Origin of the sequence: Siphonobacter aquaeclarae (assembly GCF_900103285.1) — a bacterium.
GTDB classification, from domain to species: domain Bacteria; phylum Bacteroidota; class Bacteroidia; order Cytophagales; family Spirosomataceae; genus Siphonobacter; species Siphonobacter aquaeclarae.
The window spans coordinates 1-57,671 of record NZ_FNGS01000009.1; the positions used below are offsets into that span (position 1 = coordinate 1).

The window sequence follows — 57,671 nt, forward strand, 5'->3', positions numbered from 1 at the left end:
GGCCGTGTCCACTTGACGGTGATCTGCCCGTCGGCAGTGCCGGTGTTGTCAACGGTGACGTTGGTGATGTAGAGCAGCTGGTTGGGCCTGAGCTGGCAGGCCTGCGCCGAGAAGGTGCTGTAGAACTGGGTGAGGTTATTGGCACCGGGGAAGACAGCCACCAGGCGGTAGCTGTACTCGGTGTTGGGTCTGAGGCCGTTGTTGTCGGTATAGGTGGTCTGGGTGGCCGGCACGCGGGCTACTTCGACATAGCCGGGCGGGGGTCCGGGATTACAGACATCGGGGGTGAGGTTGGTACATCCCTGCTTGCGGTAAATGATGATCTGGGCGCCTGTAATCTGGCAGGGATAGGCATCCCAGGCCAGGGTGAAGCCTGCGGTGGCAGATCCGCTGGTGATGCGCAGGCCCGTGGGGGCAGGAGCAACGACGCGGATGCGGACGGTTTTGGAATCAACCAGGGAGGGCTGTACCGAACCGGGACTGTCTCCGACCTTGAAGAGGACTTCATAGGGCAGGGCACGGATGTGATCGCAGGAGGTCTGCCAGGCGAAGGTACCGGTACCGGGTGTAGCCTGCGGCTGGGTGGGTACGGTAAAGGTGGCAAAGGGCGCTTTGATGAGGTCGATGCCTGCGGGCGAGAGCTTGTAGACACTTCCGGTGGAGGAAATGGTGAGGCGGTTGCCGTCGGGATCGGTGGCGCGGACGGTGAAGTTGACGGGCTTGCCGGCCTCAACGCAAATATCGGCGGGTACTTCGATGGTGGGCCGCTTGTTCTGGCAGTCTCGGACGATGATCTGCATGTCGCGTGTGATCTCGCCTATTTTGATGCCGTTGCGCCATTCTTCGATGACAAAGGCGACGTTGTACTGTCCGGCGCACTTGGGAGCATCCCAGATGAGGTCGCCTGTACGGGCATTGATGGAGTAGGTGGCAGGTCCTGTGAGGGCTTCGTTCTGTCCGGCGCAGTTGGGCACCAAAGTAGGCTGAACAAAGCTGGGAATGACAAATCCGTTGCAGGACTGGCCAGGTTGCGTCATTTTACTCTGACTGATCCGATAGGCGAGACTATCGCCGTCAGCATCAAAAGCATTGGGGTTGTGGATGTAGCGCTGACCGGTGCAAGCTTCGAAATCAACCGGCGGGTTATTCATCACCGGCGTATGATTAAGCCCCAGAAACGAGTTGATGAGTAATGTTGATTCGATATAGAACGGAGTAATAGCAGATGCGCCGTTTGTAATGTTGAGCGTGTTTCTGTTCCGGTTTTCAATACCGACGGAGATGGTATAAGTACTGGGAGCGCTGAAGGTGTGGGTGGTTTTAAAGACCAGCCGTCGGGTATTATTACCGACATCGACGAGACCTCCCGGAAAACCTTCACGCTGAACAACTTCGACAGGCGAACCGTCTCCGAAACAGAGCGTCGCGGTAGTCTGGGTATCAGTAGCTTCCTTCCCCGTCAGGTAATCACAATAAATAGTCAGGGTAACTTCATAGGTCAGGGTTTGGTCGGAAACGCGTCTGGCCGTGATTTCTCCGGCGCGTACGTGGGTAGCCAGCGCAGACGGAGCAAGCCCAAAGAAAAGACAAACAACAACTCCCCAGAAAAGGTAAAGAGGCCTCATTCGCAGTATTTCGGGTTGGGAAACGATGGGTGAAGTTCCGGTATGCCTGTGTGGGAAGGACAATACCGTTACTGGCTACCAACGACAGCTTCCCGATAATGTTGCGAAAGGACAAGACTCAAATTCCTTCAGAATTCCACCCTGTAATAAAACAACGGCAAAAACCCGAGCTGATACTGACGCTTGAGATACCGGTCAGACGGCGCCTCCCCCGGAATCGGTACGAACGTCACACCCAGAACGTTCTGCTGTCCCGTGAGGTTGATCAGATCCAGCGCTACCTCGTGGTTCAGCCCGAGTGCATTTTTCCGGAAACCCAGTCGCACGTCGAGCCGGAAGTAGTTCGGGAATTGCCCGCTATTCCGGTCTCTGTCCTGAAAAACAACCTCCCGCTGCAGCAGCGACGCGGCGACGTTCACAGGCCCGTACCGGCGGCCTCCCGCCCAGGTGATCTTTCCGCCGGCCACGAGGGTAGTCCGTTTTTTCCTTCCAACCGGCCATTCTCCCCCGCCAAGCAGGTTGGTGGCAAACCGGCCGTTATAGTCCGTATTCCGCCAGACGCCGTCGTTGGCCCGGTATCGGGAATCGTATACTGACCCGGTCCACATCAGGTAATAGTTCCGGCTGAAGTACTTCTCGACCGTCAATTCCGCGCCGATGTTATATCCGATACCGGTATTGGTGAGAGTATCCGGAAACGAGCGGCTGAAGGCCGAACCCTGGTTGAGCAGGGAAAACGACGATGTCGGCTTGACTGAAACCGGAATATGCGACAACCGCTGATAATACGTCTCGGCTTTGATATGTACCGAAGGAGATACCTGCCGGTCATACCCGAAGATATAGTGCAGACTCCTCGTCAGGCCCATGTCCTGATTGTAGCGCACCGGCACGCCATTCGCCGGCTGCTGGTAGAAATAGGTATAGCTGGGCTGGGTTTGGTGATGCAGGCCAATACCGAGGCTGAACCGGTCCCGGTCTGTCAGCCGGTACTGCATCCCGAACCGGGGATCGATTCCCTTCGAATGCGTATTTAACGTATAAATCAAGGCATTAATACCGGCGGTAAGCGTCAATTTCTCCGTCGCCCGTACTTTCACCTGCGCAAACGGCTGGATCTGCCAGGCATGCGTAGCATAGTCCCAGCGCCGCTCCCAGTACCGGGCCGGAAAACGGGGAGGTTCCCGCAGGATACTGTCTGAATCGCTGTAGCCGAGGTAATCCAGGTTGATACCGGCGCGGAGCGTCGTCCGCAGGCCGATTTTCCGGGTCAGGGTACTGTTCAGCGTTGTTTTGGTATCCCGGAAATCATAACCCATCTGGTAGTGTTTTCCGGTCATTTCGCCGGAGGCGCTGTAATCCAGCAGGTCGTGATTGGCCCAGCTCCGCAGCCGGCTATGGGAAATGACTGTCCGAAGATACGTATCGCGGTTGATCGGAAAATCGTTCCGGACACCGACCGTATACATCGACGAGCGGAAGTACTGATCCCGGTCCTTGTCCGCATACAGGTCCTCCTGAAGGTCTTTGTTTTTCGAGACGACAATATCGATGGCGCTCGTCCCGCCAATTCCAAAAACGGAAAAGGTCCCGAGTTGGCGTGTCGGCAGGTTGATTTTAAACGTCAGGTCCTGGTAGTTGGGCACGGCGGAGGTACCGATCTGCACGCCCAGTTTCTGAAAAAGATTCAGCGTGGAATACCGGTAAGCTACCAGAAACGACGACTTGTTTTTCCGGGACAACGGCCCCTCCGCCATCGCTTCCAGACCCAGAAGCCCCGCCTGAAGCGTACCTTCTGTCTTTTCACTGTTTCCGGCCCGGAGGTTGAGGTCAAACACGCCTGCCAGTGCATTCCCGAATTCAGCCGGAAAGGCACCCGTCATAAACTCGGAATTGGCGAGCGTTTTGCTGTTGAGCATCGTCACCGACCCGCCCTGCGTGCCGGGAATAACGAAGTGGCTGGGATTCGGAATCGCGACGCCCTCCAGTCGCCAGAGCAGGCCCTGCGGCGAGTTCCCGCGTATGACAATGTCATTCCGGGAATCGTCCGACCCCTGCACGCCGGCGAAGTTCGATGCCATCCGCGCCGGATCATCCCGGCTGGCCGCATAGCGCCCGGTCTCTTCCACCGAAAACGGCCGCGTGCTGATGGTACTCATCTCGTTGACGGCGCGCCGCTCCGCACGTACCTTCACTTCTGTCAATTGCCGGATGTCCGCTTCGAGCTCAATGGTCAGGACGGTTTCCTTCCCGCTGACGACGATCACATCGGGAATACGCCGGGTCTGGTAACCCACAAACGATACCCGGAAGGTCCGGCGTCCTACCGGTACGCCCGTCAGCCGGAAGTACCCGTCGGCGTCAGCGACAGCACCTGTATTTCCGTTTTCCGCCAAAAGAAAGGTCGCGCCTGGCAGCGGCGTCCGCGTTTCCTGATCCAGAATGCGTCCGCGAACGGTTTGCGTGAGCTGCTGTCCCCGGGCTGTCAGAGCGAACAGGAGAAGGAGAAAAAGCTGTTTCACCGGTAAATCATGTAGGTATGCGGGATGCCGTCTTCGATGTAATCGTGCCCCGTCGGCTCAAAACCCAGCGAGGAATAAAATGCCAGCAGGTACTGCTGTGCGCCGATTTTAATAGGTTCCGGTCCGAATAAGCTGTGACAGAGGGCTATCGACGTTTCCATCAGCTTCCGGCCGAGGCCGCCGCCGCGCGCAGACGGCGACGTAACTACCCGGCCGATCGACGTGTATCCTTCGTAGCTGTCGTTCAGCGCGAAAAGACGCGTATAGGCCACCAGTTTGCCGGTTTCGTCTGTGCCGAGGCAATGCCAGGCAACAGCATCTTTTCCGTCGGCATCCTGGTAAGGGCATTGCTGTTCGACGACAAATACCTCCGATCGCAGGGCGAGGAGGGCATACAATTCGTGAAGTGTCAGTTCGTCGAAACGCTTCAGAGTAAACGTAACCATAGAAAAAGTCAATAAGGAGAAGGACTTACGCTCGTCCACCCGCCGTCGACTACCAGGCTCTGCCCGGTAATATGGCCGGCCTGCGGTGAGACGAGAAACAACACCGCCGAGGCAATATCCTGCACACTCGCAGGCTTGCCCATGGGCGTAATGCGAGACCAGGTCGGGACGTACTCCGGATCGTCGAGCGTCCGCTCGGTCTGTGTTGCCCCCGGCGCCACGCAGTTGACGGTGATGCCGAAAGGCGATAGCTCGATGACCAGGGCCTTCGCCAGCATTTCCAGCGCCGCTTTCGTCATACCATAGGCTGCGAGAAACGCGTGGGCCTGGTGCCCCGTCACCGACGACATCAGCAATACCCTGCCTCCCGTACCCTGCTCCCGCATCTGCAAAGCAGCTTCCTGCGTCAGAAAAAAGCTGCCCTGGAGGTTCAGGCGAAGAAGCTGATTCAGGGATTCGGGCTGGTACTCAAAAAAGCTGCCGAAAGTGGTAATACCGGCATTGGCAACCAGGATATCCAGTTTCCCGAAGCGGGCCACCGCTTCGCTGACCAGCACACGGATAAAAGAAACATCGGAAGCGTCGCCCGCAATGGCTATAACCCGGCCTCCGCGTTCACGAATGCGTTCCGCCGCCTGCTGCGCGAGGGTATCGTCCAGGTCGTTGAGGACTACCGCCGCACCGCACTCCGCGAGTTGTACACAGATTTCGTACCCGATTCCCTGTCCGGCGCCGGTTACCAGTGCCACCTGATTGTCAAACGAAAACATAAAGGCAAATAGATTTAGAGACGATTCAGGGCGGAAAATACGGAATCGGAGAGCACAAAAAAAGCTTTCCGGCGATCATACCGGAAAGCTTTTATCTGGCGGCAAAACGGATCAGAAGCCGGTTTTCTTCTCGGCAGGCTTCTTCGCCGGAGCGGCCTCGTCCGTTTCCGAGAGCGAAACGCGGGGCTTGAGCTTGGTCGAATCGGCGGTTTTCTTCGCCGTCTGGGCGACGTTGATTTTCTTTTTGTTTTTGGACGATGTTTTGCCCGCGGGCGCGTCCGTTGCGAGGGTATCGGTTTCCGCGATTTCTTCCGGAGCCGTAACCTTTTTGGAGTCTTTCTTTTTACTTCCTTTCGCCGGCGCTTTCGCGACGGACTGCTGCTCTTCCACAGGCTCATCCGACGGTTCGTTTTTCAACTCGGGCGTTTTGGCTACTTCCGGCGCTTTGGTGACCTTTTTCGGAGGAGCAGGTTTGGCCTTGGTGCGCGGCCGGTACATGGTTGCAAAGCGGTCGACAAACGAGTTCTTGTCTTCTTCCGTCACGACCATGATTTTATTATCCTTACCGACCTTGGCCTGTACCTGGTTGTTGAAATCCGGATCGGAGCTGATGACTTCCGTCGTACCTTGGGCATAGGCGAAGTAGTACCACACATCCGGGTTCAGTTCGATGTACAAAAAGAGGTTATCGTTTCCGTCCGGGTTTTTCCGGATTTCGACGGCACCGTCAAACAGGCCGTTGATATCCGTTGTGCCTACGTTCGAGATGCCGATTTTTCCAACGCTGTAAAATGCCTGATTCTCCGGATTATACCGGAGGCTGACGTTGGAAAGGACTGCCGTAGCGGCAAATTTGGGCGATATAGTCGGCAGCGGGACGTTCGCGCCATTGGTCGATTTCTGGCTGAACTGCTCCGCTGCTTTTCCGCCTGCGATGTTCGATATCTTCGCGAGGAGGCGGTCGAAATCTTCTTCTGCTACTTCCTCGCTCAGTTTTTCATCCAGATTGGTCTTGACAATTTTGTCTCCCGCGATGGCCATTACCTGAGGCGGGATGGGCGTATTGAACACCATCATCGTATTGAGCAGGTACTTGGCGGAGTCGGGAACGAGCCGCCCGAAACCGGCCGCCTGCAGCACCGTAGCGGGCGAGAAGAGGTTGAGCGGACCGTCAAACGTAATGACCTTCTTCGCATCATCGAGTACATACTTCTTGCCTTCCAGGGTCTGGTCGTTGGCCCGGGCGTCGTTGGCGATAGTCAGCTGCTGGGTTTTGGGATCGTCCCGCAGGGATCCGCTGGCCAGGAAAAGATCCTGATCCTGAGGTGATTGCTTGGCCGAAAGGAAGGTCAGATACAAGCCTTCCGAACCGAAGTGAACCCCGGCGTAGAGTGGTGTCGCATTGTCTTCTCCTTTCAGTCCGTCTACTTTCAGGCTCAGAATGTCACCGTTATTTCCCTGAAACGGAATCCAGCCGGGTTCGGCGAAACGACTTTTCAGGTTGGGCTGAATAGCTCCTTTGAACCGGAGACCCTGCTCGGCGGCGTTCATGACGGCATCACCCTTGAAAAGCAGCCGGGGCGTCAGGAGGAAGCGGGTTTCCTCCCCGATTCCTGCCCGTGCACTGGTAGAGTAGCTCACCGAAGCGGCAGGTGTTGCAGCGCCGCGGGTCCGGCGCTTCGGCGCGGCAGTGGGAGCGTCGGCGATTTCCTTGAATTCGAACGCGTCCATCTTCAGCTTTGTCGTATCACCCTTCGCCCGGATGTACTGATAAATAGCGTTCCCTTCGAATTTTTTGGCCGACAGAATCTGAATATTTCCATCCGCCAGGTGGTGAAATTCGTTGAGCGTGTCGGCGATGACTTTCGCTTTCTTCAGCGGCGCCATCTCTGCGTCCTGCTTGATGGAAACCAGGCCCTTGTCCGGCAAAATCTTCGCATCAGCAGACCGGATGAACGGTACTCCCTTGATATTCAGGGACATCTTTTCAATGTCATACAAAGCCTCCGCTCCGTTGAAGCTCAGCCCTTCCTGCCCGGGGTTGGTGGAACTGAATACCGAGGTTTTGACATTGCCTTTCATCGTGATGGTTTTCTTCGCGATGTCCCAATCGGCCCGGTTGATCGTCGTGGTATACGCGGCATACGGGAAGAAAAGGCTGGAAGAATCTTCCACCGCGGCGTTTTTCGGCGTTTGAATAGTTGCCGTCTGGGCCACGGTATTGAAGGTTACATCCATCGCCCGGCCGAGCAGCGCCGGCTTCGCCGCACTGCCGACCTGAATCTGCGAGCGCTCGGCTACAAACTGGTTCTGCCGGAACTGAAAGGCTGATGAGGTGATTTCGGAATCCTTCCGCTTCATCACGCCATCCCCGAAAAGTCCCGAAGACCGGACCACCAGGCTTCCGCTGAGTTTCGAGCTGGCGTTGTAGAAATCGAATGGCGTTCCCTTATCACGAATGATGAGACTATCCTGCTTCGGAACCCATTTCATTTCATAGTTTTTGAGGACTACTTCCGGGAAATAAGCCTTTCCGCGGAGTCCTTCCTGAATGCGTCCCGCCGTTCCGTCAAGGCTCACGAGCGAATCGGGGGTGAGGATAAACTTCTTCGCATCGAGCGACGCCGCCAGGACAGCCAGGTTACCGTCCGCCTGAAGACCGTTGTAATCCATTTTCAGCGTTCCCGTTACCTTCATTTTGCCTTTGCCGCCGTAGAGCGTTATCCCCGCTTCCGGTACTTTGTAGCTGAAGCCCAGCGAGTTATCGGGCATGGTAATAAGCTTGGTCTGGATCGGAGGCAGGATGCCGTCGGAATAGAAGGTTCCCAGAAACTCAATATCCCGGGAAGTAAGGCTATCCTGGTCAATCTTCGGAATCTTGAAATACACCTTCCGGTTGTACACGCCGGCAAGGTGCGAGGTATCGTCGAAATAGATATTCACCCCATCCGGTACCACAAGCCGCGGCACACTCGGTTTTTTTCCGGATTTGTTATTCGGTTTTCCGAGGTATAGCCGCCCCCCGGACGTGTACTGCAAATCCTGCCCGATTTCCTTCGCGTTTTTCTTGCCCTTCATTTGCTGAGGGACGAACGTGACGGTATCCAGCTTGTCGAGATTGACGTAAAACTGCTCGTAGTTGAAGTTCAGATCCCGACCCTTGAAGCGAAAGTTATCCAGCTTCATTTCACCGTTGAACTGGAAGGATCGGTTTTTACCGACTTTCACGATCCGATCAGCAGGACGGATGTAGATTTTCAGCGAATCGCTGACTTTGAACGGCGCGACACCACGGATCGTCAGAATATTATCCTTGAAATTGATCGATGCGTTGGCGAGGCTGTCCCTGTCGGATCCTGCCTGGGTGGAGAGAATAATCAGGTTATCAAAGTCCTTTTTCGCCAGGGTAGCGCCGAGGTAGTGTTGTCCTTTTTTACTGATCGAAACCCGGTCGGTATCCGGGTTGTAATCGACGAAACCCTGTTCGATGGGCGGCACGAGCGCGTCGCGCATCAGCTTGCCGTTACGCTGGTAGTGCGCCGCCAGTTCGTCGATGGTAATCGAAGTAACTCCCTTTTGTTTCAGGCAGTTAGCCAGAATAGTTACGGGGTGGAATCCCTGCGGACTGGTCAGTTTTTCGTACTGCGTCGGCTCGAAGTAGTCGGCCGATTCAAACCGGGCCGGTACGGCATTCTGTCCCGAAATAATATCAAACTCAATATGCTGTCCCGGCAGGCTCCATTTCAGCGCGTCGGCCCGGATGGAAAAGCCGTGGTAGCTATCGGTATACAACGCGCTCCGGTAACCGCCTTTCTCGATTTTCGCGAGGCGGAGGTTCTTCGTCTGGGAATTATAAAAGAACCGGACAGCGGGATGCGTCAGCGAATCCGTTGCCCCGATGTACCCCGTAAACTGCGCGGACGGACTGGAAATAAGCGTATCGCTCAGCTCAAAACCCTTGCTGACAGCCAGGAAAGCTACTTTCGCATCCTGCAGCACGGTCAGCGTAGCGCGGTGGCCGTTGGCTGCCGAGCCATAGGCACGGGTACCGATCAGCGAAAACCCGCCTTTGTATACGACATCCCTGCCGAGGTTCTTGAGTTCGGCCTTCGCGTCGGCCGACTGAAACTGCGGCTGCGTCACGGGCGCATTCGGGGCGCGTTTCCGGCCATCGAAGCGGAAGGTACCTTTCACCGGTTCTTTCAGCCGGGCGTCGTAATGCAGAACGGCCTCGTCTGCCAGCAGCCGGGGATTTTTAAAGAGCATTTTGTACGACGTCAAGTCTACGCTCGCCTGGCTGAGCGCGGCCTGCGGCCAGGCATACTTGCCTGATTTTCCATACAACAGGGCTTCCCGGATACCCACCGTCATCGACGTATTATCGACCACGAAGGAATCCTGGGCCGAAACGAGCGCCAGGGAAATGCCCGATAACTCGAGTACCGGGCCGGCCGCGATGGTTTTGGCTTCGGGGACGGTTTGCCAGGTATTGTCGGACGTTGCCGACGTCGGATTGTCCCAATTGTTGTCATCCCAGCCGTTTCCCCAGCCGTCGTCGGAGGGTTCGGCGGGTTCTTCCTTTTTCGCCTCGGGTTTGACTTCCGCGACCGGGTTGGCCACGTCAAAGGCCTGATCGGCATAGCGGAAGGTAAACTGGCCGCCGGACGTCACCAGCTTGTGGTAGTTGGACGTATACAGTTGCCGCGAGGTGAGAAACAGTTTCGCGAACTGGAGGTAGCTGAGGTAAACCTTGGAATCAAATGCCTTGAAGGTTTTTTCGGTGGTGGTGAGAAACTGCGCGAGGCCGTCGCCCGTCAGCTGCTGCCCGCTCAGCGCCTGAAACCAGGGCAGGAGGTAGGCCGGCTGGCGCATGTTTTTTCCGATCATGGCCTTTGTCTGGGCAATGATCCGGGTTTTCTGATCGGCGCCGAAGTTGTTCCATGCAGCAGAAAAATCGGCGCCTGCCTGGGTTTGCCCAAAGGACGTTGTCAGCGTCTGGACATCCTGCACAAACTGATCGGGCTGGTCGGAGAGTTTAATCTGCTGAGCATGAGACCATTGTGCAATCAGAAAAAACACAAGTAACAGACTTATCCTCATAATGAACCTGCTTGGGTCCCGCGGGGCGGGATGGTGACTGTATCGGAACGACAGTTTCTTCATAAACGTCGGAGCGGGTTGTTTTCGCCAAAAGAAATACGAAAAAAGGAAGCGGAACGTCGCGGCGATAACATCTTCTCCCGAAAACAAAAAATCCGGACCCCGGCCCAGGGCCTGAATCCGGAAAAGTACAGTGGGTTTTACTCAGACGAGCCGGAAGCGGGCAGCCGCCCAACCGTTGCGGGTCTTGACAGAAACGAGTTCCAGACCGGAGGCATCGGCTACGTCCTGTATCTCGGGCAGGTCTCCTTCGTAGAAACCGCTGACGACCAGCGTTCCGCCGGGCGTCAGGTATTGTACATACGTGGGAATTTCCCGCAGCAGAATATTGCGGTTGATATTGGCCAGAACGACTTCATACTTCTCAGCCGGCTCGGTTTCGATGGTTCCCTGCCGGACGCGCACGATGTTTTCGACCCGGTTGAGGCCGACGTTCTCCCCGGCGTTTTCAGCGGCCCATTCCTCGATGTCAAAGGCCGACACGAACTTCGCGCCCCGCAGGGCTGCCATGATGGCGAGAATACCGGTGCCCGAACCTACGTCCAGTGCGCTTTTTCCTTCCTGATCGATCTCCAGCTGGTGGGCGAGCATCATCCAGGTCGTTTCGTGATGCCCGGTTCCGAACGACATTTTGGGATTGATCACAATCTCATGCGTGAAACCGGAAGTATCCATTTCATGAAATCCGGCCCGGACCAAAACCTGGCCTTCCACGTCGATGGGCGGGTAGTTTTTCTCCCATTCGGCGTTCCAGTTCTGTTTTTCCATCCGGCTGGTTTCGAAGGTCAGCGGGCCGGTCAGGGGCTCGTACCGCCCGATGATTTCCCGGACGGCCTCTTCATTGTATTGATCTTCCGGCACATAGGCCAGCAGAACGTCGTCTTCTTCGACAAAAGAATCAAAACCGATCTCGGCCAGTTCGGCCACGAAGATGTCGGCAAACCCGGGAGAAACCGACAGTTTCAGCTCATAGTAATTCATGCGGCGAAATTACGGGATGGGTTCGTTTTTATTGTTCAATACCGGGCGTTAATGCAGCAGTTCGAGAAACTGGTGATGCTCCCGTTCGGAATACGTGAATTTGCACTGCTCGTATTTCGGCGCCGAAAACCGCGGCCGGACATTGTTGGAGAAGCAATACGGTTCCTTCGGAATGCCGAGGATATTCGTATTCAGCTTTCCGTCCCGGTTTGAATCCTGGAAAATGGCGATGGCGTATTCACCGTAAGGCAGCCCGTCGACAAAAAGGGTAGGCGTCGGCGTGCCTGCGGGGTCCAGCGTATAATTTTTGAATGTCTTTTTGGTAAAAGGGTCATCTTTCCGGAAAATGCCGACAACGATCGGAGAACGGGTGTCTTTCAGGTTCGTGAACGTGATGGCGAGGGGTTCCTGCGGTCTGGTGTCTAAAAGCGAGATAAGCGACAAAAAGAAAAGCATACGGGCAAAAAATGTGATGGCGTACCCGAAAGAGACAAAAAAATTGGGCATAAGCAAAGCCAATGCCCAATAACGTTCAACCTTCAACCTTTGTCTGTTTTGGATTGGTTTGAGATATACTCCCAAATCCAACCAGACATTCAGACGTCGTTAAACGCCTGAACGCCACAAAAGTAGATAATTTTTATTAAAAAAGTGTTGCCGCAACTTTGCTGGAATTTTCTAATAAATTCCGATTCTGTATTTTATTTTAAAATAATCTACTGAAATTCAATGTAGTAACATAAGAATATTTGGGATAAAAAGAGCGTATAGTTGGAAACGGTGGCAGAAAAAAATACAGGGATTACAGAATTCTAATAATACACCGTCCTACAGCATAATATCCTGCTCAACCGCGGCTTTTTGCCGACGAATCACGGAAAGATTACGCTAAAACCGCTTATTTTTTGTGACTGTCCTGCTGCTTTTCCACCCATGCCAGGGTATTTTCTACCTCCTGTAATTTTTGGCGGGCAAGCAAAAGAGATTGTTTCATGCTTGTCAGCTCCTGTTTTCGCGCGGTTGTCGGGGCGGAATTTTCCTCCTGCCCGATGGCGCGGAGCTGCTGTTCAATCCGGTCGGCCAGGGGTGCTCCCTTGGCGGCCGTCGGCTGTTCCATGTTCGAAAGCGTAGCCGTCATGGCTTCCGGCGCGTTGATGCCGTTTTTTTCGGCGGGCGTCGTCATCGGTGTGCGCGTGGAGTCGCCGTCCGGCGCAGTGGCCGGTCGTTCCGCCAGGGCGAGGCTGTCGGACATATCACCGCCCGAGGGCGTCGACCGCATGCTCTGGCACGCCGTCAACGCGAGTGTGAGGAGAAATAGGGTCGTTTTCATGATGGCAATACCTGAAAACGACGTGCCAGGAGGCATGGGGCAGAGGGCACGGGGTGGAAAACGGCCCCATGCCCTCTGCCCCGAGCCCTATGCTTCCGCAACGCGGGGCGGCAGCAGCAAATACATCACGGGGGTCACGAGGCGCGACAGGAGCGTCGAGCTGATGATCCCGCCGATCAATACCAGCGCCAGGGGCGAATACAGGTCGGAGTACTCGATTACCAGCGGAACCAGCCCCCCGATGGCCGTCAGCGAGGTCAGCAGAATCGGAACGAACCGGATTTCCCCCGCTTCCAGAATCGCTTCCTTCAGGCCCATACCCTGCTCCCGGAGCTGATTGGTGAAGTCAACGAGCAGCAGCGAGTTTTTCACTTCGATACCTACCAGTGCGATGAAGCCGATGGTGGCCGTAAACGAGAGCGTTTCGCCGGCAAACAGCAGGGCCAGTATGGCGCCGATCACACCGAGCGGTATTACCGAAAGGACGATCACCGTGCTCTTGAAGTTGCCAAATTCGAGAATGAGGACCGAAATAAAGCCGAATACCGCGATGATGATGATGACGCCCATCCCGCCGAAACTGCGTTCGCGGCTTTCCTGCTCCCCGGATACGTCGTAGCTGAAACCCGTCGGGAATTTCATCTTGTCGAGCTTCTGAATCAGGGTATTGTTGAGCTCGGAAACGTTATAGCCTGTCTGCGCAAAACAGGAAAGGATGACATACCGCCGTTTGTCGTAGTGGCGGATTCCGTTGGGCGAGGATTCAAACCGGATATCGGCCAACTGGTTCAGGGGCATGGCTGTTCCCTGCACATTGTTGATATACAGGCGGGAGAATACGTCCATTTCCTGGATCGGACCCTTGCGGGGAATACTGACGGCGATAGGGTAGTCGTCGCCCGCCTCGTCCCGATACGTACCGACATTGAGCCCGGCTATACCCAGACGTGTCATCCGGTCGATTTCCGCCGTCGAAACGCCCAGCAGACCGGCCTTTTCCTTGTTGATCGAAACCTTCAGATCCGTAGGCTGTACCTTCAGCGGGTTATCCACATAGATAGTACCGGCGGTATTTTTCATCATGGCTTCGATTTCGAAGGCAAACCGGCGTAGAGTATCGAGGTTTTCTCCGTAAATCCGGTAGGCAATCGGCGCGGCTACCGGTACGCCCTGCTCGAAGTTTTTGACCTGTATCGTCGCCCCGGGATAGTATTTCAGCTTCATCCGGAGGGAGTCGATCAGGATGACTTTTTCTTTCGTGGGAAGTTCCGGATCGGTCTGGACAAAGAGCTGTGCATAGTGCGGCGTCTCGTTCTTCTGTAGTTCATTGTAGTACACCCGCGGATTACCCTTGCCAACGTTCGTCGATATACTTCGAACGCCTTCCGTCTTTTTCAGTACTCCTTCTACATACCTTGCCACACTATCCGTCTGGTACAGATTGGTACCTGCCGGCAGTTCGATGTTGACGAGGAACATTGGTTTTTCGGACCGTGGAAAGAGGCTGAAACCTACCGACGGAATCAGCGCCAGTGAACCGCCGAAAATCGTCAGCGCAATCACCAGCATGGCTATGGGATGTTTCAGGGCCCAGTCGAGCGCCTTGCCATAGCTACCGGAAATAACCCGTTTCAAGGTGCGCAGGATGAGGTTGCCGTCCGGGTTTTCGTGGCGGGAGAGAATCACGCTGGAGAGGAAAGGTACTACCGTCAGCGAGACAATCATCGACGCAAATACCGTCAGAATCACCGCCAGAGGAAGGCTCCGGATAAACGCCCCGGCATCTTCCGGCATGAAAACAATCGGCAGGAAGGCGAAAATGAGGAGGATCGTACACCCGACTACCGCCATGCCGATCTGTTTCGTCGCGCCGATGGCCGCATCACGCCGGGAATGCCCTTCCCGCAGGAAGCGTTCAATATTTTCCACAACCACGATACTGTCATCCACCAAAATCCCGAGCGCCACGATCATCCCTACAATACTCAACTGGTTGATGTTGTAACCGAGGAGGTTGAGCAGCGTCAGCCCGATCGCGAGGGAAAGCGGTATTGAAATCATCACGACGAGGCTCGCCCGCGTGCCGAGCGGCAGCAACGTGATGAGTACCAGGCAGATCGCGATACCGAAGTCTTTTCCGAGACGGCTGAGGCGGTTGCTCACGCTTTCCGGCTGGTCGAATACCTTCACGAGGTCCATGTTTTTCGGTAGCTTTTCCCGGAATTTTTCAATAGCCGGTTCAACCTTGTCCCGCGTTTGAATGATGTTGTTGCCGTCTTTCTGACTGACGGTCAGGAAAAGGCAGCGGTGCCCGTTGTACCGGGTGACGTGCTTTTCATCCTCATATCCCATCCGGACATCGGCGATATCCTTCAGCAACACAATCCTCGAACCGTTGGAAAAAACGATGGTATTGCGGATTTCTTCGAGGGAGGAATAATCGCCGGAGGTCTTGACGTTGAATTTTTTCTGACCGGCATGGATAGCGCCGCCGGGAATATTCACGTCTTCCGACTGAATCGCCTGAAGTACCTGACCGGCGGGAATTTTATCTGCCGCCATTTTGCTCAGGTTCAGGTCCACGACTACCTTCTGCTCCGGAAAGCCCCAGATATTGACGTTTTTCAGCGCCTTGATTTTTTCCAGTTCGTCCTGCAGGTCTTCCGCCGTTTTGCGCATGGCGCTGTACGGAGCATTCTCGCTGACCAGTGCCCATTGGTAGATGGAGACGTCGGACGGCACAAACTTCTGTATCCGGACGTCGAGGATATCCGCAGGGAGGTCTTTCCGCGAAGCATTGACTTCCCGGACGATTTCCTGGTACTTCTTCTCCGGGTCTTCCGAAAACAGGTATTTCACCTGAAAAAACGCCAGCCCGTCGGAAATATCCGTCCGGATGTAATCGACGTTATCGAGCTCGCTGAGTTTCTTTTCTAGCGGCTCCACGACCAGCTTTTCCATGTCTTCCGGATTGGTGCCGGGGTAGATCACCGCGACCCCGAACTGAGGCGAGGAGTATTCTGGATCTTCGTTGCGGGGCATGTTGAAGAGGGAGTAAATCCCGAGCGACAGCACCGCGAGGAAGACGACGAGCGTAAACTGGTAATTCTTGACTGAGAATTCGGCTATTTTCATGGCAGACGGGCGGTTAAGGCAGTTTCACTTTGACCCCATCCGTGAGATAGGCCGAACCATCGGTGATGACCTGGGAAATCCCGTTCAGACCGCTTTCGATAAAGGCACGTTGGCCGTTCAGGTAGGCCACACGCACAGGTACTTTCTTCGCCCGGTCGCCCTGCACGACATACACAAAGGCACTCTGGTTGCTTCCTTCCACCAGTGCGTCAATCGGAACGGATTCCAGCGAATGCTGTACTGCGGGGAAAATCAGCGTATTGGCGAATATGCCCGCTGCCAGTTTCGGTACCGGTACGGTCAGTTTCAGCTCCACCTGATACAGGCCCGAAACCTGGTCTGCGCCCGCAGAAAGGTTACTGATGACCGCCGGATACGGCTGGTTGGCGTAGGCGTCAAACTTTACTTCGGCCTTGTTACCGGGCTTGAGGCGGATCCAGTCCTTGTCGGCCACGCCTACCCGGATAACCCAGTCTTTCGGGCCGGTAGCGTTGACGTAAAAGACCGGGGAGCCGGGACCCGCCAGTTCTCCCTCGTTCATGATTTTTTTAATAACTACGCCGCCCGAGGTAGCCCGTATTTCAGAGAAACTACGGTTGTACCGGGCTATTTCCAGGTTTTGTTTCGAGACATTGAGCGCCGTGGTGAGGTTTTGTACCTGCTCATAGGTGGCGACGGAATCTTTGTAGAGGTTCGTCACCCGGGCCAGGTCGCGCTCCGCTTTTGTCACGGATTCAGTAGCCTGGCGAACCTGCGCGTCGATTTCCGTGAGGTTGAGCGTGGCAAGCAGTTCGCCTTTGCGGATCGACTGCCCTTCACGGACAAAAATCTTCTGGATAATGCCGCCGGTTTTGAAGGAAAGACGTGCTTCCGTTTCGGATTGGACGAGCCCGGAAGCCTGAATCGGCTCCGCCTGGCTTTCGCGGCTGACGGCCACTGTTTTCACCGCAACGATCTCTTCCGAGAGCGTCGCAGTAGTTTCCTTCTTTTTCTGACAGGCGTTGGCCAGCATAGCCAGCGTGATCAGCATCACCAGATCACTCAGCACAAAGCGGGGGTAAAGGAGAGGAGTTTTCATGGGAAAGGGGTTAAAGTCCATATGCGGCAGTAGCACGTTCGAGTTCAGCCAGGCGAAGCCAGATATCGTAGCGCGCCAGGGTAGTTTGCAGTTCAGCCGAGGTGAGCTGGGTCTGTGCATCGAGCAGTTCGATAAACGCAGCCGTATTTTCCTTGTAGCGCCGGAACATATCCCGGTAGTAGCGGCGGGCGGTTTCGACCTGCTGCTCGCGACTGCGGAATACTTCCTGTGCCGAGCGTACAGCATTCCGGGCAGTGAATACCTGGAGGTCGAGCTGGCGCTGTACCTGTTCGAGTTGCGTTTCGAGGGAATGAATTTCCTCTTGTTGCTGCCTGACTTTCAGCTTGTTCCGGTTACCGGCATAGAGAGGTATATCCAGCGAAATACCCAGGAGCCAGAAAGGGTTACTCTTCAGGTCGATGTTATTGACATGCCCCTGGGAGCCGAGGTCCAGCGCCGCGCCGATCTTCGGGGTACGGTACGATTGCTGAAGCTTCAGCATGGTCTGATTGATGGCCAGGGCATTGCGCAGTTTGTCGAGTTCCTCCCGTTTTGCGGATGAAGCGCTCCAGTCGGCCTCGGAATTGAGCAGCAGGGTATCGCTTTTCACGGGCGAAGCCAGGTCGCGGGTGAGGAGGTAGTTGAGGTATGCAGCCGCATTTTCGCGGGTGAGGCGGGCGGTGGCGAGATCGGCATCCATCCGGCCAATTTCGTTCCGGGACCGCACCAGTACCGTCGGATTCGCCATCTGGTTGTTGACGAGGGACTGGTTCACCCGCTGGCTTTCCAGCAGCAGCTTCCGCGCGTTCTCATAAATCGAAATCGCTTCTTCTGCCTTCAGGAAGTTGAAATAGGCAATCTTGATGTCTTTGACCAGCTCCCGCTTCACGATGACGATATCGTTTTCAACCAGACCGATCTGCTGTTGCCGGAGCTGCCGGTTGTAGCGGATTTCGGCATTCAGGATCGGCATGGTCGTTTTGATCCGGGTATCGTAAAAGTTTTTGGGGACGAGCTGCTCGCTGACGTTGGGAATAGGATTGGAGCCGGCGGGCGCCAATCCCGTTACGTAATAGAGCGGATTGATGATGTCGCCGACGGGGAAGGCGATCGTCCGGCCGCCCTGCGCCGTCGAATACGTAAAATTGAAGTTGACCGAGGGAAGAAAAAGTCCCCGTGCCTCTTCCAGGGCCAGCAGGCTTTTCTGAAGCTGAAAACCCTGCTGCCGGGTAGCGAGGTTGGCCTGAAGACCTTCCCGGATATACGCATCCAGAACGGGGCTTTGTGCCAGCGCTCCCGACGTCAGGAGACAAGCTGCCAGCATCACAGAGCCGTTTTTCAGGGATATCATGTGAGAGATGTTTAAGGAATGAACACTGTTTAGCAAGGGGTGGAAAAAAAAGCCCGGACCTGGGCTTGGTACTACCGGGCAGCCTGTGCTGACAGGCGGATGCCTTCTTCGTACGACGTTGGCGTGAACTCGAATGCCTGTTCAAACCGGCTGCTGTCAAACACGTAAGGATGGTCGTATTGGTAGAGCATTTCCACGCTTTCTCCGATAATCGGGATGAACCAACCCAGACCGCGGAGCATCCATTTCGGCAGGGCGGTACAACCTGCCGGTCCGTTCAGTTCGCGGGCATAGGCGGCGGCGACTTCCCGGCCTGTCGGCGCCGGAGCGGCTGTCGGCAGGTGCCAGATTTTGCCATAGGCCGAATCGGGCGCGTTGCCGAGCAGGGCCGTCGCTCGCGCGGCATCAGGCGTGAAAATCAGGGAGTGTGGAAGATCGGCATTGCAGAACCATTGTGCTTTCTTCCCTTTTTTCAGGTTTTGGATAACGAGTGCATCGACGAAGCTGTTTGCCACATTCGGACCGTAAAAATCCGGCGCACGGGCGATGAGCGCCTGTACATTGCCTGCTTTCGCTTCCGACAGAATCCGTTCGGCAATCCGGGCGCGGACTTCCCCTTTTTTACTGACCGGATTGGCCGGGGTGTCTTCCGTCATCGGGCCGTCGACCAGCCCGAGCGCGTACACGTTGTCAAAAAACACGAGTTTCGATCCGTGCTGACGGCACGCCGCGAGTACATTTTCAATGACTTTCGGCCATTGTTCCTGCCAGACGGAGGTCTTGTATTCCAGTCCGGCTGTGAGGTAGGTAACCTCCGAACCGGCCACCGCGCCGGCAACCTGTGCGGCGTCGAGCAGGTTGGCAGCAACGAGCTCATCCGTCGGATTGACGGCTTTCGGGTTTCGGCCCACCAGGCGGAGGCGGGACGAATACGAGTTGAGGTAGCGGGCGAGCGGGGCAGATACGGCCCCGCCGGCGCCCAGAATGGTTTGCATGGCTGATAGGGAAAGACGACTTTGTTTACGCTTGCCCGTTGGTGTTTCCCGCGGGCATACTCGTGGCAATCAGGTTCGAGGTGGCTTTCGTCAGGAGCCGCCCCGCTGCATCGTAAATCCTGCACTCGGTATGGACTACCTTCTTGCCCTTCCGGATTACTTCCGACCGGACATTGACGTGCTCGCCGGAGCGGGCGCCGAAGAGGTAGTCGACATTCAGGTTGACGCTCATGTAAAAATGATCAAGGTCGAGGGAAAAGACCGTCATCCCCATGACCTCGTCCATCATCGCCGCCGCTACGCCTCCGTGCAGTACGCCGGCCGGATTGCACATTTCGGGGCGGACGTGAAAGTTGACCGTAATGGTCCCTTCTTCGATATGCGTCAGCGTGCCGTCGAGCCAGCGGCCAAACGGCGAGGGGCTGTGGACCCCGAGTTTTTCTCCCACGCGGGACTGCAAGAGGCGGAACACGGACATATCAGGCTTTTATTAAGTTGATGAGATTGTCAATCGAATGGGTAACCAACTCGCGCAGGTCCAGTTCCTGCGGAAAGACGTCCAGCCGCCCGCGGATATGCAGCGAAGCCAGGCCGTGAACAAACGACCAGATCGACAGGGCCGTGACCATCAGGTCGTTCTGCCGGATCATTCCCTTGTCCATGTTTTCCTGAATCACCGCGCACAGCAGGTTGAAAACCCGGTTGCCGCAGTACCATTCATCTTCCGTCGGGTCTTTTTTCAATGCGTTGATCGGCGCCCGGGAGATAAACATCAGGTCGTACATCTCCGGGTTTTCTCCGGCAAACCGCAGGTAGATAAATCCCATCTGCCGCAGTCGTTCCAGTGGATTTTCAATGGAAGCAAGGGTCTGCATCTGGTCAAACAGCTCGAAAAAACCGAGTTCGTGTACCGCAAAGAACAATTCGTCCTTGTCTTTGAAGTACAGGTATATCGTCGCAGGGCTGTACTCGATCCGCTCGGCAATGGCTCTGATGGAGGCCTTGTCGTATCCTTCTTCTATAAAAACTTCTTTTGCTTTCTCCAGGATCAGCTTGCGCATCTCATGCCGCTCCCGCTCTTTTCGCTCGGCAATGCCCATCGTTTCGTTGTTAATGATGGCTGTAAAACTACTGAACAGTGTTTAGTAAATAACCATTGTGCTTCTATTTTTTTTGAAATGGCGGAAAATCGGGATGAATGGCGGGTGTTTGACCTGTATCTGACCCAGCTTTTTCCAGACTTTTCGTCCCTAATCCTTGTCTTACACGCGGACTCGGCTACTTTTGCACTTTCTCGTGAAAGCAATCGCTTATTATGAATTACACTTTAAAGCAGATACCCGAGCGCACCCAGAAGCCGCGTCAGTCCGGATTAACGATGGCGATGGATAAAGGTCTAAGTATCAGACAGACAGAAGATTTTCTCGACATCGCCGCCGATCATGTCGACATTGTCAAGCTGGGATGGGCCACTTCGTTCGTGACGCCGAAGCTGAAAGAGAAATTGAAAGTTTACAAGGAGGCAGGCATTCCGGTCTATTTCGGGGGCACGCTGTTCGAAGCCTTCGTCATCCGGGGGCAGTTTGACGACTACCGCCGGGTACTCGACGAGTTCGGTCTGGAGTACGCCGAAGTTTCCGACGGGTCGATCGATATGCACCAGGAGGAGAAGTGTCAGTATATCAATACCCTTGCCAAACAGGTGACGGTATTGTCAGAAGTAGGGTCTAAGGACGAGGCCAAAATCATTCCTCCCTACAAGTGGATTCAGCTCATGCGCGCCGAGCTCGAAGCAGGCGCCTGGAAAGTGATCGGCGAAGCCCGCGAAGGCGGAAACGTAGGTCTTTTCCGTTCTTCGGGTGAAGTCCGCCAGGGCCTGGTCGAAGAAATTCTCACGCAGATTCCCCCCGAAAATATCATCTGGGAAGCTCCCCAGAAGGCCCAGCAGGTCTGGTTTGTCCAGCTGCTCGGCGCCAATGTCAACCTGGGCAATATTGCCCCCCATGAGGTTATCTCGGTGGAAACCATTCGCCTCGGTCTCCGTGGCGATACGTTCAGCCTTTATCTGTAAACACCCCGTTTTGAATCTTCTTCCATGGAAATCATCAAAGCATTACTGGATTTTCTGTTGCACCTGGACCGATATCTCGATATCTGGGTGAACGAGTACGGACTCCTGACCTACGGCATTCTCTTTCTGATTGTCTTTGTCGAGACAGGCCTGATTGTGATGCCGCTGCTGCCCGGTGATTCCCTGTTGTTTGCTGCCGGCGCGCTCGCCGCCCGCGATACCAACGAGCTCTCCGTTCTTGTCATCATACCCCTGCTGATCGTCGCTGCGCTGATGGGGGATAACCTGAATTACTTTGTCGGAAAGAACTTTTCCAGTCTGATCAAGTCGCGGGAACGCATCCTGTTTTTCAAGCGGGATTACCTGACCAAGACCGAAGAATATTACGCCAAATACGGCGGGCAGACGGTGATCATCGCCCGGTTTGTCCCCATCGTCCGGACGGTGGCCCCGTTTGTGGCCGGCGCCGGCAGCATGACCTACGGCCGCTATATTTTCTTCTGCATCGCCGGAGCTGTGTTGTGGGTAACCAGCATTTCCCTGCTCGGCTACTTCTTCGGTAACCTCGAAATCGTCAAGAAGAACTTTGAAATTGTCGTCTTCGGCATCATCGGTTTGTCTGTATTGCCGATTGTGTGGGGGATTATTAAAGAGAAGTTTCTGAGTAAGGCGGCATAGGCTTTTAGTAAGCTTTAAGCGATAGGCTGTAGGCTATAAGCGGGAGAAAGGGCTCTGGAGCCTATCGCTTACGGCTTACAGCCTATTGCTTATCGCCTCAAACCCATTTCACCATGCACCTCTTTGGCCTGATCGGATACCCGCTGGGGCATTCCTTTTCGAAACGCTATTTCTCCGAAAAATTTGAGCGGGAGGGTATTTCTTCCGACTACCGGTACGAACTGTTCGAAATTCCGGAGGCGACGGAATTACCGGAGCTGATCGCCGCCAACCCGGATCTGAAAGGACTCAACGTTACGATTCCGCACAAAAAGGCCGTCATGCCGTTCCTGGCCGAGCTCGATCCCCTGGCCGAACGCATCGGCGCCGTAAACGTGATCAGGGTACTGCCCGGCGGCAAATTGAAAGGCTATAACTCCGACTACTGGGGTTTCCGGCTGTCCCTCGAAACCTGGGCGCCGTTTCTGCAACACCGGCCGACACATGCCCTGATTCTGGGCGACGGCGGTGCAACCAGCGCCGTACGCGTAGCTCTCGAAGACCTGGGTATTGCCTTTAGAACCGTCTCCCGGAAAGACGACCCCGCTTTCTTCCGTTACGAAGACCTGACCGAAGATATACTGGCTCAGTATACCCTGATTATCAACGCGACACCCCTCGGTACCTACCCGAAAACCGATACATTCCCGCCGATTCCCTACTCCTTCCTCACGGATCATCACCTGTTGTACGACCTGGTCTACAACCCGGAAGAAACCGTTTTCATGGCCAAAGGCCGGGAACAGGGCGCTGCCGCTCACAACGGCTACCGCATGCTGGAATTGCAGGCGGAGAAGTCGTGGGAAATCTGGGAAGGTATGGAGCATGGGGCATAGGGCTTTCAAACCCCATGCCATCTGCCCTCTGCCCCCTGCCATACCGTAAGCTCATCAACACCAACCCTTTCCCTCAATACCTGCTTCGCTGTAAAATGCGGGGCAGGTATTCCTTTTTTCAGGAAGGCAGGACTGCGGAACAGACGTATTTCGTCCCAGCAGCTTTCTGCAAGAAAGGATTCGAGCAGGCGTGTACCGCCTTCGACGAGTACGCTCTGGATATTCCGGGTTTTGAGGTCGGCAAGCATCGTCGTCAGCGACCAGTCAGACAGCGTAGCATAGGTTAGGTTTGGACCCGGTTCCCGTTCCTTTTCAGTGAAAACAAGGGTAGGCTGGCTGCCGTCGAATACGTGCAGGTCAGGCGGTAAGGAAAGAGTGCGGTCGGGTATGATTCTGAGCGGGTTACGACCCGTCCACGCGCGCACGTTCAGGCGGGGGTTGTCGGTTCGGGCGGTATGCGTGCCGACCCAGATGGCGTCTTCTTCGCTTCGCCAGCGGTGGACGAGGCGCTGTGCTAACGGCCCCGAGATGGGCACCGGCTGGTAATCGGGACCGGCCAGGAAGCCGTCGGCCGTCTGTGCCCATTTCAGAATGACGTACGGCCGCTGCTGTTCGATCCAGGTAAAAAACCGCCGGTTCAGTTCCCGCCCTTTTTGGGCCAGCATGCCGGTTTGTACCTGTATGCCGGCTTGTCGCAGCTTATTGAGCCCGCGCCCGGCAACCAGGGGGTTCGGGTCGTCGTTGCAGACGATGACTTCCTTAACGCCTTCCTGAACAAGGCGATCGGCGCAGGGCGGCGTCTTCCCGAAGTGAGAACAGGGTTCGAGGGTTACATAGACTGTCGATTCCGGTAATAAATGGCGCTCGGTCACGCTATTCAGGGCGTTTACTTCGGCATGTGCCTGCCCGTATTGCCGGTGCCAGCCTTCGCCGATGATCCGGCCGTTGTGGACAATGACGCAGCCGACCATCGGGTTGGGGGCTACGTGCCCCTGGCCGAGCAGGGCCAGTTGCAGCGCGCGTTGCATGAACAGTTCATGATTCATAGCACAAAAAAAGAGGATGTCGCGACATCCTCTTTCCCTTTTTTCTGTGTAGTCTGTGTTTTCTGTGAGAAAAAAATAATAGATCTCACAGAAAACACAGACTACACAGAAGGGTATTTGATTATTTGAGAAGGGCCTCTGCCTGCGCTTTGGCCGCTTTCAGATCTGCCTGGATTTTCTCGATATTTTTCTTGATTTCTTTCTGAATGGCCAGGTGCTGATCCGGTGCTACGTCCGGTGCTTTCTTATGCTCGTGGTGGTGGTGATGCTCTTCGCCTTCCTTGTGATCGTGGTGCTCATGCTCGTCTTCCACACCGGGTACAGTCACGAGGTTTTCTTCCCATTCCTTGAATTCGGCTTTCACCTGATTGACGGCCACCAGCGCCGCGGAAATAGCCGCCGTGTCTTTTGCCGTCGCTTTTTTTGTCGTCAGCGCCGACTGAAGCAGGTCCAGGTCTTTGATTTCCGGCTCCACCTGCTCCATGATTTCATGGGCTTCGTTGTGGATAACAGCGGCTTCCTTCAATTGCGGATTTTCTTTTTCCTGACAGGCAGCAAGCCCGAGAATGAGGGCGGGGAGGAGGAGTTTACGCATGGTGAAAAGGTAGTGTAGTCGGAATAGAACGCTATATGCTTTAAGCTGTATGCAATATGCGATACACTTTCGAAAGAAAAAGAAAAAAAGGCGCGACTAAACCCTCTGCCTCCGGCTTAACGCCTGTAGCTTAATGCTTACAACCTATAGCTTAACGCTTACAGCATTCCCTACAGCTCCACTTCCTCCACGGCCACTCCCTGCTTACGCAATACATCCAGGAGCTGGTCTTTGCTGATGCGGCGGAAATCATAGCGGACAGATACCGTCCCGGCTTCTTCCGGTTTCAATTGCAGAACGCCGCTGAGGTGGGCGAGGCTTTGCTCTACTTCCCGGGGAGTTGTCCGGTCCTGAAGCGACAGGGTTACTTTGCGGGCGTTGAAAACCCGCTGTACCTGTGCAGTAGCCAGCTTCTGGTCGTTCGACATCAGCCATTGGTGGGGCATTGCCCAGGCAACGACCGAAAAGCCGACCAGTACCCAGAGCATCGCGCGCTCCCAGCGGGCGCGCCTGCTTTCTCCGGCATGCTGAAAATACAGGTGATAAAACGACCAGCCCATCAACACCACCTGGGCAGCGATCAGGTATGCCCGGTAGTTGACCACCCACGACATGGCAGACGAAAATCCGCCCAGGCCGAGTACCGCCGCCGCGATGGGCAGCAGGCAGCAAAACCAGTGGGCGACAACCGTCAGCAACGACGTGGAAGCATACATCAATGACTTCATAGCTCTTGCAACTTGGTTGCAAAATTACACGAATATCGCGGAAGAAGTTCCCTTCTCCCGAAAAAAACCGGTAGTACATACCCTGCCGCTTCCGCAGGCTGGAAAGAAGGCGTTACCGCCGGGCAGACTATCCCCGGAGAGAAGTATTGGCTATCTTTGCTCTGAGCTACCCGGGCGGCTGGTCAGTATCCTGTCATTCACGACCCGTCCGACCCGCTCAGAATCCTAATTACCAATCGATTATGTCTCGACCCCCGAAGGATGGCGCCGTGAAAGCGGCAAAAGCTGCGAAGGAAACCCCGTTAAATCGCCAGTACAACCAGATCAAAACCCAGTACCCCGGGGCCATTCTGCTCTTCCGGGTCGGCGATTTTTACGAAACGTTCGGGGAAGACGCCGTCCGGGCGAGCAAAATTCTCGGTATTACCCTCACCAAGCGGAATAACGGCGGCGCCGAAGAGACGCCGCTGGCAGGCTTTCCGCACCACTCCCTCGATACGTACCTCCCCAAACTGGTACGTGCCGGTGAGCGGGTGGCTATTTGTGATCAGCTGGAAGACCCGGCAACGGCCAAGGGTATCGTCCGCCGGGGCGTTACCGAGCTCGTCACGCCGGGGGTATCGTTCAACGATAACGTACTGGACGTACGGCGGAACAACTACCTCGCGGCCGTTCATTTCCAAAAAGACAGCATCGGAATTTCTTTTCTCGATATTTCAACGGGCGAATTCCTGACAACACAGGGCTCCGCGGCGTATGTGGAAAAGCTGCTGCAGGGATTCAGTCCTGCCGAAGTACTCTTCTGCAAGAAAAACAAAGCGGAATTCGGTCAGCTTTTCGGCGACAAGCTGAATACGTACCAACTGGATGACTGGGCGTTTACTTCTGACTTTGCCTACCCGCTTCTGACTAGTCACTTTCATACCACCACGCTGAAAGGTTTTGGTGTGGAAAACCTCACGGAAGGAATTGTGGCGGCAGGGGTCATTCTTCATTACCTCGCCGAAACCGAGCACCGGGAAGTAGGGCACATTACCAGCCTGGTACGGCTCGAAGAGGAAAAGTTCGTCTGGCTCGACCGCTTCACGATCCGCAACCTGGAGCTGGTCTCGTCGGCCCAGGAAGGCGGCGTGCCGCTGATTCAGGTACTCGATCAGACCCTCACGCCGATGGGCGCACGCATGCTGCGCAAGTGGATGGTATTGCCGCTGAAAGAGCTGAAACCGATCCGCGAGCGCCTCGACACGGTAGAGTTGCTGCTGAACGACCCCGAACTGGCCGACAGACTGGAAGCCCACCTGAAGCAGATCGGCGACCTCGAACGCCTGATTTCGAAAGTCGCCGTACGCCGGATCAACCCCCGCGAAATGCTCGCGCTGAAGCGGGCGCTCTCCCACATCGCTCCGATTCAGCAACTGCTTTCCCAGCATAGTACTGACCTGCTGAAGAAATACGCCGGGCAGCTCAATCCTTGTCCATTCCTGTTTGACAAGATCGAAGCCGAGCTTCGGGAAGACCCTCCACTGGTGACGAATCAGGGAAATATGATCCGCTCGGGCGTAGACCACGACCTGGATCAGCTCCACCAGATCGCTTATGCCGGGAAGGATTTTCTGATCAGTATCCAGAACCGGGAGATTGTGAATACGGGCATTACGTCCCTCAAAATTGCGTATAACAAGGTATTCGGGTATTACCTCGAAGTCACCAATTCCCATAAAAACCGGGTACCGCCCGAGTGGATCCGGAAGCAGACGCTCGTCAATGCCGAGCGGTACATCACGCCGGAGCTGAAGGAATACGAAGACCAGATCCTGAATGCGGAAGACAAAATTTTTGTCATCGAGCAGCGGATTTTCAACGAGCTCATCCAAACCGCGGCCGAATATGTCGGGCCGATCCAGCAAAACGCCCAGGTACTGGCCGTGCTGGATACCCTGCTGAGTTTCGCGCGGACGGCCCGGAAAAACCGGTATGTCAAACCGCAGGTGACCGAAGGCAAGGCGATCAACATCAAAGAAGGCCGTCACCCCGTCATCGAGCAGCAGCTGCCGCTGGGCGAAACGTACGTTCCGAATGATATTTTTCTGGACGACGAAACCCACCAGATCATCATGATTACCGGGCCCAACATGGCCGGTAAATCAGCGCTGCTGCGGCAGACCGCCCTGATTACCCTCATGGCCCAGATGGGGTGCTATGTACCCGCATCGGCGGCGGAGATCGGGCTGGTAGACAAGGTGTTTACGCGCGTCGGCGCATCGGATAACCTCAGCAAAGGGGAAAGTACGTTTATGGTGGAAATGACCGAAACGGCGAGTATCCTCAACAACCTGAGCGACAGAAGCCTGATTCTCATGGATGAAATCGGCCGGGGCACCAGTACGTACGACGGCGTCAGCATTGCCTGGAGTATCACCGAATACCTGCATAGCCTGCCTACGGCCCGCCCGAAAACCCTGTTTGCGACGCACTACCACGAGCTGAACCAGCTGGCAGAGGATTTTCCGCGTATCCGGAATTTCAATGTATCGGTGAAGGAAGCCGGTAACAAGGTGATTTTCCTCCGGAAGCTGAAACCCGGCGGTTCGGAGCACAGCTTCGGTATCCACGTGGCGCAGATGGCGGGGATGCCCCGGGGTATTGTCAGTCGCGCGAATGAAATCCTGGCGCACCTCGAACAGGATCACATCCGCGAAAAGCATACCGAAAAAATCCGCGAAGTACCCAAGCCCGCGCCGGTATACCAGATGAGCCTGTTCGGCGCCGAGAAAGACCCGCGCTTCGAGAAAATCGAAGAATTACTTTCCCGGCTGGATATCAATACCTTAACCCCGATTGAGGCGTTGCTGAAGTTGAATGAGATGAAGCGGGTGATGGAGTAGGGGCGGGGTATTGTCTGGTTTGAAAAGTACGTTTGTAGTCAGCAAATTCGGCTGCGGCACGTAGCTGAGCGACATAATCCGCAGCGGGGTGCTGCGGATGGCATAAACCGATTGTTCTCCCGCAACGACCATGGCCAAAAACAAAACCACCGAAACCAACGCCTCCGTCGAAGATTTCCTCCAAGCCGTACCCGACGAAACCCGGCGGAGCGACGGCAGGCAGCTCCTCGCCTGGATGGAAGAACTTTCCGGCTTCCCGGCGAAGCTCTGGGGGCCGAGCATCATCGGTTTCGGCAGCTATCATTACAAGTACGCGAGCGGACACGAAGGGGATATGCCGCTGATCGGATTCTCGCCGCGAAAAGACTCACAGGTGCTGTACCTGTTTCAGGGGTTTCCGGAGTGGGAGGAGCTGCTCGCACGGTTGGGAAAGCACAAAACAAGCAAGGCCTGTTTGTATATAAAGAAACTGTCGGATATTGATATTGCTGTCCTCAAACAGCTGATTACCGAATCCCTTGCCCATAGTTCCAACGGCTGATCATGTCCCTTGAAACGGCTTTTCTCCTCCTCGCCGGCGGTCAGGGTATTGTCCTGAGCGTCGGACTGATGGCTTCCTCCCTGCGCGGCAACCGGGGCGGCGTATTTCTCGGATTGGTACTCTTCGTGCTGTCGCTGGTACTGCTCAATGCCTGGGGTATGCAAAGCGGAGTGCACCGCAGCATGCCGCCTTTCTGGCTGGTGGAGTCCTTTCTGATTATTCCGGCAGCGCTCTGGTGCTTTATTCAATCGGTCACACGACCGGGTTTCCGGTTCAGGCCGGTATATGGCTGGCTTTTTGCTCCTGCGGCTATTGAGATCGTAACAGAATCAGCCTTTTATCTGCGGGGGAAGCTCACCGGGCAGGTTGTCCGGCTGCTGGACAATTCATTCTGGCTGTTTTTCACGGAAATACTCCCGGTGCTGGCCATGGGCGGCGTCATGGTATTTTTCGGTCTGCGGGCGTGGCAGCTCCGGCAATCCGCCGGGTTATCTGCCGGTCTGGCGGCGCTGTTTGGCGTACTTTCCGGTCTCACGTTACTCTGGATCGGAGAAGTACTCCTTCAACTCCCTCTTTTTGGCTATACGGAAAGCCTGCTGATCGGCGGATTTGTGCTGTTGTGTTTCATCGCCTGTTTTCGGACGACGTTTTTCACGGCGCCTGTTGTTTCCCCCGAAAAGAAAGAACGTACTGCTGACGATGACAAGGAATGGCAGCGCCTGAACCACCTTTTTGAAGCAGGGCAGGCACATACCGTCGCGCGGATTACGGTGGAATCTGTCGCTGCTGAACTGGGTCTTCCCCCGCGCTATGTATCGGCGCTCGTCAACCACTACCACGGCGCCAACTTCAGCCATTTCGTCAATAGCTACCGCGTGAAGACAGTCGTCGAACGCATGCGTGACCCGAAAGAACGGCACAAAACCCTCCTCGGTATCGCGCTCGAAAGCGGGTTCAGCTCGAAATCGTCCTTCAACGACAGCTTCAAGCAACACACCGGCGAGACGCCCTCTCAATACTTTCGCCGCGTACAGACAGGCCCGGAATCGTAGTTCCGGAGGTCCGGAATCGTGATTCCGGTCGACAGACGCCCGCTGCTTTCCGTGTTTTGCTTCAAAAAAACGTGAAAACAGCGATCCTCTTTCTTCTTCTTTTCTTTGGAAAAGCCATTACGTCTCGGGGCGAAGAACTACCCGTCCGCTTCGAAAAAAATGTGGAAGTACTCGGCCTGGCCTATCTCATCGGCTTTCACGGGCCGGAGCTGGAAGCCGACCCGGCAAAGAAGGGGCAGTACCCCATTGCCTGGCGACACTACACCGAGTTCCGGCAGTACGCCGGGAGTCCCAACCTGCAGAAAAGCCTCGGCGTTGCCGATCACCTCTGGCTGGATTACCTCATCGCGCTGCTGGTGCAGGTGGACGAGTTTCCCAATGCCCGGTTGCCGGAAACCATTTCCGAGTCGGCCTATCTCCGTTTCTCACAGAAAAAAGACAAAACCGAAGCAAAGGTATTGGCTCAGCAGTTTCTGGATGGACTGAATGCCTTTTACCGGGAAGCCGATTTTGATAATTACTGGAAAAGAGAAGCGCCTCTCTATGCCGAAACAGCGAAAGAAGTAAAAGCCCGCTTTCCTCAGGAGCCGATCGTTACTGCTATTGAACAGTTTTACCGGTCGAAAAAAGACAGCTATACACTTGTGCCGAGCCTGACCCTTCCGGCTGGTATGGGCTTCGGCATCTGGCAGCAAAAGGAGGGGAAGAACCACATACTCAACGTCTTCGGGCCGGTCAGTAATCAGGAGGGAGGAAGTAACGGCTTCGCGGACGTACAGCGACTGCGCGACCTGACCATTCACGAATTCAGCCACCCGTTTGCCAATCCCGAAATCGACAAACAACAATCGGAAGCAATACAGGCAACGGAAAAGCGCTACGAACCCATTCGTGAATCCATGACAAACCAGGGCTATCCAACCTGGAAAATATGTCTGTACGAACATTTCGTCCGCGCAGGAGAGGTAGTCATCGCCCGGAATGCCGGAAGGGAAGAAGACGCCCGGCGGCTATTGGATTACAATACCAACGAGCGGAAGTTTATCTATCTCCCCGAAATCGTTGATCAGCTGACCCGCTACTCACGCACGCCTTCCCTGAACTATACGGAAGCAGTGAGGCGAGTACTGGATGGGTGGAGGTAGGCAGAGGGCATGGGGCATGGGGCAGAGCTTCTCACCCCATGCCCTCTGCCCCTTGCTATTTCTTCAGCACCTCCGCCATTTCCAGCGGCCGGTCCGTCGACATAATGTCTGCCCCGTTTTTCACAAAATCGAGGTATACCTTATCGCCGCGGGCCTGCGCCATTTTATCGAGGTTACCCAGGGTTCCGAGAATACACGGGATACCTTTTTTGTGAAGGAAGGCATAGTGTTCAACAGACGGCTCGCGGGTGCCGACAAACGCCACCATGCGGTTGTCCGGAATACCCAGTTCGTGGTGGCGGTTGTACTCGGCCTCGTTCCGGATGGTCACGGAGATCATCAGGTTCGGGTCCAGGCGATGGACTTTGGCGGCATCCTGCGCGTTGTAGGTAATCACGACGGAGATATCCTCGGTATGCGTCTTGTGAATGAGATCAACTATCTTCTCAAATGGAACATTCCGCTTGATATCGAGCGTGTAAATGACTTTTCCCTTTCCCCAGTTTAGTACCTTCTCCAGCGTTGGCATGCGGTACTTCGTGACAGTACCGGCGTTGTCTTTCAGGAAAAGCTGCTGGGTATAGGCATAGCTGACTTCGTTGAGCTTGCCGGTGCCGGTGGTCGTCCGGTTCAGGACGTCGTCGTGGAGCATGACAAGTACGCTGTCTTTCGTCAATCCGATGTCACACTCGATGACCATAGCGGCTTTCCGGGCCAGGTAGGAGAACGATTCGATGCAGTTTTCGGGATAACCGGCATAGTCTCCGCCGCCGCGGTGCGCGCTGATAAAGGTTTTTCCGCCGGGTTTGAGGTAGGATTCCAGCCCGTTTTTCGGGACCGAAAGGTATGTTTTGGGTGCGCAGCCTGCGAGCAACAGCAGACCGGCGAGCAGTAATCGGTTCATAGCCATGATGAAAAAGGAAAATCCCCGGCGCAGCGGGAGCTACGGCGGGGATTTATCGTGAATGAAAATCCTAAACGTCCAGCAACAGACGGGTCGGATCTTCGAGGAGTTGTTTCACACGAACGAGGAAGCTGACCGACTCCTTGCCGTCGATGATGCGGTGATCGTAGCTCAGCGCGACGTACATCATCGGGCGGATGACGATCTCCTTGTTGACGACAACCGGGCGCTCCACAATGTTGTGCATCCCGAGGATGGCCACCTGCGGCGCGTTGATGATCGGCGTCGACATCATCGAGCCGAATACCCCGCCATTGGTGATGGTGAAGGTACCGCCTGACATGTCTTCGATCGTCAGCTTGTTGTCCCGGGCTTTGACAGCCAGGTCCAGGATGCCTTTTTCGATACCGGCGAAGCTCAGCTGGTCGGCATTCCGGAGAATGGGCACTACCAGACCGCGCTCAGTCGACACGGCAACAGATACGTCAACGTAATCGTGGTAGACGATTTCGTCTCCGTCGATGGAAGCGTTTACGGCCGGGAATTCCTTCAGGGCAACGGATACCGCCTTCGTGAAGAAGGACATAAAGCCGAGGCCTACGCCGTGTTTTTCCTTGAATTTATCCTTGAATTTGGAACGAAGCTCCATGATCGGCTGCATATCCACCTCGTTGAAGGTCGTCAGCATAGCCGTTTCATTCTTGACGGCGACGAGGCGGCGGGCGATGGTCTTCCGCAGGGAAGTCATGCGCTGGCGACGCTCCGCACGTGCGCCAGCCGGAGCGGCGGGAGCTGCCGGTGCCGGAGCTGCGGCCGGTTTGGGTGCGGGAGCAGGCGTCGGTGCGGGAGCGGTCGTCGCTTTCAGGGCGTCGGCCTTCGTTACTTTTCCGCCTTCACCTGAACCTTGTACGTCTTTCGGGTTGATGCCTTTTTCGGCGAGGATAGCTGCGGCAACGGGAGTAACCGCGCCTGCTTTATCGGCCACAACAGCCGAGGCAACGGCAGCAGCCGGAGCGGCAACCGGTGCAGACGCCGGAACAGCTGCGCCTGTGCCGACGGTAATGGTGGCAACCACCGCGCCGATGGGCAGCGTAGCGCCCGGCTCGGCTACGATATGAAGCGTACCGGCTACTTCTGCCGGCAGTTCGAACGTCGCCTTGTCTGATTCGAGTTCGCAGAGAATCTCGTCCATCTTGACGGCGTCGCCTTCTTTCTTGTTCCAATTGGCGATGGTGGCTTCGGTAACCGACTCACCCATCACCGGGATTTTCACTTCGACGACCCTGGTCTCGCCGGAAGCGGCCGGAGCTTCTGCCACGGGCGCTGCGGGAGCAGCCGCGGGTTCGGCAACGGGAGCCGGAGCAGCTTCGGCCGGAGCGGCTACACCGTTGGTCGGGGCAGCAGCGCCGTCCGTCGAGATCGAGCAGATAACAGCTCCGATCGGGAGGGTGTCGCCTTCCTTGGCCAGGATGTGAAGCGTTCCACTGGCTTCAGCGGGAAGTTCAAATGTTGCTTTATCAGATTCCAGTTCGCACAATACCTCATCCATCTTTACCACGTCGCCCTCTTTCTTGTTCCAGGTGGCGATGGTAACCTCGGTGACGGATTCCCCGACGACGGGGACTTTCATTTCGATGATTGCCATGATTTGGTACTTCCCCTCGCGGGAGGATTCGTTCGGATTTTAAATATTCACTTGCCAATCCCTGCCCCGGAGAAGATCGGTTCTACGGAGCAGGGACCGGTTGGTGTTAAAGTTAGGCAAAAGCCTCCTGAATCAAAGCCGCCTGCTCTTCGCTGTGCGTTTTGAGGAAGCCGGTTGCCGGAGATGCCGAGGTTTTACGCGAAATAACATCAAGCTGACCGCAGCCGAATTCCCGGAGGATAAACGACCAGTAGCCCATGTTTTTCGGTTCTTCCTGTACCCAGTAAATCCGGGCTTTGGCATATTTGGCCAGTTCGGCCTGGATTTGCTTCAGCGGCAGCGGGTGAAGTTGCTCGACGCGCACGATGGCCACGTCCTTGCGACCGTCCTTCTGTTGTTTCTCGAGGAGGTCGTAATACACTTTCCCGGTGCAGAGAAGTACCTTCTTGACTTTCTTCGGATCGGCGTACGGATCGCCGATTACTTCGCGGAACCCGCCGTTCACGAGGTCTTCGATCGGTGAAACGTTGAGCGGATGGCGCAGCATGGATTTCGGCGACATGATGACCAGCGGCTTCCGGAAATCCCACGTCAGCTGACGACGCATGATGTGGAAAATGTTCGCCGGCGTAGTCAGGTTCGCTACGACCATGTTGTAATCACCGCAAAGCTGCAGGAAGCGCTCCGGCCGGGCATTCGAGTGCTCCGGACCCTGACCTTCGTAGCCGTGGGGGAGAAGCATTACCAGGCCGTTCTGCAGACCCCACTTGGATTCGCAGGAGCTGACAAACTGGTCGATGATGATCTGCGCGCCGTTGGCAAAGTCACCGAACTGGGCTTCCCAGATGACCAGCGCATGCGCGTTGGCCATGGCATAGCCGAATTCGAAACCGAGAACGCCGTATTCCGAAAGCAGGGAGTTGTAAATATCCATCTGCTCCTGGCCTTCCCGGATATGGTTGACCTGGGTATAGGTCGAGTTGTTTTCCGAATCGTGGAGGACGGCGTGGCGGTGGCTGAATGTACCCCGCTGCACATCCTGGCCCGTCATCCGGACGGTTTTGCCTTCGAGCAGCAGCGAACCATAAGCCATGAGCTCCGCCGTTGCCCAGTTGACCTGACCGTTTTCGGCAAGAAGCTTTTTCCGGTCCGTAATGAGCTTGTCGATCTGCTTGAGCGGCTTGAAGCCTTCGGGCAGCGTCGTCAGGGCTTTGAAAATCTCGTCCAGAATCTCGCGGGAAACCCCCGTTGCCGGCGACTGCTCGAAATCCTCGGCTGAACCGTAGCGCAGGGCCTTCCAGTCTTCGTCGAGTTTGAGCGGGTGGAACGTCGGCGCTTCCGCCTGCTTCACGCCGTCAAGGCGATCCTGGAGAAACTGCTTGAATTCCGACTCCATGCGCTTGGCAAGCTGGGCGTCGACCTTGCCGCGGCTGACGAGCTCCTCGTTGTACAGCTCCAGCACGTTCTTGTGGAGCTTGATCTGCGAGTACATCGTCGGCTGGGTGAAGGCCGGTTCGTCCGATTCGTTGTGTCCCCAGCGACGGTAGCACATCATGTTGATGAATACGTCCTGGTTGAACTCCTGCCGGTATTCGACCGCCATTTTGGAGGCGAACATGACCGCTTCCGGATCGTCTCCGTTGACATGGAAGACCGGCGCGTCGATGATCTTGGCAATATCGGTACAGTAGATGGCCGAGCGACCTTCTACCGAGTCGGTCGTAAAACCGATCTGGTTGTTAATGACAAAGTGAATGGTACCGCCGGTAGTATAGGCCGGCAGCTTGGCCATCTGGGTGACTTCGTAAACGATACCCTGACCGGCTACTGCCGCATCCCCGTGAATGAGAATAGGGAGAACCTTGTCATAGTCGCCGTCGAAAATGCCGTCTGCGCGGCTGCGTACGAAGCCTTCGACAACCGGGTTAACGGTCTCAAGGTGAGAGGGGTTCGGCGCCAGTTTAAGGCTGACTTCCTTGCCCGAGGGCGTTACGTGGAGGCTGGAGTATCCCAGGTGGTACTTCACATCGCCGCCGAAGTTGATGTCATCCGGAAGATCTTCCTCGATTTCGGGTACCTGGCCGACGAAGCCGCTGATGATTTCATCGTACGACTTGTGCATGATGTTCACCAGCACGTTCAGACGGCCCCGGTGCGCCATCCCGATCATCACTTCCTTCACACCCTGATCGGCGGAGTGGTTGATGATGGTGTCGAGGGCAGGGATCGTCGATTCGCCGCCTTCCAGGGAGAAACGCTTCTGCCCGAGGAATTTGGTGTGGAGGAACTGCTCGAAGGTAACGGCTTCGTTGAGTTTCTTCAGGACGCGCTCTTTTTCTTCCTTCGTCGGGTCGAAAACAAGTGCTGCCTTCTCGATCTGGTTGCGGAGCCATTCCTTTTCCGGCATGTTCCGGACATACATGTACTCAAAGCCGATCTTCCCTGCATACACCTTTTCCAGTGCCGCCATGATTTCCCGGAGGGTAGCCGCGCGGCCGAGGAGGAAATGCCCTGCCTCAAAAACGGTGTCGAGGTCCTTTTCCGACAGTTTGTAGTCGGCCAGGGTCAGACGGGCTTCTACGCCTCGATCATACCCCAGGGGATTGGTCTTGGCCAGCAGGTGCCCGCGTGAGCGGTACGCCTTGATGAGACTGAGTACAGAACCTTCCTTGGCGATCATGCCGGCATCGGCCGGTTTTGCCTGTCCGTTGGCGGAACCGTTCCCGTTGGGAGTACCGGCTCCGTTTTCACCGTATAAAAGGGAGAAGTCGTAACCTTTAAAGAAGTTCTGCCAGCTGGTATCCACACTGGCAGGATCCTGTTGATATTGATCGTACAACTCGGAAATGTAATCAACATCCGCGTTGGCGATATAGGAATATTGGTCCATAGCTGATTTACTGCTCGAATAGTTGGGCAAAGTTAGGGGATGCGAAACAGTGGGGCGGAAAATATTCTGAAATTTCCATAAAAAATCCGCCAAAAAAGTATAGCTTTTTGTCCGGCCATTCCGGAAGCCAACGTAGAAGCCCCGGGAGTAGTTCCGGTCGGCAGGTCAGGGAGAAGCGGATCGGGTATGCACAGGAAGTGAATTGTTCAGGCTAAGGTTTCAGAAAACAACGGAAAAGAGTTCCCGAACTGTATGCCGGTTACGTGTTAGTCCTGGAAAAAGGGACGACTCTCCTGTTCCTCCACCATTACCTGCAGGTAGTATTTCCGGGCTTTCCGATCAGGGAGGCCACAATTTCGGACGAATACAGGCAAAGCGGAATCCCGCCTCCGGGATGGACGCTTCCTCCCGTGAAATACAGATGCCCGACCCGGGACGAGAAATTGGGATGCCGGAGAAAGGCCGCCATCGGATTGTTTGACGAGGTACCATACAGCGCACCCTGTGCCGACGACGTCCGCTGTTCGATGCGGATCGGGTCCAGAATGGCCTCCGTCCGGATCAGGGCAGCTATATCTGTTTGCAGCAGCCGGCTGAGTTTGGTAAGTATATGCTGCCGGGTACGGGCGATGATCACGGGCCAGTCCTGCCCCTCGTTGGCCGGCGCATTGACGAGTACAAACCAGTTTTCACAACCGGGAGGAGCGTCATCGGGCCGGTATTTCGCGGTGATGTGGAGGTAAATGGTCGGATCATCGGCGATGGTTTTCCGGATAAACTGATCTTCAAACTCCTTCCGGTAGTCGTCCGAAAAGAAAAGCGAATGCAGCCCCAGTTCCGGAAAGGTCTTTCCGATACCCCAGTAAAAGACCAGCCCGGAGCCGGAGCGGGGCTGCCCGAGAATACGTTCCGGCGCTTTTTCGTCCGGCAACAGGCGCCGGTACGTCGGGGTGATGTCCATGTTGGAAACGATGCGGTCGAAAACATGCCGTTCGTCGCTTTCCGTCAGTACACCGGTGGCGATGCGACGGTCCACCAGAATCCGCGTCACCGGCGTTTCATACCGGAATACCACGCCAAGCCGTTGCGCCAGTTTTTCGAGGGCGCTGGTGATGCCGATCATGCCGTCGACCGGGAAATAGGCTCCTTCGTGACACTCCAGATGCGGAATCAGGTTGAGCAAAGCCGGCGCCTGATACGGGTCGGAGCCGTTGTAAGTGGCGTACCGGTCGAATAGCTGAACCGTTTTCGGATGTTGGAAACGGCTTGCGTTGGCGGCGTGCTGGGTCCGGAAGAGATCGAGTTTCGGGATAGCCAGGTATCCGCGCAGGGCTTCCCGGCTGAACCAGGTACCCGGTTGATGCAGGGAACGGCGAAGGAACAGGTTTTCGGTCGTCCGGTACTGAAAGGCGCTTTGGCGGAGGAATGCGCGGACGTGTCCGGCGGGTTCTCCCCAGGCTTGTTCGATGTTGCGGGCGAAGATTTCCGGATCGGCGTCGGCGACGAGCCGTGTGCCGTCGTTCCACCGGTACCGGCAGATTTCCGGAAGCCGCATGTAACGGAAATGATCGGCTGGGTTTTCTCCGGCGAGGCGGAAGAGGTCATCGACGAGATGGGGCAGGGTAAAGAGGGAAGGGCCGGCATCGAACCGGAATCCATCCTGCTCAAAATCAGTTAGTTTGCCACCGGGCCGAGCGTTGGCTTCGAAGACGGTGACCTGCCAGCCATTGACGGCCAGCCGGATAGCGGTGGCGATGCCGCCGATACCTGCGCCGATGAGCGCTGCTGTTGCCATACCAAAGAATACTGCTCGCCGAAATCAGCGGAGTTGTCGCACCGCCATTCCGATCCTGACAAAACAGTCTTATATTAGGATTCACTTTTTTCCCAATATCATAAAACCATTTCCTCGACAAACATGAAAAACATTCTGTACGTACTGCCTTTTGCCTTTCTGGGATTGCCTGCGATGGCGCAGGACGACGCCAAATTGATCGAAAAGGCCAAAAAGATCCACGCCAAAGCCTTTACCCTCGATACCCACGCCGATACGCCGATGCGGATGGTGGGGAAAGGCTTTGACATTTCCAAAGATAATACGCCGGCTTCGCCGACAGGGATGGACTCGAAAATCGACTTTCCCCGGATGAAAAAAGGCGGACTGGATGGAATCTTCTTCGCTGTCTATCAGGGACAGGGACCCCGCACGCCGGAAGCCAACGCGAAAGTACAGCAAATGGCGATGACCATTCTCGACTCGATTCATGCCCAGGTGGGCCGGTATCCCGGGCTGGCCAAAGTGGTTACCAGCCCGGAAGAAGTACCGGCACTGGAGAAGGCCGGCAAGCGCTCCATCTTTATCGGCGTGGAAAACGGCTACCAGATCGGAAATGACATTACGATGCTTCAGAAGTTTTACGACCGGGGTGTTCGGTACATGACGCTGTGCCATTCCTATAATAACGATATCTGTGATTCTTCCACCGATCCGAAAGGAGCAGAATACAACGGGTTGAGCCCCTTTGGCGAGAAGGTAGTAGCTGAAATGAACCGCCTCGGGATGATTATTGACATATCCCACGTATCGGATAGCACGGTTTGGGACCTGATCAAGCGCTCAAAGGCGCCGATTGTGGCAACGCACTCCGACGCCTGGGCACTTTGCCAGCATCCGCGGAACCTGAACGACAACCTCCTGAAGGAAATCGCGAAAAAGGGGGGCGTTGTCCAGCTCAACCTGCTCAGCAGCTACATCATTACCGCGCCGGCGAACCCGGAGCGCGATGCGGCTGTGGCAGAAATCCGGAAGAAATACACCGGAACGCTGTCGGAAGAGCAAACCCGGGCAATGCGGACGGAGATGCGGGAGCTTAACAAGAAATTCCCGCTGCCGCTGGCGACGGTGAAAAACGCGATCGATCACCTCGATCACTTTGTCAAGATCATGGGCGTCGACCATGTCGGCATCGGCGGAGACCTGGACGGAGGCGGCTACCTGGCCGACTGTTTCGATATTTCGCAGTATGAAAACCTGACGGTGGAGATGGTCCGCCGCGGCTACAGCGAAAAAGATCTCCGGAAAATCTGGAGCGGTAATTTCTTCCGGGTGATGAAGGACGTACGGAAAATCGGCGAAAAAATCCGGGCGGAAGGGGCTTTGGTTGTGGGTAACTAGCAGTAAATCAATAGATTGGCCAGCGGCTTCCGGCGTTACTGGCCGGAGGCCGCTGGTATTTTCGGCTGAAAACGCATCACGAAAAATCACCACGCAGCCTGTCCCGTAATCGTTCATCACATTCGGTTCGGTGGAAGAGGCTACCTATTTTTAACTATGCATCGTGTTTCCGGCAATTAGCAGGCCGGGCAACGTCTGCACCATGTTCAAAAACTTCTTTTTCCTGACACCGCTGTTGATCGCCGGGGATATCTGGGCGATCACCTGGATTTTTCACCTGCTTTCTGCGGCTTCCGACTGGTCGGTTGCCGGGGGACTCACCGCCTTCTGCGGGCTGTTGTACGCACATTACCTGCTGATTCGCTATTCACTGAAACTCGTATTCAAACAATGAGAAAAACTGTACTCCTGCTTGTAGCCGCCGTCGGCACGCTCTATTCCTGTACCCGTATCGACGCCGGTCACGAGGGAATCCGGGTGAAACAATACGGCTCCGACAAGGGTGTTCAGGACGTCGTTCTGGTGACGGGACGGGTCTGGTATAACCCGCTGACGGAAGACGTGTATCAGTCACCGTTATATGTGCAAACGGCCGATTATGAAGCTTTTACGGTCAATGCGAAGGATGGAAGTGTGTTTACCGTTGACCCGACGATCTCTTTCCGGATCGAAGCGGGGCGGAGCCCGCACATCTTCACCAAATACCGCAAGGAAATAGAAGAGATCACGAAAACGACGTTGCTCAACTATGTCAAGGATGCTTTCCGGATCCAGATGAACAAGTACACGACCGACGAGCTGATCTCCAACCGGCAGCAGTTTGAAAACGACGTGCAGAAAACACTCGACTCGTCTTTTAAATCCGACGGCTTTCACCTGGAGCAGCTGACGAGCGGGCTGGGGTATCCGGAGACGATCGTCGCGGCCATCAATGCCAAGAACGAGGCGGTCCAGCAAGCCATGCGGGTGGAAAATGAACTCCGCGTGGCGGAGGCTCAGGCCCGGAAGAAAATCGTGGAAGCCGAAGCGGACGCCAAGGCCAACGAGCTCCGGCAGCGTACCCTGACGCCGTTACTGATCCAGCAGCAGTTTATTGAAAAGTGGGACGGGAAGACGCCGCTGTACGGGAATTCGCCGACCTTCTTCAAAAATGTCCAATAGGCCTGATTTTGCCGGATTTGCTGTCAGCATGTATCTTAGGAGTTTGATATCAACAAATAAGTAACGGGCTGTAAGCTTTAAGCTGTAGGCAATGGGCTAGATGCTGCCGGGAGGGATACTGAAAGCCCGGACGCGTCTGAAACTTAACGCTTACAGCCAACCGCTTACAGCATTCTAAAAAATGAAAAAACTGCTGACGCTGCTTGCCCTGAGTCCTCTGACGTGGGCGCAGGCACAGAATCCGAAGAAATTCGCGGAGACGATCAAGGCCGAGGATCTGAAGAAACACCTGACCTACCTGGCTTCGGATGAGCTTGAAGGACGCGGAACCGGTACCCCCGGCCAATGGAAAGCCGCCGAGTATATCGCCAATCATTTCAAAAGCCTGGGACTCAAGCCTATCGGTCCGAACGGCAGCTACTTTCAGCCGGTAGACCTGGTGGATCAGGGCTGGGGAGAGGTATACCTCAAAACTGCTTCCGGCCAGAAAGAGCTGCTGAAAGATTTTTATGTGACAGGGTCGAGCAACCTGTCGAAAGAGGAAACCCTGGACATCGTCTTTGCCGGATACGGTATCGAAGACGAGAAGTACTCGGATTTTGCCGGCCTTGACCTGAGTGGAAAAGTAGTCCTGATTTTGTCAGGGGAACCCCGAAAAGCCGACGGTACATTCCTGATTTCCGGGACAGATCAGGCGTCTTCCTGGGGTAAGAACCCCGAAGGCAGCCGGAAAAAGATGGCGTTGCTTCAGGCGAAAGGCGCCCGTTGCGTCATGACCATCGCCCCGAATGCCGATGAGCAAACCGATAAGCTGTATGGCCGCATGCGGGCGTACTCGCCCCGCATGAACCGGATTATCTTCAAGGACCAGACCCGCCCCGGGTCGACGCTCCTGACGGTACAGGTGAAGCAGGGTCTTGCGAAGGAAATTCTGGGTTTGGACGATACACAACTCGCTGATCTGATGGCGGGTAAAACCAAGCAGGGCCCGACCAACCATACCCTGACTGTCAAAGCCGAAGAAAAACAGACGCCGGTTAATACCGCGAACGTTGTCGGTTTTCTGGAAGGGACGGACAAGAAGGATGAAGTACTCGTTGTGACGGCTCACTATGATCACATCGGTATCTCACCCGACGGGCAGGTAAACAACGGCGCCAATGACGATGGCTCCGGTACCGTGAGCGTAATGGAGCTGGCAGAGGCGTTCTCAAAAGCGGCGAAAGACGGCAACCGCCCGCGCCGCAGTATTCTCTTCATGACTGTGACAGGCGAAGAAAAAGGCCTTCTCGGCTCGGAATACTATGTAAATCACCCGCTGATTCCGCTCGAAAACACCATCGCTGACCTCAATATTGACATGGTCGGCCGGGTCGATAAAGCGCATGAAGGAAAGGGGGAATATATTTATGTCATTGGTTCTGACAAGCTTTCGTCTGAACTGCACGCCATCAGCGAAGAGGCGAATCAGAAGTATACGAAGCTGGATCTTGATTATACCTTCAACGATCCGAACGATGTGAACCGGTTCTATTACCGTTCCGATCACTACAATTTCGCGGCGAAAAAAATCCCCATTATCTTTTATTTCAACGGGGTACACGACGATTACCACCGCCCGACCGACGATGTCGACAAGATCGAGTTCGACAGAGCCGAAAAGACCGCCCGCCTGGTGTTTTATACCGCCTGGGAGCTGGTTAACCGGGATAAGCGGATTGTTGTCGATTCCAACAAGCCTTGATGAGAAGCGACGCCTGGAGACGGGCGTCGTTTTTTATTGGGGGATTAGTGTTTGGAGTAGAATGATAATTGGTAGGCTGCGCCTACCGCAATTCGAACCCCAAAACTGAAAACAGCAAACGGAAGACCGGAAACCTCCTCATTCCCCCAGCATTTCCGCAACATACTTCTTATATACTTTTCCGACGCGAAGCGGTCGGCCGCCGACAGTCACCTGATCGGGCGATGTACTGTCCAGACGCTTCGGATTGATAAGATGGGAACGGCTGATCCGGACAAAATCAGGCAATAGTTCTTCACCCTGTTTCAAAGTCAGGCGGGTGACATACGTTCGGGAGTCGGTCACTACCTTGACGTAGTTTTCGAGGCTTTCAAGGTACAAAACCTGATCGACGGAGAGTGTCATCCGTTCTCCGTCAACAGAGAACGTAACGAAACCGGAAGGCACGGTTTTCGGAGAAACGGGCGCTTCTTCCGGTTGTACCTGTGTCCGGTACAAAGCAAAAACGCCCAAACCCGCGAGCGTATAAACCCAAAACCGGATAATGGCCGGCCAGGTGTCTTCCACCTGAAACCGGTGTGTCAGAATGAGGTGCATATTGATGGAAAAGAACACCATCACCGCAGTGAAGATCAGGAGATAAAGCTGCTTTTTCCCGCGGAGGAAATACCCTTCAAACAGCAGTCGGTTGTGTACGACGATCCAGGCATACATGCCCAACAAAAACAGATAGGGCAAAAAACGGTCGGCCATCGGGCGCTGCATGAGCGTATAACGATCGGCCACGAGGTGTAAACCAATCAATGCCAGCAAGCCGAGGATGTTCCGGAGAATAGGCGAATTCATATGCCGAAGGTACAACATCCCGTTTGGGGATGACCCGGGAAAGTGACGAAGGCTGTTTGTCACTGGCGAAAAAGGCTGGTCACAGAACGTTTGCGGCCTCCGGTTCACCGGCGGAGATTCGGACCGTACTTAATTGATACGGTCTATGTCTTTTCTGCATTCGGGGAACATCTTCGTTCACGTCGCCGCCGGGCTGCTGGCAATTGTTTTGGGAACTTTCGCGCTTACGACGGGCAAAGGAGGGCCCGCTCACCGGAAATTCGGCCGCTGGTTTCTGATGACATTGGCAGTTGTGGTAGGTACGGGGCTTATAGGCGCCGTTTTTTTCCGGGCGAGTCCTTTCCTATTGATTCTGACGTTGCTGGCAGGCTATGTCGGATATGCCGGTTTCCGGGTAGTCCGTTTTCGGGAACGGAGATTGGCTGTTCAGGATATGCTGGTCGCAGCGGGGGTACTGGCGACCGGTCTCGGCAGTCAGCTGCTGAATCCGAATATCTCCTGGAACAGCTCGGTCATTACTTCCACGCTTTCAGCGCTGGTATTGGTGACGGTGTACGACCTGCTTAAGTACTTCTGGTTTTTCGAACGGTGGAAAAAGCTCTGGTTATACGAGCATATCTATAAGATGACCTCGGCCTTCAGTGCACTGTTGTCCGCTTTCGGCGGAAATGTGCTGCGGGATTACCAGCCGTATAGTCAGTTACTTCCGTCGGTGCTGGGAGTAGGGATTTTTGTCTGGTTTTGGTGGAGGGTAGGGAGGGGGAAGCAGGCGGTTTAGGGGTTTTCGGTTTGTTGTTTTCAGTTTGCTGTTTTCAGTTTTCAGTTGGAGCGTGATAGGGGTTGTCAGCGCTATTTGCCTGCCGTGCGTAGCATGTGCTACGCACGGCAGGCATAGGATTACGTTGAAAGCTATTTGGTCTTTAGCTACTTAACGTGTATAGACCATTAGGCGCAGCCTATTAGAAAAAAGTGCGTAGCGGATGCTACCGTAGCGGAGCTACGCACGGCAGGCAAACCGTTCTGACAAGCTCTGCCCGCCTCCAACTGAAAACAGTAAACTGAAAACTGAAAACTGAAAACAGCCCCCCAACCCTACCTCCCCCAATTCATCCCCGCACTCTTCACCTCCGCCGAATTTGTTCCGATATGTACCTGAAATTCACCCGGTTCCCAGTCATAGGAGAGGTCGCTGTGGTAGAATTTCAGTTGCTCGGGTGTGACGGTAAACGTGACCTTCCGGCTTTCGCCCGGTTGCAGAAAGACCTTCTGAAAACCTTTGAGATCCTTCACCGAGCGGGTGACACTCGCCACCGGATCCGTGATATAAAGCTGTACCGTTTCTTCTCCGGCAACAGAGCCGCTGTTCGTCACCGTGACCGTTGCCTCGACTTGGTCGTTGCCCTTCGGCCGGGTTTTGCTCAGCGTTACCGGGCTGTAGGTAAAAGTCGTATAGCTCAGGCCATACCCGAACGGAAACAGCGGGTCGTTGGGAACGTCGAGGTAGCGCGATTTGAACTTATCCAGCAATACGCCCTGATAGGGCCGGCCGGTATTCTTATGGTTGTAATAAATCGGAATCTGTCCGACGTTCCGTGGAAAAGTCGCCGTGAGCTTACCCGACGGATTATAGTTTCCGAAAAGCACATCAGCAATGGCATGACCCGATTCCGTACCTCCGAACCACGTCTGGAGAATTGCGTCGGCATGCTCGTTTTCCCAGCCAAGGGTCAGCGGGCGACCGCTCATCACCACCAGTATCAGTGGTTTGCCCGTCTTTTTCAGCGCGCGGAGAAGCTCCTGCTGGTTTTCCGGGATACCGATGTCGGAACGGCTCGCGGCCTCGCCCGACATTTCCTGCGCCTCTCCGATTACCGCTACCACTACGTCGGATTGCTGCGCGGCCTGTACCGCTTCGTCGATCAATACCTGTGTTGGCCGGGGGTCGACGTCCACCAGACCGTTCTGCGCATTCAGCCGGCGGATCAGCAGGGTATCACTCGTAAAATTGGCGCCCTTCGCATACTTCACCGTCACATTACCGGCTACATGTTGTATACCTTCGAGAACGGTGACGGCCTGCTTCCAATCGCCCGCAATATTCCACGTTCCGAGCATGTTTTTCCGGTCGTTCGCCAGCGGGCCGACCAGCGCAATGCTGCCTGATTTTTTAAGCGGAAGGGTCTGATGACTGTTCTTCAGCAATACATGGGTTCTGACGGCCAGTTCCCGCGCAAAGGCCCTGTTCTGCGGTGTCAGGATTTCTCTGGCCGGACGGGACTCGTCGAGGTACCGGTAAGGATCGTCAAACAACCCCAGCTTATACTTGGCTTCCAGTACCCGGCGGCACGCCTGATCGATTTCGGCCTGCGTAATTTTTCCTTCTTTGAGGGATTGTTTCAGCGTTGTCAGAAAACCTTCCCCGACCATATCCATATCCGTTCCGGCCTTGAGCGCAAGCGCCGAAACCTGCTTCAGATCGCCCAAACCATGCGCAATCATCTCATTAATAGCCGTATAATCGGTGACGAGCAGTCCTTTGAAACCCCATTGCTTCCGGAGTAGGTCCGTCAGCAGCCAGCGGTTGGCCGTCGCCGGAACGGCATCTACCTCATTAAACGAACTCATCACACTGCCGACGCCCGCCTCCACCGCCGCTTTGTACGGCGGGAGGTAGTATTCGTACATCTTGATTCGACTCATGTCTACCGTGTTGTAGTCACGCCCGGCTTCCGCCGCACCATACAACGCGAAGTGCTTGACGCAGGCCAGTACCGTATTCGGCACCGACAGGTTGCTTCCCTGGTATCCCCGGATCATGGCTTTCGCAATAAGGGAACCGAGGTAGGGGTCTTCTCCCGAACTTTCGGAAATCCGGCCCCAGCGCGGGTCGCGGGCGATATCCACCATCGGCGAGAATACCCAGTTCAGCCCGTCGGCTGTCGCTTCCGTCGCTGCAATACGGGCGCTTTGTTCGATGCGCGACAGATCCCACGAACAGGAAATCGCCAACGGAATCGGAAAGCTTGTTTTATGCCCGTGAATCACATCCAGCCCGAAAAGCAGCGGAATATGCAGACGGGAATCGTTCACCGCCATCTCCTGCGGCTTCCGGACCAGTTTCGGGTCGTAAATGCCAAACAGCCCGCCGACCTTTCCGGCTTTGATGTTGGCTTCGACGTTCTGGGAGACCGTCGCCCCGGTAGCGGTAAAGCCGCCGGGAGTAACAAGGTTGAGCTGCCCGATCTTCTCATCCACCGTCATCTGACCCATCAGGCGGGTCACAAAAGCATTCATCTTCGCATCCTGGGCCTGGGCGGTAAACCCTGCCAGCATCAACAGAAGGAGTTTTTTCATGAGGTTATCGGAGAATAAGCTGGATCGTCTTCTTCACTTCGCCCTGCGTGAGGGTTGCCGTGTACGTGCCGCCGGGAGCGTCGATTTCACGGGTATATGTGCCGGGCGCGAGTGACTGGTTCTTCAGAATAGAAAGGGCATTGTCTTTGCTGACCAGTTCCAGTGTCACCGGCGCAGATCCCTGCACGGCAAATTCAAGCGGAAACTTACCGGAATCGGGATGGCGCGGCAGATACCATTCATTCGTGCCGGGTTTTGGCTGATAGGCATAAAACCCGGTCGGATACGCGGGATTTGTGATACCCATTTTGGTAAGCCCGTTGCGGAGTTCGGCGATTTTGTCGCCGAGCTTCCAGATCAGCCCGCTGCGGTAGTTCTCCATCATCACCACTACCGGCCCCTGGTCGATCGCCAGGTACTGATTCGAATACCAGTTTTTCGTGGCATTATAGGCGTCGAGAAAGCCATACTCCCCAAAAAGCCGGTTACCGTGTTTCAGGTACAGATACCGAAGTGCCTGCCACGCCTGATGCGGCGCATAGGGGAAGGAGGAAAGTGCCGCAGTAGGTGAAATGGTACCGTTGTCGTTGGTAGGGGAGTGAGCATCGTAAAAATTGTAATCGTCGCTAGCGGTCAATCCCCAGTTATCTTCGGAATAATTGTACGTTTTCGGCGCTTTATCCGCACAGTACGCCCAGTTGATAAGTGTCTGAGCCTGATTCAGTTGCCAGTAATTGGTATGCTGATCCTGCATCTTCCGCGGATCCAGGCTCAGGTACGAATAATGGGCGAAGAACAACGGGCCCCCGTAGGGAAACCCGATGTTCAGCCGGTATCCCAGGTACTCCTGGTTGTTGACGAAGTGTGTGCTCTTTTTCCAGGTATTCTCGTATACCTCCGGCGAAATGGCGTGCGTCGGCGATCCGAGCGCCAGGACATAGGTAATCAGGCATTCGTTATAACCCGTAATGGGCATATTCATGGCCCACTCGTACTCCCGCGACCAGTGCCAGTGCAGTTTGCCGTTGCGTACGTACCAGTCCCACTCCACGGTTTCCCAGAGTTTCGTGATCCGGTCGCGGAGTTGTTTTTCGGCTGCCGACGGCCCGTCGAAGTAGGCCCGGGCTACCAGCAGTCCGTTTACGAGGTAGGCGGTTTCGACCAGATCGCCACCGTTGTCTTTTTGGCCGAAGGGTACCATCCGGCCGGTGTTGCCGTCGAGCCAGTGCGACCAGGCTCCGTGGAAGCGGTCGGCTTTTTCGAGAAAGGCCGTGATCTTCAGCATACGTTCTACGGCTGCTTCCCGGGTAATCCATTGTCGCTCAGCGCCTACCACAAGGCACATGATGCCAAAGCCCGACCCGCCGGAGGTGACAATATTGGGCGTTGCGGTACGCTCCGCCGCCAGGCCCGAAACCGGATGGGCAAAGTCCCAGAAGTACCGGAAAGTAGCCTTCTGGACGACGGTCATGTATTCACTTTTTTCGTTCGGTAACGCGGGTTTCGCGGCCGTTTGTGCGAGTGCGGGCCGGGACGACAGGCCCGCCAGCAGGCATAGTACCAGAAGTTGGGTAGAAAGGCGGTAACGCATAGCAGGAAACAGATTGGTCAGAAACGGGTCTGACTTTTGACATTCGGACTGGTGAATCCCAGGTTCTTAAGACCCTGATTGACTTCCGGACAGCTCATAAACAGCTTCCAGAGCAGTTGGGAACGGTGGTTTTCGATCATGACGACAACAGGCCCCTGGTCGATCGCCAGAAACGAATCGGCAAACCAGATATCCGTCAGGTTGAAAGCGTCGACAAAACCATAATTCTTAAAAATCTTATCACCCAGTTTGTAATAGAAAAACCGGAGTGCCCGCATCGATTCTATTGGAGTATAGGGCATTGCCGACAGCGCCGCAGTAGGCGTAATGACGCCGAGGTCGTTATCCGGCGAATGCGCCGAATAGCCTGACGCATTGTCGCTTGCCGTCAACCCCCAGCAATTCGGACCATAGCCGTAGTAATTCTTCGGATTGGCTACGCAGTACGCGTAGTTGATGCGGGTATGCGCGCTGTTTTGCTCGTCATACCGGGCGTAGGTATCGCTGAGTTGCCGCGGGTCCAGGCCTAGAAACGAATACTGGGAGAAGAAAAGCGGTCCGCCGTTTGCCGGCCCCAGCGGCAGTTTGATGCCATAATAGTTGTTTCCGTTTGCCATCTTTCCATTCTGCGCCCAACCGGCGTCGTACACGGTTTTCGAAACGGCGGACGTACGGGATGAAGCGGCGAGGACGTACGTAATCAGGCATTCGTTCCAGCCCCGGATCGGCATGTTCATGTCCCAGTTGTAGCTTGGAGACCAGTGCCAGTACAGAACATTTTCGCCGTTTTTGGTGAACCAGGACCATTCTACCTTGTCCCAGAGGTCGTTGACCGACGCCCGGAGCGCGATTTCGCCGGCGTCAGAAGTACTGTTGAAATACTGCCGCGCGGTGAGTAGTCCCTGAAAGAGGTAGGACGTTTCCACGAGGTCAGCGCCGTTGTCTTTCTGGGAGAAAGGGACGGTTTCACCCGTAGCTCCGTTGAGCCAGTGCGGGAAGGCCCCGTGATAGCTTTTGGCATTGTTTTTCAGAAATCCGGCGATTTTGGCGATGCGGTCCAGGCCGTCTTTCCGCGAAATAAAACCCCGGTGAATGCCCGCTACAATGGCCATGATGCCGAAGCCGGTTCCGCCGGAAGTAACGACGTCTCCGGAACTGTTACGCTCCCGGGCCATTCCGGAAACCGGATGTCCGAAATCCCAGAAATAGGCCAGGGTACGCTTTTGAACGAGGTCGAGCAGGAGCGAGTCACTCACGACCGGGAATTTGTCCGTAGTATCCACCGCGGTGGCCAGCGCCACCTCGAGGGTAGTATTGAGCGCGGTATTGTGTTGGGAAGTCAGTCCCGGCTGCACCTGCAGTTTATACGCTGTGATGGAGCCGAGGGGAGATTTGGGGGTGACGGTTACCGTCGTATCCAAAGCGCCATACGTAAAGGCAAGAGGTATTTCCGTTGCACCATTGACGAGACGAATGGATTTCTCGGCCGAACTCCGGTTAAGCGGAGCCGAAAAACTCACCCGGATCGCAGGTTGCAGGGAGACGCCCCGGAACTTCGCTGCTCCGTCCACCGTAACTGAGCGGTAGAAAAAAAGCTCAGGGGTGTCTTTGTCGGTTTTGCAGGAAACAAGCGCCAGTGCGAGCAGGAGAAGCCCGTATTTCATGATCGATGGAATTGGGTCGGGAAAAAAGGAGAGGTAGCTGACCGGCAACCGAAACGCCGCCGGTCAGCAGAATACATGTTACCGGCCTGCACTTTCAAGTTGATACAGCGAGCCGATTTCCGTAGAAGAAAGAGCTTTGCCATACACGCGGACTTCGTCGATACCGCCTGTGAAGAGACCCTGCCATGCCTGCGTAGTCGACTTGGTATAGCCGGAATCTGCATTCGGCCAGCCACCGATTACGACCTGCGTGGGCGTGGCGATGGTGATGGGTCCGATAGGAGCGGCCGGCGTACCGGCAGTTCTGAGGCGGAAGTTCTTGTTGGAGACCAGTACGTTGTTAACATACAGATCGATAGTGGAGTTGGCTCCGTCGTAAACCATAACGTAGTGAATCCATTTTCCGCCACCTTTCACATATTGAAAGTCTGTTCCTGCAACACCATAGTCGTTGATATTATCTCCGCCCAGTGAATACTTGCCGTCCTTAAGCGTGTGGAAGGCTGCGTGTACGGTCAGCGTGTCCCCTTTCGTCGTGGGTTTGGAGTTTTCGAGGTACATGTTGATTGGACCGTCGTTCCAGTCGCCCTGACTGGCCAATGCCTGAGTCAGCGCAAAAACGGAGGATGCCGTTTTTCCGTTGTTTGTGGTGTTAATCCACGCGCTTACGGTCACACTGCCGATGGCGTTGGCGCTGCTCAGCTTCGCGATAGTCGGGAAAAGAACATAACCTCCCGCCAGGCTAAGGGATTGTCCCTTGCCGCTGGCTCCGGTACCAAACGTAGCGTTCTTGGAAGTAGACGGGGCGGTGCTGGAAATACGTTCGTTATTGGTTCCGTCGAATGTCCAGTGCGCGAGAAGATTCGTAGCCGCCACCTCATTCGAACTATTATACCCCCCGATCGGAGGCAAAGAAGGCGTGTCATCACTCTTACTGCAGGCCGTAAACAAGGCTGTCCCTACGACCAGACCCGCTGCTACCCATGCCGAGATTCTCGTTGTTTTCATTGTTGATTGGTTTTGTGAGAGATTAAAAAAGGGGATTGGTTAATAGCCGTTGTTCTGGTCGAGCCGGTTGCCGCTCAGGGCAATCTGCAGGCTCGGTACCGGAAGAAGTTCATTTTTTCCGGCGACGAAATTCTTGCCCGCCGCCTTCATCACCTGCGCTGCCCGTCCCGTCCGGACGAGGTCGAAGAAGCGATCGTGCTCCATCGCCAGCTCCACCCGCCGTTCTTTCCAGATGGCGTTACGGACGTCGGCCTGGCCAGCGGCGGTTGTCGCTGCGAGCTTGGCCCGGGTCCGCACCTGATTGAGGTCGGCGATGGCCGTTGCCGTCTGTCCAAGCTCATTCGCCGCTTCTGCGTGAATCAGCAGTACTTCGGCATAGCGCAGAATCTTGACGTTTTTCTGCTTCTGCCCGCGGTTGCCGAGGTACGATTCCACCTGGGGATTTTCGCTGTGGTAAGCCTTGTAGTTGTAATACAGGTTCTGGACGGAATCAGCGCTCGGAATCCGGAAGCCGTCAAACAGCCGCGTACCGGTGTATTTGCCGCTGTTGTCGATGAAGATGATGGTCGCCGCCTTGCGGACGTCGCCGGGTTCATAGGCAGCTACCAGGTCGGGTGTCGGCGTACAGAAACCGAAACCCAGATCCGTCCAGCCGCCTTTACCGCCTACGCGCGGTCCCTGCCACATGCTGTAGCCGGAGATACCCATGTCCGAATTGTTAAACTGCCCGCTCTGGATTTCGAAAATCGATTCGGCGCTGTTGTTGCCGACCTGCCGCCAAAGCGTGGAATAGTCCGGAACGAGGCTGTACTGCCCGGAAGAAATCACGGTCTGCGTCAGGTCATAGGCTTCTTTCCACTTCTTCTGATAGAGGTATACCTTGGCCAGGAGCGTCTGGGCAGTGCCTTTGTTGATATGGCCGGTTTGGGAAGCGGAGCGCAGGTCGAGGCTGTTGATGGCAAACTGCAAATCGTCCGTAATGACCTTGTAAATGGTATCAACCGGCGCCCGGGTCTGGAAATTCGGATCGGTATTGGCATCCTGCGCATCTTTCGGTACACGCACTACCTTCGGTACTTTTCCGAAAAACCGTACCAGATTGAAGTAGTAATAGGCCCGGATAAAGCGTACTTCGCCGGATAGCTGATTTTTCGTTTTTGCATCGATAGAGGCCGTTTGCAACGCGGCCAGCGCCTGGTTCGACCGCGAAATACCGCTGTAGTATCCGTCCCAGAGTGCGGCGACGAAGTTGTTGGTCGGCGTAAGGCTGAAATTGTCTATGTCGCCCATAGCCGGCTGGTCGCCCTGTGTACTGCCTTTGTCCGCGTCGTCGGAAATAATACTCGTAGCAGCGATGAAACTGGGGCCGTGGGTATCGCCGCCCGACCCGCCGAAGGCCTCGCCATTCAGCAAACTATTGTACACGCCGGTGACGAGGTTGGTGGCCAGGTTCGGATCGGTAGCCGTGGTAGCCTGTCCCTGTACCGGCACGTCAAGGAAACTTTTCTGACAGGAAGCCAGGCCCAATAGAGCGGCTCCGGTGTATAGCAGGAATTTCATGATGCGTCTGGGTTAGAATCCGAGGTTGAGTCCGAAAGCGATGGTTTTTGTCGTGGGATAAGCATTGAGCTCAATACCCGACTTGGTCGGATCGCCGGGCAACTCGGACGTGAAGCCGCTGTATTTCTTATTGGTGTAAATGTTCTGAAGCGTGGCAAACACGCGGATCGTGGAGATACCGAGACGTTTGAGGACCGTCTCCGGCAGGGCATATCCCAGCGTGACGTTGTTGAGGCGGACAAATGAGCCGGATTCGAGGTAGTACGTCGAGGCCGGGAGGTTTCCGGCATTCGCTGCCGGTTCATTCTGAATGCCGCTTCCCGGTGTCCAGCGTCCGTAAGCCATGCTACGCTCCACGTTGTCGGTTACCGCCTGACGGAAGGCTTTCTTTCCGTTGTATACCTGATTGCCAACGTTGCCGTAGATATCAAAACTGAGATCGAACGATTTATACGTAATGCCGCCGTTTACGCCGAAATACGCCTTGGGCTGATAAGCGCCGGCAAATACCCGGTCATTATCGTCGATCTTGCCGTCGCCGTTGGTATCCTGGTACTTGAAGCTCCCGGCCGATGCCGACGGCTGAATGACCGTTCCCTGGGCATTTTTGTAGGCTGCGACCTCGTCATCCGTCTGGAAAACTCCCAGTACTTTCAGGACATAAAAGCTGCCAACAGGCTGCCCGTTGTCCGTGCGGGTCGTGTACTGCTGGGCAGCGCCGATTCCGCCGTCGAGAATAGGCTGCCCGCCGTTGAGGCCAATGACCGAGTTCTTGTTGAGGGTCAGGTTACCACCGATGCGATAGGAAAGGTCTTCCGTGATTTTTCCCCGCCAGTTCAGCATTACTTCAAGCCCCTGGTTGCGGATCGAAGCGGCGTTGGTGAGTACTACCCCGTCGCCATCACCCGAAACAGACGGCACTTTTACGTTGATCAGCAGGTCGGACGCTTTCTTGTTGTAATACCCGATTTCCCCGGTCAGCCGGCCTTTTAATGCGCTGAATTCCACGGCGAAATCGGTTTCTTCAGTCGTTTCCCACTTCAGGTTGGGATCTTTGATCTGCGTGACAGCGCTTCCCGGCGTGGCAATACCACCGCCGAAAGGATAGGCGAGGTTGGGCGTAACAGTGACGGTGAAGGCATCAGACGGAATCCGGTCGTTCCCGACGCGACCCCAGCTGGCACGGAGCTTCAGCGTCTGGAAGAGGTTCTGGCCCTTCAGGAAGTTTTCGTTGCTGATGACCCAGCCTACCCCGACCGACGGGAAGTAACCCCAGCGGTTATTCTTTGGAAACCGCGAGCTGCCGTCGGCCCGCAGCGTAGCTGTCAGCAGGTAGGTATCGTCGTAGTTGTAATTCAGACGACCGATGTAGGAATTTCGGGACCACTTGTCGCCATTTCCGTCGTTGGTAGACGTATTCGCATTCCCGGTTCCGATGTACCACAGGTTTGGCGCAGCGGGTACGTCTTTGCGGAAAGCCGTAAACCAGGTATAGGTAAACTGCTCGGCGGTGGTTCCGGCGAGCGCTGTTATGGTATGCCGGCCAAACGTCCGGTTGAACGTCACCGTATTATCCCAGGTCCAGTGCAGGGTCTTTTCGTTTTTGAAAGACAGGTTACTGTTCGGATTCCGCTGGTTTCCACCCGGTGAAAGGAAAGTAACGGTATCATTCTCAAATTTATAGTTGTACACCCGGCCGTTGGTATTGATCCAGTCGGCGCCCATGCTGCTCCGGAAGGTCAGCCAGGTGACGGGCTTGTATTCGAGGTACGCCGCGCCCTGGAGGCGGTTGTCTTTGACATTGTTGTTGTTATTCTCGATGTCGAGAACGGCATTGCCTACATTCTGGTAAACGGAGGTGTTTCCATACCGTCCGCCGACTTTCGCGGGAATAATCGGCGCGGCCCGGTAGGCGTTGTTATACGCCGAACCGAGGTTGGCGATCTGGTTGTCGCCGTTGGAATAGGAAGCCGTCACGCCGGCTTTCAGCTTTTCCGAGAGCTTGTACTCGTTGTTGCTGCGCAGGGTCAGGCGCTTGTACTGGTTGTCGATGACGATTCCCTGATCGGTCAGGTAACCCAGGCTGAGGAAGTAGGTACCTTTCTCTGACCCGCCGGAAATAGATAAATTGTGGTTTTGCTGGAAACCCTGACGGAGTATTTGGCCATACCAGTCGGTCGACACCGTTCCCGGCTGCACCAGGTTGCCGCTGGCGGCGCTGACGTAATTGGCATACTCGGCGGCGTTAGCCATCTTCACCAGATTGGCGGCGCTCCGTACCCCCGCGTTGACGGTATAGTTGATACTCATCTTGCCGGCAGCGCCCTTTTTCGTCGTGATAATCACAACACCGTTCGCTCCCCGGGAACCATAGATCGCCGTTGCCGACGCGTCTTTCAGTACATCTACATTGACGATATCTGCTGTGTTGATGTTGGCGATGTCGTCCGTCAGTACACCGTCTACCACAAACAAAGCGGCTGTTCCGGCAAGCGCTGTACCCGTTCCGCGGACGCGGATGACGGGCGACGATCCCGGCTGCCCGCTGCTGATGATCTGCACGCCGGCAACTTTCCCCTGCATCGCCTGCGTGGCTGTCATGACCGGTTGCTTGAAGAGGTCTTCCCCTTTGATGGTGACGGTTGCGCCGGTCACGTCCACTTTCCGCTGCGTGCCGTAGCCTACTACCACGACCTGCGCAAGTTCCTGCGCGGAGGGTTTGATGGAGACGGTCAGGGAAGTTTGCCCGTTGACCGGGACTTCGACGGATTCGTAGCCGATGGAAGAAAAGACCAGCGTTCCATTGTCGGGAGCCCGGAGGGAAAACCGCCCGTCCGTCCCCGTAATGGTACCGGTGGAAGTGCCTTTGACTTTGACAGTGACGCCGATCGCCGGATCACCGGACGACGCGTCGCGCACGATTCCGGTCACCGTGATGTCAGCTGCCTGTGCAAGGTGGAAAAGGAGCGTCAGCAGGAGCAGCAAACTGAGCTTCCGGCTGACTGATCGGGTTAAGGGATACATCTGATTCATCTTCTGTGGATGGAAAAGGATTCGAACACAAGCCGTGCGCTCAAAAAGGCGCTGTTACAGGCAGATTGGGAAGAAAGACCGTCCGTTTGTGTTTCTAATAGGAAAAAATCAAAATGTAATTGTATTATTTCGAGAGCAAATGTACGGCAACGGAAAAAGAATGTCCTAAAAAAGCACTACATCAATACCACATCATAAGTGCTCCGCGCCTTGCATGCGGTACATCATTCGTACATATTTGCACAAAAGGGAGAAAAAATTGATTGAAAGGCGATGAAGACCTCTGATTGGAAGCGGACGTTACTGACGGGCCTGGTCGCGCTGTTGAGCGCCGGGCCGCTCCTGGCCTTTCAAGGTGCGCTGGGGAAGATGTGCCTGCCCGAAGTAGTACATTTTACACCGGCGGATTACAAGGCTCAACGCCAGAACTGGAGCCTGGTGCAGGATCCGAAAACCCGCTTCCTGTACGCCGGTAATTCGAAGGGATTGCTGGAATTCGACGGCCGTAAATGGCAGGTTTATACCTTACCCCGCCGGCAGATTGTGCGGTCGGTAGCGGTGGCCGACGGGAAGATATTCACCGGGGCCCTTCAGGAGTTTGGTTTCTGGCAGGCCGACAGCCAAGGCGTATTGCGCTACCATTCCCTCGCGGGGCAGATTCAGGACAAACGTTTCCGTAACGAAGAAATCTGGAATATCCTGCCCGTCCGGGATGCGGTCTATTTTCACTCCTTTGCTTTTCTTTTCCGGTACAAAAACAACAAAATCACCCAGATACCTACGCCGGGCAACGTCTTCTTCGCCTATGAAGTCAACAACCGCCTCCTGATCCAGTTTATAGACAAAGGACTCTTTGAGTGGGTGGGAGAGAAGTTTGTGCTGCTCAAAGGGAGCGAGTTTCTGGGGAAGGAGCGTATCCGCTGCCTGCTGCCCCTGAGCGGCAACCGGCTGCTCGTCGGCACCGACCGCCTGCTTTTGACATACGACGGACAGCAGTTCACCCGCATGCAATCCGAAGCGGAGTCGTTTCTTTCTGCCTACCACCTCAACAAGGCCATCCGGGTCGATGACCGTACCCTGGCTTTCGGATCGATCCTCAACGGGCTGATTCTCACGGATGAAAACGGAAACATTCTCACCCACCTCAACCAGAAAAAAGGACTTCAGAACAATACGGTACTCGCCCTCAGACGCGACGCCGACGGCAACGTCTGGACCGGCAACGACAGCGGAATAGACCTCGTCCTGCTGAGTTTACCGCTCCGTTATTACCAGGATCAGGACGGCGTGCTGGGTACGGTATACGACGCGGCCGTCTTCCGTGGGAAATTATACGTCGGAACCAATCACGGTGTTTTCGAAGTACCGCTGGCAGACCGGAATGCCGGTTTTCGCCTCGTTCCCGGTAGTCAGGGGCAGGTCTGGGACCTCGCCGTGATCGATGGAGAGCTTTTCTGTGGTCACAACGAAGGGACTTTTCTGATCCGGGACGGTACCTTTCAAAAGATATCGTCCGTCACCGGCGGCCTCGCCCTGATCCCGCTCACCCGCCATCCCGGGGTACTGCTGCAAGGGACCTATACTCATTTATGTGTATATAAAAAGATCGACGGCGCTTGGCAATTCAGTCATGTTCTTTCCGGTGATTTCTCGCTGACGCACCAGCTCGCCGAACTGGCCGACGGATCGGTCTGGCTCAAACGGAAATACGGCGGTCTGGCGGAGATTACCCTGTCGGATGATGTATCCAAACTGACTTCCGTCCGCACCATTGACGGTTTTCAGGATGCCAGCCTGACCTCGATGGAGGGCCGGGGAATATTATGCGCCGGCGGTCGTTCCTACGAGATACGCAACCGGAAAATCGTCCCGGTATCCCTCTTTGGAGAAGCGCCTATCCGGAATATCTTTCCGGTTGGATACCAGTCCTATGTCGTACTGAAAAACAACGGCGCATTGGGCTACTATCGCCCCGACCAGCCCGTCCAGGAGGTAAATCTGCGGCATATTCAATGGGTGGAAGGGTATGAGAACATTGTTCCGCTGGACGACGAGCAGGTACTCATCTGCCGGGACGATGGTTTTTC

At 55.3% G+C, this 57,671-nt stretch carries 40 protein-coding genes and 1 pseudogene (1 of these 41 running past the window's edge); 13 read left to right on the forward strand and 28 right to left on the reverse strand.

The features are described 5' to 3' along the window. From BLR09_RS20860 to BLR09_RS20925, 14 genes and pseudogenes are all read right to left on the reverse strand, one after another. A pseudogene (locus BLR09_RS20860) lies at positions 1-1,625 on the reverse strand (gliding motility-associated C-terminal domain-containing protein); the annotation flags it as partial. Between the two features lie 128 nt (positions 1,626-1,753). Beyond that, on the reverse strand, positions 1,754-4,147 hold the full coding sequence (locus BLR09_RS20865) for a carboxypeptidase-like regulatory domain-containing protein (protein ID WP_093207572.1): 2,394 nt from the start codon (positions 4,145-4,147) through the stop codon (positions 1,754-1,756). Beyond that, entirely contained in the window at positions 4,144-4,593 is a 450-nt protein-coding gene (locus tag BLR09_RS20870) for a GNAT family N-acetyltransferase (RefSeq protein WP_093207574.1), read from the reverse strand. Before BLR09_RS20870 ends, BLR09_RS20865 begins: the two co-directional genes overlap by 4 nt. A gap of 8 nt (positions 4,594-4,601) precedes the next feature. Next, the gene (locus BLR09_RS20875; RefSeq protein WP_093207575.1) at positions 4,602-5,363 is read right to left on the reverse strand and encodes an SDR family NAD(P)-dependent oxidoreductase; all 762 of its coding nucleotides are present in this window, start codon (positions 5,361-5,363) and stop codon (positions 4,602-4,604) included. A gap of 111 nt (positions 5,364-5,474) precedes the next feature. Further along, a complete protein-coding gene (locus BLR09_RS20880; protein WP_218126701.1) occupies positions 5,475-10,442 on the reverse strand; it encodes a hypothetical protein in 4,968 nt (1,655 codons plus the stop codon). Positions 10,443-10,667: 225 nt separating this feature from the next. Next, positions 10,668-11,504: a 50S ribosomal protein L11 methyltransferase gene (prmA, locus tag BLR09_RS20885; protein WP_093207578.1), complete on the reverse strand. Its 837-nt coding sequence runs from the start codon at positions 11,502-11,504 to the stop codon at positions 10,668-10,670. 48 nt (positions 11,505-11,552) lie between these two features. After that, entirely contained in the window at positions 11,553-11,960 is a 408-nt protein-coding gene (locus BLR09_RS20890) for a DUF2141 domain-containing protein (RefSeq protein ID WP_093207852.1), read from the reverse strand. A 442-nt stretch (positions 11,961-12,402) separates the two neighbouring features. After that, positions 12,403-12,834 (reverse strand): hypothetical protein, encoded by a 432-nt coding sequence (locus BLR09_RS20895; RefSeq protein WP_143011174.1) that lies wholly within the window; start codon positions 12,832-12,834, stop codon positions 12,403-12,405. A gap of 87 nt (positions 12,835-12,921) precedes the next feature. Next, on the reverse strand, positions 12,922-15,969 hold the full coding sequence (locus BLR09_RS20900; RefSeq protein ID WP_093207581.1) for an efflux RND transporter permease subunit: 3,048 nt from the start codon (positions 15,967-15,969) through the stop codon (positions 12,922-12,924). Between the two features lie 13 nt (positions 15,970-15,982). Then, positions 15,983-17,047, reverse strand: a complete 1,065-nt coding sequence (locus BLR09_RS20905; RefSeq protein ID WP_176785629.1) for an efflux RND transporter periplasmic adaptor subunit — start codon at positions 17,045-17,047, stop codon at positions 15,983-15,985. A 10-nt stretch (positions 17,048-17,057) separates the two neighbouring features. After that, on the reverse strand, positions 17,058-18,398 hold the full coding sequence (locus BLR09_RS20910; protein ID WP_093207584.1) for a TolC family protein: 1,341 nt from the start codon (positions 18,396-18,398) through the stop codon (positions 17,058-17,060). Between the two features lie 71 nt (positions 18,399-18,469). Continuing rightward, complete coding sequence (locus tag BLR09_RS20915) at positions 18,470-19,393, reverse strand: NAD-dependent epimerase/dehydratase family protein (RefSeq protein ID WP_093207586.1); 924 nt, start codon at positions 19,391-19,393, stop codon at positions 18,470-18,472. Between the two features lie 25 nt (positions 19,394-19,418). Continuing rightward, positions 19,419-19,871, reverse strand: coding sequence for a PaaI family thioesterase (locus BLR09_RS20920; protein ID WP_093207587.1), 453 nt, complete (start codon positions 19,869-19,871; stop codon positions 19,419-19,421). A 1-nt stretch (position 19,872) separates the two neighbouring features. Further along, on the reverse strand, positions 19,873-20,493 hold the full coding sequence (locus BLR09_RS20925) for a TetR/AcrR family transcriptional regulator (protein WP_093207589.1): 621 nt from the start codon (positions 20,491-20,493) through the stop codon (positions 19,873-19,875). 215 nt (positions 20,494-20,708) lie between these two features. On the opposite strand from BLR09_RS20925, the gene BLR09_RS20930 reads away from it, so the two are divergent. The 3 genes from BLR09_RS20930 to BLR09_RS20940 all read left to right on the forward strand — a co-directional run bounded on the left by BLR09_RS20930 (position 20,709) and on the right by BLR09_RS20940 (position 23,017). Next, complete coding sequence (locus BLR09_RS20930) at positions 20,709-21,464, forward strand: phosphosulfolactate synthase (RefSeq protein ID WP_093207591.1); 756 nt, start codon at positions 20,709-20,711, stop codon at positions 21,462-21,464. 24 nt (positions 21,465-21,488) lie between these two features. Further along, on the forward strand, positions 21,489-22,142 hold the full coding sequence (locus tag BLR09_RS20935) for a DedA family protein (protein WP_093207592.1): 654 nt from the start codon (positions 21,489-21,491) through the stop codon (positions 22,140-22,142). Positions 22,143-22,255: 113 nt separating this feature from the next. Beyond that, entirely contained in the window at positions 22,256-23,017 is a 762-nt protein-coding gene (locus BLR09_RS20940; RefSeq protein ID WP_093207594.1) for a shikimate dehydrogenase family protein, read from the forward strand. A 5-nt stretch (positions 23,018-23,022) separates the two neighbouring features. On the opposite strand, the gene ribD is transcribed toward BLR09_RS20940, so the two are convergent. From ribD to BLR09_RS20955, 3 genes are all read right to left on the reverse strand, one after another. Further along, positions 23,023-24,063, reverse strand: coding sequence for a bifunctional diaminohydroxyphosphoribosylaminopyrimidine deaminase/5-amino-6-(5-phosphoribosylamino)uracil reductase RibD (ribD, locus tag BLR09_RS20945; protein ID WP_093207595.1), 1,041 nt, complete (start codon positions 24,061-24,063; stop codon positions 23,023-23,025). 121 nt (positions 24,064-24,184) lie between these two features. After that, entirely contained in the window at positions 24,185-24,658 is a 474-nt protein-coding gene (locus tag BLR09_RS20950) for a hypothetical protein (RefSeq protein WP_093207597.1), read from the reverse strand. Positions 24,659-24,828: 170 nt separating this feature from the next. Then, positions 24,829-25,386, reverse strand: coding sequence for a hypothetical protein (locus tag BLR09_RS20955; RefSeq protein ID WP_143011175.1), 558 nt, complete (start codon positions 25,384-25,386; stop codon positions 24,829-24,831). A 242-nt stretch (positions 25,387-25,628) separates the two neighbouring features. Here BLR09_RS20955 and mutS point away from each other — a divergent pair, with 242 nt between their 5' ends. The 4 genes from mutS (at position 25,629) to BLR09_RS20975 (ending at position 31,009) form a co-directional block, all read left to right on the forward strand. After that, the gene (gene mutS / locus BLR09_RS20960; protein ID WP_093207600.1) at positions 25,629-28,271 is read left to right on the forward strand and encodes a DNA mismatch repair protein MutS; all 2,643 of its coding nucleotides are present in this window, start codon (positions 25,629-25,631) and stop codon (positions 28,269-28,271) included. 130 nt (positions 28,272-28,401) lie between these two features. Beyond that, positions 28,402-28,812, forward strand: coding sequence for a DUF1801 domain-containing protein (locus tag BLR09_RS20965; RefSeq protein WP_093207602.1), 411 nt, complete (start codon positions 28,402-28,404; stop codon positions 28,810-28,812). Positions 28,813-28,814: 2 nt separating this feature from the next. Next, complete coding sequence (locus BLR09_RS20970) at positions 28,815-29,864, forward strand: helix-turn-helix domain-containing protein (protein ID WP_093207603.1); 1,050 nt, start codon at positions 28,815-28,817, stop codon at positions 29,862-29,864. Positions 29,865-29,935: 71 nt separating this feature from the next. Then, complete coding sequence (locus BLR09_RS20975; RefSeq protein WP_176785630.1) at positions 29,936-31,009, forward strand: DUF4932 domain-containing protein; 1,074 nt, start codon at positions 29,936-29,938, stop codon at positions 31,007-31,009. 55 nt (positions 31,010-31,064) lie between these two features. On the opposite strand, the gene BLR09_RS20980 is transcribed toward BLR09_RS20975, so the two are convergent. The 4 genes from BLR09_RS20980 to crtD all read right to left on the reverse strand — a co-directional run bounded on the left by BLR09_RS20980 (position 31,065) and on the right by crtD (position 38,243). Beyond that, on the reverse strand, positions 31,065-31,913 hold the full coding sequence (locus tag BLR09_RS20980) for a glycerophosphodiester phosphodiesterase family protein (protein ID WP_394331415.1): 849 nt from the start codon (positions 31,911-31,913) through the stop codon (positions 31,065-31,067). Between the two features lie 70 nt (positions 31,914-31,983). Beyond that, positions 31,984-33,558 carry a 2-oxoglutarate dehydrogenase complex dihydrolipoyllysine-residue succinyltransferase gene (odhB, locus tag BLR09_RS20985; RefSeq protein WP_093207608.1) on the reverse strand — a complete coding sequence of 525 codons (1,575 nt, stop codon included), beginning with the start codon at positions 33,556-33,558 and terminating at the stop codon, positions 31,984-31,986. A gap of 112 nt (positions 33,559-33,670) precedes the next feature. Continuing rightward, positions 33,671-36,448 (reverse strand): 2-oxoglutarate dehydrogenase E1 component, encoded by a 2,778-nt coding sequence (locus BLR09_RS20990; protein WP_093207609.1) that lies wholly within the window; start codon positions 36,446-36,448, stop codon positions 33,671-33,673. 307 nt (positions 36,449-36,755) lie between these two features. Next, positions 36,756-38,243: a 1-hydroxycarotenoid 3,4-desaturase CrtD gene (gene crtD / locus BLR09_RS20995; RefSeq protein ID WP_093207611.1), complete on the reverse strand. Its 1,488-nt coding sequence runs from the start codon at positions 38,241-38,243 to the stop codon at positions 36,756-36,758. A gap of 123 nt (positions 38,244-38,366) precedes the next feature. Between crtD and BLR09_RS21000 the strand changes: the two genes are divergently transcribed. The 4 genes from BLR09_RS21000 (at position 38,367) to BLR09_RS21015 (ending at position 42,528) form a co-directional block, all read left to right on the forward strand. Then, the gene (locus BLR09_RS21000; protein ID WP_093207612.1) at positions 38,367-39,623 is read left to right on the forward strand and encodes a dipeptidase; all 1,257 of its coding nucleotides are present in this window, start codon (positions 38,367-38,369) and stop codon (positions 39,621-39,623) included. A gap of 202 nt (positions 39,624-39,825) precedes the next feature. Continuing rightward, the gene (locus tag BLR09_RS21005; RefSeq protein WP_093207614.1) at positions 39,826-40,017 is read left to right on the forward strand and encodes a hypothetical protein; all 192 of its coding nucleotides are present in this window, start codon (positions 39,826-39,828) and stop codon (positions 40,015-40,017) included. Beyond that, positions 40,014-40,784, forward strand: coding sequence for a prohibitin family protein (locus BLR09_RS21010; protein WP_093207615.1), 771 nt, complete (start codon positions 40,014-40,016; stop codon positions 40,782-40,784). Before BLR09_RS21005 ends, BLR09_RS21010 begins: the two co-directional genes overlap by 4 nt. Before the next feature lie 181 nt (positions 40,785-40,965). Continuing rightward, positions 40,966-42,528 carry a M28 family peptidase gene (locus tag BLR09_RS21015; protein WP_093207617.1) on the forward strand — a complete coding sequence of 521 codons (1,563 nt, stop codon included), beginning with the start codon at positions 40,966-40,968 and terminating at the stop codon, positions 42,526-42,528. Between the two features lie 138 nt (positions 42,529-42,666). On the opposite strand, the gene BLR09_RS21020 is transcribed toward BLR09_RS21015, so the two are convergent. Beyond that, the gene (locus BLR09_RS21020) at positions 42,667-43,374 is read right to left on the reverse strand and encodes a LytR/AlgR family response regulator transcription factor (protein WP_176785631.1); all 708 of its coding nucleotides are present in this window, start codon (positions 43,372-43,374) and stop codon (positions 42,667-42,669) included. Positions 43,375-43,519: 145 nt separating this feature from the next. Between BLR09_RS21020 and BLR09_RS21025 the strand changes: the two genes are divergently transcribed. Then, positions 43,520-44,152 carry a DUF2306 domain-containing protein gene (locus BLR09_RS21025; protein WP_093207620.1) on the forward strand — a complete coding sequence of 211 codons (633 nt, stop codon included), beginning with the start codon at positions 43,520-43,522 and terminating at the stop codon, positions 44,150-44,152. Positions 44,153-44,466: 314 nt separating this feature from the next. On the opposite strand, the gene bglX is transcribed toward BLR09_RS21025, so the two are convergent. The 6 genes from bglX to BLR09_RS21055 form a co-directional block, all read right to left on the reverse strand. Next, a complete protein-coding gene (bglX, locus tag BLR09_RS21030; protein ID WP_093207622.1) occupies positions 44,467-46,728 on the reverse strand; it encodes a beta-glucosidase BglX in 2,262 nt (753 codons plus the stop codon). Positions 46,729-46,732: 4 nt separating this feature from the next. Further along, entirely contained in the window at positions 46,733-48,319 is a 1,587-nt protein-coding gene (locus BLR09_RS21035; protein ID WP_093207623.1) for a glucoamylase family protein, read from the reverse strand. A 17-nt stretch (positions 48,320-48,336) separates the two neighbouring features. Continuing rightward, positions 48,337-49,983: a glucoamylase family protein gene (locus tag BLR09_RS21040; protein ID WP_093207625.1), complete on the reverse strand. Its 1,647-nt coding sequence runs from the start codon at positions 49,981-49,983 to the stop codon at positions 48,337-48,339. A 78-nt stretch (positions 49,984-50,061) separates the two neighbouring features. Continuing rightward, the gene (locus tag BLR09_RS21045; RefSeq protein WP_093207627.1) at positions 50,062-50,991 is read right to left on the reverse strand and encodes a LamG-like jellyroll fold domain-containing protein; all 930 of its coding nucleotides are present in this window, start codon (positions 50,989-50,991) and stop codon (positions 50,062-50,064) included. A gap of 39 nt (positions 50,992-51,030) precedes the next feature. After that, positions 51,031-52,551 carry a RagB/SusD family nutrient uptake outer membrane protein gene (locus BLR09_RS21050; protein WP_093207628.1) on the reverse strand — a complete coding sequence of 507 codons (1,521 nt, stop codon included), beginning with the start codon at positions 52,549-52,551 and terminating at the stop codon, positions 51,031-51,033. A 12-nt stretch (positions 52,552-52,563) separates the two neighbouring features. Next, complete coding sequence (locus BLR09_RS21055; RefSeq protein ID WP_093207630.1) at positions 52,564-55,584, reverse strand: SusC/RagA family TonB-linked outer membrane protein; 3,021 nt, start codon at positions 55,582-55,584, stop codon at positions 52,564-52,566. A gap of 273 nt (positions 55,585-55,857) precedes the next feature. Here BLR09_RS21055 and BLR09_RS21060 point away from each other — a divergent pair, with 273 nt between their 5' ends. After that, positions 55,858-57,671, forward strand: partial view of a hypothetical protein gene (locus BLR09_RS21060; RefSeq protein WP_093207631.1) — the 5' portion only. Its footprint extends 991 nt past the window's final position; the window shows 1,814 of its 2,805 coding nt (coding positions 1-1,814); the start codon lies at positions 55,858-55,860; its stop codon lies off the right edge, out of view.

Coding starts and splice junctions, on each gene's coding strand:
- BLR09_RS20870 (WP_093207574.1), bottom strand. CDS start 4,593: ATGGTTACGTTTACTCTGAAGCGTTTCGACGAACTGACACTTCACGAA.
- BLR09_RS20875 (WP_093207575.1), bottom strand. CDS start 5,363: ATGTTTTCGTTTGACAATCAGGTGGCACTGGTAACCGGCGCCGGACAG.
- prmA (WP_093207578.1), bottom strand. CDS start 11,504: ATGAATTACTATGAGCTGAAACTGTCGGTTTCTCCCGGGTTTGCCGAC.
- BLR09_RS20890 (WP_093207852.1), bottom strand. CDS start 11,960: ATGCTTTTCTTTTTGTCGCTTATCTCGCTTTTAGACACCAGACCGCAG.
- BLR09_RS20895 (WP_143011174.1), bottom strand. CDS start 12,834: ATGAAAACGACCCTATTTCTCCTCACACTCGCGTTGACGGCGTGCCAG.
- BLR09_RS20900 (WP_093207581.1), bottom strand. CDS start 15,969: ATGAAAATAGCCGAATTCTCAGTCAAGAATTACCAGTTTACGCTCGTC.
- BLR09_RS20905 (WP_176785629.1), bottom strand. CDS start 17,047: ATGAAAACTCCTCTCCTTTACCCCCGCTTTGTGCTGAGTGATCTGGTG.
- BLR09_RS20910 (WP_093207584.1), bottom strand. CDS start 18,398: ATGATATCCCTGAAAAACGGCTCTGTGATGCTGGCAGCTTGTCTCCTG.
- BLR09_RS20915 (WP_093207586.1), bottom strand. CDS start 19,393: ATGCAAACCATTCTGGGCGCCGGCGGGGCCGTATCTGCCCCGCTCGCC.
- BLR09_RS20920 (WP_093207587.1), bottom strand. CDS start 19,871: ATGTCCGTGTTCCGCCTCTTGCAGTCCCGCGTGGGAGAAAAACTCGGG.
- BLR09_RS20925 (WP_093207589.1), bottom strand. CDS start 20,493: ATGGGCATTGCCGAGCGAAAAGAGCGGGAGCGGCATGAGATGCGCAAG.
- BLR09_RS20930 (WP_093207591.1), top strand. CDS start 20,709: ATGAATTACACTTTAAAGCAGATACCCGAGCGCACCCAGAAGCCGCGT.
- BLR09_RS20935 (WP_093207592.1), top strand. CDS start 21,489: ATGGAAATCATCAAAGCATTACTGGATTTTCTGTTGCACCTGGACCGA.
- BLR09_RS20940 (WP_093207594.1), top strand. CDS start 22,256: ATGCACCTCTTTGGCCTGATCGGATACCCGCTGGGGCATTCCTTTTCG.
- ribD (WP_093207595.1), bottom strand. CDS start 24,063: ATGAATCATGAACTGTTCATGCAACGCGCGCTGCAACTGGCCCTGCTC.
- BLR09_RS20950 (WP_093207597.1), bottom strand. CDS start 24,658: ATGCGTAAACTCCTCCTCCCCGCCCTCATTCTCGGGCTTGCTGCCTGT.
- BLR09_RS20955 (WP_143011175.1), bottom strand. CDS start 25,386: ATGAAGTCATTGATGTATGCTTCCACGTCGTTGCTGACGGTTGTCGCC.
- mutS (WP_093207600.1), top strand. CDS start 25,629: ATGTCTCGACCCCCGAAGGATGGCGCCGTGAAAGCGGCAAAAGCTGCG.
- BLR09_RS20965 (WP_093207602.1), top strand. CDS start 28,402: ATGGCCAAAAACAAAACCACCGAAACCAACGCCTCCGTCGAAGATTTC.
- BLR09_RS20970 (WP_093207603.1), top strand. CDS start 28,815: ATGTCCCTTGAAACGGCTTTTCTCCTCCTCGCCGGCGGTCAGGGTATT.
- BLR09_RS20980 (WP_394331415.1), bottom strand. CDS start 31,913: ATGAACCGATTACTGCTCGCCGGTCTGCTGTTGCTCGCAGGCTGCGCA.
- odhB (WP_093207608.1), bottom strand. CDS start 33,558: ATGGCAATCATCGAAATGAAAGTCCCCGTCGTCGGGGAATCCGTCACC.
- BLR09_RS20990 (WP_093207609.1), bottom strand. CDS start 36,448: ATGGACCAATATTCCTATATCGCCAACGCGGATGTTGATTACATTTCC.
- crtD (WP_093207611.1), bottom strand. CDS start 38,243: ATGGCAACAGCAGCGCTCATCGGCGCAGGTATCGGCGGCATCGCCACC.
- BLR09_RS21000 (WP_093207612.1), top strand. CDS start 38,367: ATGAAAAACATTCTGTACGTACTGCCTTTTGCCTTTCTGGGATTGCCT.
- BLR09_RS21005 (WP_093207614.1), top strand. CDS start 39,826: ATGTTCAAAAACTTCTTTTTCCTGACACCGCTGTTGATCGCCGGGGAT.
- BLR09_RS21010 (WP_093207615.1), top strand. CDS start 40,014: ATGAGAAAAACTGTACTCCTGCTTGTAGCCGCCGTCGGCACGCTCTAT.
- BLR09_RS21015 (WP_093207617.1), top strand. CDS start 40,966: ATGAAAAAACTGCTGACGCTGCTTGCCCTGAGTCCTCTGACGTGGGCG.
- BLR09_RS21020 (WP_176785631.1), bottom strand. CDS start 43,374: ATGAATTCGCCTATTCTCCGGAACATCCTCGGCTTGCTGGCATTGATT.
- BLR09_RS21025 (WP_093207620.1), top strand. CDS start 43,520: ATGTCTTTTCTGCATTCGGGGAACATCTTCGTTCACGTCGCCGCCGGG.
- bglX (WP_093207622.1), bottom strand. CDS start 46,728: ATGAAAAAACTCCTTCTGTTGATGCTGGCAGGGTTTACCGCCCAGGCC.
- BLR09_RS21035 (WP_093207623.1), bottom strand. CDS start 48,319: ATGCGTTACCGCCTTTCTACCCAACTTCTGGTACTATGCCTGCTGGCG.
- BLR09_RS21040 (WP_093207625.1), bottom strand. CDS start 49,983: ATGAAATACGGGCTTCTCCTGCTCGCACTGGCGCTTGTTTCCTGCAAA.
- BLR09_RS21045 (WP_093207627.1), bottom strand. CDS start 50,991: ATGAAAACAACGAGAATCTCGGCATGGGTAGCAGCGGGTCTGGTCGTA.
- BLR09_RS21050 (WP_093207628.1), bottom strand. CDS start 52,551: ATGAAATTCCTGCTATACACCGGAGCCGCTCTATTGGGCCTGGCTTCC.
- BLR09_RS21055 (WP_093207630.1), bottom strand. CDS start 55,584: ATGAATCAGATGTATCCCTTAACCCGATCAGTCAGCCGGAAGCTCAGT.